Genomic DNA, 55928 nt, shown 5'->3' on the forward strand with positions numbered 1-55928 from the left:
GATCGACTGCGACTCCTCGTTGGCGCCGAACGCGTCGTTCGACTGCACGGAAACGCCGGGCAGCCGATTGAGGATCTTCTGCGGGCTGGTGCCCGGCGGCAGCACCTTCTGGTCGTCGGGCACGATGCGCTGCACCTGGCGTGTCTCGCCCTGGCCGATCACGGACACGGCCTCGAGATCCTGGGTCTTCGGCGGCGTGGCGTCTTCGGCGTGGGTCGGCAGGGCGAGCGCGGAAGCGAGGGCGAGGAACAGGGTGCGGCGGGTGAAGATCATCGGGGAATCGCGTGGCAGGGAAGCCGGCGAGCGTGCGCGATGTGTGTGTACGTTTTTTTACCGCGGGAAGAAGACACCGATACGAGTGACGCGCGTCGCACTTCCAGCCGCATATCTGCTAGTTTTCGCCCCGAAACCCCACCGGACTTCCGCATGTTCAAGCCCCTCGCCCTGGCCGCGCTCTCGGCCGCCCTGCTCGCCGCCTGCGCCGGCGCACCTTCCGGCAAGACCGCGGCACCTGCCGGGGTGAAGGATGGCGCGACGCTCGACCTCGCGATCCTCGAGACGACGGACGTCCACTCGAATCTTCTTTCGTACGACTACTACAAGCAGAAGGACGACACCAGCTTCGGCTACGAGCGGGTCGCGACGCTGATCCGCCAGGCCCGCAAGGAATTCCCGAACACGGTGCTGTTCGACAGCGGCGACACCATCCAGGGCAGCGTGCTGGCCGACTACCAGGCGCTTGTGAAGCCCATCGGCTGCGACAGCGAGCTCGCGATCTACAAGGCGATGGACGCCATCGGTTACGACGGCGGCACCGCGGGAAATCACGAGTTCAACTACGGTCTGCCGTTCCTCGCGCAGGTGACGAACACCGCGATGAACGTCGACGGCGTGAACGCCCGAGAGTGCGCGGGACCGAAATTCCCGATCGTGTTGTCCAACGTCTACAGCGCGCGCGACGGCAAGCCGATCTTCAAGCCGTGGACGATCGTCACGAAGACGGTCACGGCCAAGGGTGTCGACGGCAAGGCCGTCACCACCACGCTGAAGATCGGCATCATCGGCTTCACGCCGCCGCCGATCCTCGACTGGGACAAGCGCAACCTCGCCGGCAAGGTCACCGTCGACGGCGTCGTCGAAGCCGCGAACCGGTTCATGCCCGAGCTGCGGGCGCAGCATCCCGACCTCGTCGTCGCCATCCTGCATGGCGGCCTGAACACCTCGCCGTACACGCCGCAGATGGAGAACGGCGGCTGGTACCTCGCCGGTGTGCCGGGCATCGACGCGCTCCTGCTCGGCCATTCGCATACCGAGTTTCCCGGCCCCCGCTACGCCGACATGAAGGACGTCGACGCGAAGCGCGGCATCGTGCGCGGCGTGCCCGCGGTGATGGGCGGCTTCTTCGGTAAGGATCTCGGCGTCATCAACATGACGCTGAAGCGCGAGGTCGATCGCTGGGTGGTCGACAAGGAAAAGAGCCGTAGCCAGGTACGCCCGATCTGCCCGAAGAAGAACGAGTGCGTCGCCGCCGATCCGACGATCGCGCCGCTCGTGCAGGAGGCGCACGACGCCGCCGTCGCCTACGTGAACACGCCGATCGGCGCGACCGATCACGCGCTGACCAGCTACTTCGCGGACGAGGGCAACATGAGCGCGCTCGCCGTGGTCAACGCGGCGCAGATCGACTACGCGCGCGAGGCACTCGCCCGGACGAACCCGGAGTGGAAGGACGTGCCGGTGATTTCGGCGGCGGCGGCGTTCCGCACGGGCTTCGGCGGCCCGGACGACTTCACGGACGTGCCGAAGGGCCCGATGACGATCCGCAACGCGTCCGATCTCTACTTCTATCCGAACACGCTCGCCGCGGTGAAGATCGACGGCGCGGGTGTGAAGGCGTGGCTCGAGAAGGCCGCGTCGCGCTTCAACCGCATCGATCCTGCGAAGGACGGCGAGCAGCCGCTGATCGGCAAGATGGCCGGCTACAACTTCGACCAGATGCAGGGTGGCATCACCTACGTCATCGACGTATCGAAGCCGGAAGGCGAGCGCATCTCCGACCTGCGATTCAAGGGCAAGCCGGTCAAGCCGTCGCAGCCTTTCATCGTCGTGACGAACAACTACCGCGCGAACGGCGGCGGCGAGTTCCCGGGCCTCAAGGGCGACAACGTCGTGCTCAACGCACCGGACGGCAACCGCGAGGTCGTCATCCACTGGGTGGAGGAAAAGAAGACGCTGACGCGCAAGGATGTCGACAAGGCGTCCTGGCGTTTCGCACCGGTGAAGACGAAGGGTCCCGTCACGTTCACCTCGGCCAGCGGCAAGGAAGACGTGGCGAAGTCGCTCGGCCTGCCCATCCGCCAGCTGCGCGACAACGGCGACGGCACGGCCGTGTACGCGATCGACCTGTCGAAGCGCTGACCGCGCCACCTGCAGGAGCGGACCTGGCCGCGATGGGGGCCCGAAGCAAGCACCCATCGCGGCCGGGTCCGCTCCTGTGAGAGCAGCCCCTAGGCCATCCGGCCGCTTGACAGCCCCCGAGACCCGGGCATAACGTCGGGCCATGTCCAACCACGCGCCAGCGCTGCGTTTCATCCCGGCCCTCATGGCCGGCGCGCCCGCGTTCCTTTCCTCCGCGACGACGACAACCACGACCACGACCAACGTCGGAGGATCGGAGTCCGCGCGCGCTTAGTTCCCTGTCGCTGCCGGCCCCGACCTCCCGCAGGACGGGACCGGCGCCGGAACCTCGACAGCCGACATCCCACCTGACGCGACGAACGGGCCTTCCACCGGAGGCTTGACCCGTGTCCATCGCCATCGCTCCCCACCGCTCACCGCTACGTGCCGCACCCGCGCGCGCGGCCGTGGCCCCGCTCGTCGTGAACCTCGGCATCGTGGGGCCCGGCAAGGTCGGCACCGCCCTGCTCGCCCAGCTGCGCGCCGCCGCGCCGCGCCTGCTGCGCGACTGCCACCTCGACCTCCGGCTGCGCGCCGTCTGCGATAGCCGGCACATGTGGCTGGACTGCGACGACGACGCCCTCAACGGACGCACCCACGGCGCGCAGACCTGGCGACCGGCGGAACTCGACGAGTTCGCCGCATATGTCGCGGGTGAGCACGGCGAGCCGGCCGTGCTCGCGGACTGCAGTGCCAGCGATGCCGTGGCGGACCACTACGCGGGGTGGATCGGTGCGGGCATCCACGTGGTCACGCCCAACAAGCGGGCCGGCAGCGGGCCGCTGGAGCGCTGGCGGCGGATCGGCGCGGCGGCCGCGGCCAGCGGCGCGAGCATTCATTACGAGGGCACGGTCGGCGCCGGCCTGCCCGTGGTGCAGACGCTGCGCGACCTGCTCGACACCGGCGACGAGCTCATGGCGGTGGAGGGCATGCTCTCGGGCACGCTGGCGTGGCTGCTCAACCGCTTCGACGGGTCCGTGCCGTTCTCGGCGCTGGTGCGCGAGGCCCACGCGATGGGTTACACCGAGCCCGATCCCCGCGACGATCTTTCCGGCATGGACGTCGCGCGCAAGCTCGTCATCCTGGCGCGCGAGGCGGGGGTCGCCCTCTCGCTCGACGACATCGCCGTGCGCAGCCTCGTTCCCGCCCCGCTGGCGGATGCGTCGCGCGACGACTTCATGGCCGGCCTCGCCGCGCTCGACGGCCCCATGGCGGTGCTGCTGGCCGAAGCACGCATGGCGGGCGGTGTACTGCGCCACGTGGCGCGGTTCGACGGCCGCCACGGTTCGGTGGGCGTACAGGTGGTGCCGCGCGACCATGCCTTCGCACACGCCCAACTGACGGACAACGTCCTGCGTTTCGCCACGCGCCGTTACTGCGACAATGCGCTGGTCGTCCAGGGGCCGGGTGCCGGCCCCGAGGTCACGGCGGCGGCGGTATTCACCGACCTGCTGCGCGTGGCGGGCGCGATGGGAGTAAAACGGTGCGCATGCTGAAAGAACAATCCTCGCCCCTCGTCCGTGCGGATGTCGCCATCGCCGAGGCATACGCCAGCGTCGGCAACGTCGGCATCGGCTTCGACATCCTCGGCCATACCGTGGAAGGTGCCGGCGATCGCGCCGACGTGCGTCGCATCGCCGAACGCGAGGTGCGCATCGTGGCCATCGATGGCGTGATCACCGACCTGCCCATGGCCGCCGCCGAGAACACCGCCGGCGCCGCGCTGCTTTCCATGATGCACGGGCTCGCGTTGCCGTTCGGCTTCGAGCTGACACTGCATAAAGGCATCGCGCTGGGCTCCGGCATGGGCGGCTCCGCCGCGTCCTGTGTCGCCGCCGTCGTCGCCGCGAACGAACTGCTCGACGAACCGCTACCGCGCGAAGCGCTCTACCCCTTCGCCCTCGACGGCGAGGTCGTCGCCAGCGGCAGCCGTCACGGCGACAACCTCGGCCCCATGCTGCTCGGCGGACTCGTGCTCGCCACGGAGCACCGCCTCGTGCGCATCCCGGTTCCCGCCGAATGGCATTGCGCGCTCGTGCATCCGCACGTGGTGCTGGAGACGCGCAAGGCCCGTGCCGCGCTGGCCGGGCACTATGCGCTCGGCGAGTTCGTGGCGCAGAGCGCCAACCTCGCCATGGTGCTCGCCGGCTGCTATCGCGGCGACGCGGCGCTGGTGCGCGAGGGGCTCTCCGACGTGCTCGTCGAACCGCGACGCGCGCCGTTGATCCCCGGCTTCGCGCAGGTGAAACAGGCGGCGCTCGACCATGGCGCGCTCGGCGCGAGCATCTCCGGCGCCGGACCGAGCGTCTTCGGCTGGTTCGAGGACAGGGATTCCGCCGCCGCCGCCGCGCGCGACATGCATGCGGCCTTCCTCGCCGCGGGTCACCCGAGCGACGTGCTCGTCGCCCCGATCGACGGCCCCGCCGCCCGGGTGCTGTGACGATGCGTTATGTCAGCACGCGCGGCGTCGCCGCGCCGGTCGGACTGTCGGCCGCCATCGCGGCGGGCCTCGCGCCGGATGGCGGCCTCTACGTGCCCGAGGCGATGCCACGCGTGTCACGCCCCGCCAGCGAGGGTTCGCTCCCCGACACGGCCATGCACATGCTCGCGCCATTCTTCGCCGGCGATCCGCTCGCCGACGAGCTACACGCCATCTGCGCCGAGGCCTTCGCGCATCCGGCACCGCGGCGCGAACTGCGCATCGACGGCGCGCACATGCTCGAGCTGTTCCACGGACCGACCGCCGCGTTCAAGGATTTCGGCGCGCGCTTCCTCGCGGCGTGCCTCGTGCGCCTGCGTCGCGCGGCGGACGGTCCCCTGACGATCCTCGTCGCCACGTCCGGCGACACGGGCGCCGCGGTCGGTGCCGCATTCCATGGCCTGCCCGGTTTCCGGGTCGCCATCCTCTACCCCGACAACCGCGTATCGCCGAGGCAGGCGCACCAGTTGGAGAGCTTCGGCGGCAACGTGCGCGCGCTGCGCGTGGAAGGCAGCTTCGACGACTGCCAGCGGCTGGTCAAAGGTGCGCTGGGCGACACCGCCCTGCAGGCCGACGTGCTGCTTTCGTCCGCCAACAGCATTAGTCTGGGCCGCCTGCTGCCGCAGATGGCGTATTTCGGCCATGCGTCGTTGCAGGCGGATGGCCCGATGAACACCATCGTGCCGACCGGCAACCTCGGCAACGCCGTGGCGTGCCTGTGGGCGCGCACGATCGGCCTGCCGATCGGCGACGTCGTGTTCGCCTGTAACGCCAATGAAACACTGCCCGACTTCTTCGGCGGCATGCCGTACCGTCCGCGCGACGCGATCCCCACGATCGCGAACGCGATGGATGTCGGGGCGCCGAGCAACTTCGAGCGCCTGCGCCACCTGTTCGGCGACGAGAGCGCCACACGCATGAACGGTACCGCGGAGAGCGTCGACGACGCGGCCATCCGCGACGTGATCCACCGCCATGCGGCCGCGGATGGCGAAGTGTTCTGTCCGCATACGGCCACGGCCATACGTGTGTTCGAACGCCGGCGTATGGCGGACGACCGCCGCGCGTGGACGATCGCCGCCACCGCGCATCCGGCCAAGTTCGAATCCATCGTCGAGCCGCTCGTCGGGCACCCCATCGAAGTGCCGGAGGCGTTGGCCGCCATGCTCTCGCGCGACGCCGAGGCCGAACCGATGACGGCCGATCCGCGAATTTTCGCGAATTGGCTCCGGTCGTGGTGAGATATATGGAAGCGTGCCGCACGTCGCATTATTTGGACGTCTGGACGTCTCGCGGGAAAAAGTTTCGTTCGTAAGTGTTGACACGGGTCGTCGACCTGCCTTACGTTCGATCACATGACGCAGCGCAACACCCATGGCCGCATTGACCTGAACCGACTTACGTCGGTGGTCGGCAAGCTGCGTCTTGGCAGCGGCCTCCTTCTTATTAGCCTTGTACTTATTACCTGCGGAGGTGCGGGCTGAGGGCAAGTGTCCAGGTAGCAAGAAAACGACCTGAAGACTCCCAAAGAACCCCGCACCCGGAAACGGATGCGGGGTTTTTTGTTGCCCGGCCCGCCTCATCAACGAGCGGAGCCAGACATGAATCCAGCACACCAGGGCAGCACCGACGCCGTCGACAGCGACGTAGGCGGACGCGTGCGCATCTTCGACACGACCTTGCGCGACGGCGAGCAAGCCCCCGGCTTCTCGATGGACCGGCGCGCGAAGTTGCGCATGGCGCATGCCCTGGAAGAACTGGGCGTCGACATCATCGAGGCCGGTTTTCCGCAGGCCTCACCCGACGATTTCGCCGCCGTGGCGGAGATCGCCAGGGTGCTGAAGACACCCACGGTCGCCGCGCTGGCCCGATGTCAGAATGCCGACATCGATAGCGCGGGCAAGGCACTGGAAGGTGCCAGGCATTCACGGATCCACCTGTTCCTGTCCACATCGCCGCTGCATCGCGAACACAAGCTGGGCAAGAGCAAGCAAGAAGTCATCGACATCGCCGCCGCGGCGATCATGCGGGCCAAGGCCCTCGCACACGAAGTCGAATTTTCCGCCGAAGACGCGCTGCGCACCGAGCCGGAATACCTCGCCGAGATCTTCTCGGTCGCCGTCGAAGCCGGCGCCAGCGTCCTCAACGCGCCCGACACCGTCGGTTACGTCACCCCCTCCGAAATCACCGCCATGTTCAGCTACCTGCGCCAGCACGTGCGCGGCGCGGACAAGGTCGTGTTCTCCGCGCATTGCCACGACGACCTGGGCATGGCGGTGGCCAATAGCCTGGCCGCCATCAGCGCGGGCGCGCGCCAGGTCGAGTGCACGATCAACGGCATCGGCGAGCGCGCGGGCAACGCGGCGCTCGAGGAAGTGGTGATGGCGCTGCACACGCGCGCGCCGCTGTTCCGTGTCGACACGGGCATCGTCACCCAGCGCCTGTTCCCGACGTCGCGCCTGCTGGCGGAGGTGACGGGCCAGCCGGTGCCTCGCAACAAGGCCATCGTGGGCGACAACGCGTTCGCGCACGAATCCGGCATCCACCAGCACGGCATGCTCAAGCACCGCGGCACCTACGAAATCATGCGTCCGCAGGACGTCGGCGCGAAGACCTCGCTCGTCCTCGGCAAGCACTCGGGCCGGCACGCGCTGCGGCAGCGCCTGGTCGAGCTCGATTACGAGATGGACGACGCGACGCTGGACGCCGTGTTCGAGCGATTCAAGGTGCTGGCGGACAGCCAGCGCTCGGTCACCAACGACGATCTCGTCGCACTGATGCGCGAGTACGAAGACACCACCACCGCCGCGCGCGTCGCGGTCGAGTCCTGAAGGAGGATCCATGGAAGCCCCGACCCATCTCTGGCACAACGGTCGCATCAAGACCTGGGCCGACGCCACCGTGCATGTCGGCGCGCATGCGCTGCACTATGGATCCTCCGTCTTCGAAGGCGTGCGCGTGTACGCCACGCCGGACGGCCCGCGCTACTTCCGCCTCGAGGAGCACACCGAGCGACTGTTCCATTCGGCGCGCATCTACGACCTGTCGATGCCGTACGACGCGGCGACGATCAATCGCGCCTGCCGCGAAGTGATCGTCGCGAACGGCCTGCAGTCGGCCTACGTGCGACCGATCGTGTTCCGCAGCGGCTTCACCTTCAGCCTCGCGCCGTCGCTGGATACCGCCGTCGACGTCGCGATCATCGCCCTGCCGTGGGGTGCGTATCACGGCGCCGACGCGATCGAGAAAGGCGTCGACGTGTGCGTGTCGTCGTGGAACCGCGCCGCGCCCAACACCTACCCCAGCGGCGCGAAGGCGGGCGGCAACTACCTCAACAGCCAGCTGATCGCGCGCGAAGCCATCAACGGCGGTTACGCCGAAGGCATCGCACTCGGTACCGACGGCCTGCTGAGCGAAGGCGCGGGCGAGAACCTGTTCATCGTGCGCAAGGGCGTCATCTATACGCCGCCGGCCGCTTCCTCGATCCTGTGCGGCATCACGCGCGACGCCGTGCTGACGCTCGCGCGCGACCGCGGCTTCGACGTCGTCGAGCAGTCGCTGCCGCGCGAGATGCTGTACTTCGCCGACGAAGTCTTCATGACGGGCACGGCGGCCGAGGTGACGGCCGTGCGTTCCGTGGATCGCAAGCCGGTCGGCAGCGGCCGTCCGGGCCCCGTCACGCGACAGCTGCAGGAAGCGTTCTTCGGCCTGTTCGACGGCCGCACCGAGGACCGCTGGGGCTGGCTGACACCGGTCGAGGAAGCGACCAGCGGGAGGGCCGCGGCATGAGCGCACGGACCCTCTTCGACAAGCTGTGGGACGCCCATCAGGTCAAGGCCGAAACCGAGAGCACCCCGGGCGTGCTCTACATCGACCTGCACCTGGTGCATGAGGTCACCTCGCCGCAGGCGTTCGACGAGCTGCGCTCCCGCGGCCTGCGCGTGCGCCGGCCCGACCGCACGCTCGCCACGCTCGACCACTCCACGCCCACGCTGCCGCCCGGCGCGGACGGCAAGCGTCCCTACTACACGAAGGAAGCCGAAGCGCAGGTCGCGACGCTCGAAGCGAACGTGCGCGAGTTCGGCGTCGACCTGATGGGGTGGGACAGTCCGCAGCGCGGCATCGTGCATGTCGCCGGTCCCGAAGTCGGGGCGACGCATCCCGGCATGACCATCGTCTGCGGCGACAGCCACACCGCGACGCACGGCGCCTTCGGCGCGCTGGCGTTCGGTATCGGCACGACCGAGGTCGGGCACGTGCTGGCGACGCAGTGCCTGCTCCAGCGCAAGCCGAAATCGTTCGCCATCCATGTCGACGGTGCGCTGCAGGCCGGCGTCACCGCGAAGGACCTGATCCTGCACATCATCGGCCGGATCGGCATCGGCGGCGGCACGGGCCATGTGCTCGAGTACACCGGCGAGGCGATCCGCGCGCTGTCGATGGAAGAGCGCATGACCGTGTGCAACATGTCGATCGAAGCGGGGGCCCGCGCGGGCCTGATCGCGCCGGACGAAACGACGTTCGCGTGGCTCGAAGGTCGCGAGCGCGCGCCGAAGGGCGACGCGTGGGATCGCGCGGTCGCGTACTGGCGCACCCTGCCCAGCGACGAGGGCGCGCGTTACGACCGCGAAGTGCGCATCGACGCCTCGGCCATCCAGCCGTCGGTGACCTATGGCACGCATCCCGGGATGGTCGTGCCGATCCACGCGCCGGTTCCCGCCGCCGCCGACGCGATCGAGCAGCGCGCGCTCGATTACATGAAGGTCACCGCGGGCAAGCCGATCGCCGGCGAAGCCGTCGACGTCGTCTTCATCGGCAGCTGCACGAACGGGCGCCTGTCCGATCTGCGCGCGGCCGCCGACATCTTGCGCGGCCGTCAGGTCGCCGAGGGTGTGCGCATGCTCGTCGTGCCGGGTTCCGAACAGGTGCGCCGCGCCGCCGAGCAGGAAGGCCTGCACGAGGTGTTCCGCGCGGCGGGCGCCGAGTGGCGCGAGCCGGGCTGCTCGATGTGCATCGCCATGAACGGCGATCTCGCCCAGCCGGGCCAGCTCGTCGTCGCCACCAGCAATCGCAACTTCGAGGGACGCCAGGGCAAGGGCGCACGCACCGTGCTCGCCAGCCCGCTGGTCGCCGCCGCGTCGGCCGTCGCCGGCCGTGTCGCCGATCCCCGCGAATACATGAACCAGGAAGTCGCCGCATGAGCCAGACCACCCGCCCGCTCGCCTACGTGCATTCGCGCACCGCGGTGCTGCGCGACGAGAACATCGATACGGACCGGATCATTCCCGCCCGTTTCCTCACCACCACCGAGCGCACCGGCCTCGGCCGCCATTGCTTCCAGGACTGGCGCTATGCAGCCGACGGCAGCGACGACCCGGCGTTCCCGCTGAACCAGCCGCAGGCGCGCGGATGCTCGATCCTGGTGGCCGGCCGCAACTTCGGCTGCGGTTCGTCGCGCGAGCACGCGCCGTGGGCGCTGCTCGATTACGGCATCCAGGCCGTCATCTCCAACGAGATCGCGGACATCTTCCGCGGCAACGCGCTGAAGAACGGCCTGCTCGCGATCGTCGTCAGCGACGCCGAGCATCGCTGGCTGCTCGACAACCCGGGCACCGAGCTGCGCATCGACATCGCGGAAGGAACGATCCGGCTACCCGACGGTGGCTCGATCCGTTTCGACCTCGACGCGTTCTCGCGCCACTGCCTGCTCAACGGCGTCGACCAGCTGGGCTTCCTGCTCCAGCAGGCCGACGATATCGCCGCCTTCGAACACCAACAGGAGAAAGCCGCATGAAGGCTTCGATCGTCGTACTGCCGGGTGACGGCATCGGCCCGGAAGTCGCCGCCGCCGGCGTCGCGGTGCTGCGCCAGGTCGCCGGGCGTTTCGGCCACGAGTTCACGTTCACGGAGCATGCGATCGGTGGCGACGCCATCGACCGCTTCGGCGATCCGCTGCCGCCCGCCACGCGCGAAGCCCTGCTCGCCGCCGACGCCATCCTGCTCGGCGCCGTCGGTGGACCGAAGTGGTCGGACCCGAACGCGGCGGTGCGCCCGGAACAGGGGTTGCTGGCCATGCGCAAGCTGCTCGGCGTGTTCGCCAACGTCCGCCCGCTGAAGCTGCATCCGCGCACCGCGGCGCTGTCGCCGCTGAAGCCGGAGCGCACGAAGGGCGTCGATCTCGTCTTCATCCGCGAGCTCACCGGCGGCATCTACTTCGGCGCGAAGACGCGCAGCGACGACGACGCCACCGACGAGTGCCGCTACAGCGTCGCCGAAGTCGAGCGCGTGGTCCGCCATGCCTTCGAGCTGGCGCGCACGCGGCGCCGGAAGGTGACGTCGGTGGACAAGGCGAACGTGCTGGAGACGTCGCGCCTGTGGCGCTCCGTCGCGACGCGCGTCGCCGCCGACTATCCCGACGTCGAGCTGGAACACCAGCTGGTCGACTCGATGGCGATGCACCTGCTCACGCGTCCCGCCGACTACGACGTCATCGTGACCGAGAACATGTTCGGCGACATCCTGACCGACGAAGCGTCGGTGCTGGCCGGTTCGCTCGGCCTGTCGCCGTCGGCATCGGTGGGTGGACCCGGCGCGGGCGTGTACGAGCCGATCCACGGCTCCGCGCCCGACATCGCCGGCCAGTCGCTCGCCAACCCGCTGGGCACGATCCTCTCTGCGGCGATGCTGCTTCGCCACTCGCTCGGACTGTCCGAGGAAGCGGCGGCCGTCGAGGCGGCCGTCGATCACGTGCTCGAGCACGGCAACCTGACGCGCGACCTCGGCGGCACCGCGTCCACCGAGGCCGTCACCCGTGCCGTCCTGGACGCCTGCACCGCCAACGCGGAGGCCGCATGAACACGAAGAAGATCCCGATCCGCACGCTGCGCAGCGATGCGATCAAGACCGGCCCGGACCGCGCCCCGGCGCGCGCGATGCTGCGCGCCACGGGCCTCGACGACGAGGCCATCGCGCGGCCGATGGTCGCGATCGTGCACAGCTGGTCGAACGTGTCGCCGTGCAACCTCAACCTGCGCGACCTCGCCGCCGCGGCGGCCGACGGCGTGCGCGCGGCGGGCGGCACGCCCGTGGAGTTCAACACGATCGCCGTCACGGACGGCATCGCGATGGGGACCACCGGCATGCGTTCGTCGCTGGTCAGCCGCGAGATCATCACCGATTCCATCGAACTGGCGGTCGACGGCCACTGCCTCGACGCCATGGTCGTCCTGTGCGGCTGCGACAAGACGATTCCCGCGGCCGCGATGGCGCTGGCCCGCCTGAACATCCCCGGCGTCGCGCTGTACGGCGGCAGCATCGATCACGGCAGCCGCAACGGCTGCCCGATCACGGTGCAGGAGGTGTTCGAGGCGGTAGGCGCGCATGGCGCCGGCAAGATCGACGACGCGGAACTGGAAGACGTCGAGCGTCACGCCTGCCCGGGCGCGGGCGCGTGCGGCGGACAGTTCACGGCGAACACGATGGCGATGGTGCTGACCACGCTGGGCCTGTCCCCGGTGGGTCTCAACGACATCCCGGCGACGCACGCGGCCAAGCGCGACGCGGCCTTCCGGTGCGGCGAACTGGCGATGCAGTGCCTCGAAGCCAACCGCCGGCCGCGCGACGTGATGACCCGCCAGGCGTTCGACAACGCGGCGCGCATGGTCGCCGCGACCGCGGGTTCGACCAACGCGGTGCTGCACCTGCTGGCGATGGCCAACGAGGCGCGCGTGCCGCTGTCGATCGAGGATTTCGAACCCGCGTCGGCGCATACGCCCGTGATCGCCGACCTGAAGCCCGGCGGCCGCTACAGCGCCGTCGAACTGACGGCGGCGGGTGGCACCGCCGTGGTCGCCAACGAACTGCGCAAGGCCGGCATGATCGTCGATACCCCGACGGTCACGGGGCGCACGCTGTTCGCCGAACTCGACGCGGCGCCGCCGGCGACCGACGGCCAGCAGGTCGTGCGCAGCGTCGATGACGCGTTCAAGCCACGCGGCGGCTACAGCATCCTCTACGGCAACCTGTCGCCGGAGGGCTGCATCCTGAAGCTCGCCGGTCACGGCCGCACGAGTCACGCCGGGCCCGCGCGCGTGTTCGAAAGCGAGGAAGAGGCGTTCGCCGCCGTGCAGGCGGGACGCATCCGCGCCGGCGACGTGATGGTGATCCGCAACGAAGGTCCGGCCGGTGGCCCAGGCATGCGCGAGATGCTCGCCGTGACCGCCGCGCTCGTCGGCCGCGGCCTCGGCAACGACGTGGCGCTGATCACGGATGGCCGCTTCAGCGGTGCGACGCACGGCTTCATGGTCGGCCACATCGCGCCGGAGGCGGCGCGCGGCGGTCCGATCGGCCTGCTGCGCGAAGGCGACGCGATCTTCATCGATGCCTCGACGCGCGAGCTGCGCACCGACGCGGATCTCGCCTCCCGCCGCGCCTCGTGGCGACCGTCGGCACCGAAGGTGACGCGCGGCGTGCTCGCGAAGTACGCGCGCCTCGTGGGCTCGGCCGCCGAAGGTGCCGTGACCCAGGCCTTCGACGACGCGCCCGTCGCCAGCACGCGCGTGCGTCGCGAGATCGAAGACGAGGACTTTACGCAGGAACTGATCGGCAACTAGCCAGGGCTCCCATAGCCAGCGCGAACCGATGTCGCGCCGCCCCAACCCATTCGATTTTCCGAGGAGATACCCATGACCGACAAGCAAGCCACCACCGCCCCGTTGCAGAACGCCCGTATCGCCGTGCTCGGCTACGGCAGCCAGGGTCGCGCGCATGCGCTCAACCTGAAGGACTCCGGTCTCGACGTCGTGGTCGGCCTGCGCCCGGGCGGTCCGTCCTGGAACCGTGCTTACGTCGACGGCTTCGAAGTGGCCGAGCCGTCGGAGGCCGTGCGCGGCGCCGACCTGGTCGCCGTGCTCACGCCGGACATGACGCAGCCGGGCATCTACAAGGACGCCATCGAGGCCAACATGAAGCCCGGCGCGACGCTGCTGTTCGCGCACGGGTTCAACGTGCACTTCGGCCAGATCCAGCCGCGTGAGGACATCGACGTCGTGCTCGTCGCGCCGAAGGGTCCCGGCGCATTGGTGCGTCGCGAGTACGAGATCGGCCGCGGCGTGCCCTGTCTGTACGCCGTGCATCAGGACGCCACCGGCAACGCCACCGATCGTGCCACCGCCTACGCGGCGGGCATCGGCGGCGCGCGCGCCATGCTCATCGAAACCGATTTCAAGGAAGAGACCGAAACCGATCTCTTCGGCGAACAGGCGGTGCTCTGCGGCGGCGCGACCGAGCTGGTCATCAAGGGCTTCGAGACGCTCACCGAGGCGGGCTACCGGCCGGAAATCGCCTATTACGAAGTCATGCACGAACTGAAGCTGATCGTGGACCTGTTCTACGAAGGCGGCATCGCGCGCATGCTCGAGTTCATCTCCGAGACCGCGCAGTACGGCGATTACACGCGCGGCCCGCGCGTCATCGACGACAGCACGAAGGAAAAGATGAAGGCGGTGCTGAAGGACATCCAGGACGGCACGTTCGCCCGCGAATGGACGGCGGAATACAAGGCCGGCCTGCCGAACTACAAGGCGCTCAAGCAGAAGGACCTCGATCACCCGATCGAGAAGGTCGGTGCCCAGCTCCGCGCCCGCATGCCGTGGCTCGCGGCGAACCAGCCGAAGCCCGTCGAGCCTGCGAAGGCGGGTTGATGGTTCCGCCACGACGGTAGCAAACCGAGGTGGGAAGCGCGCTCGCGAGCAAGCGGGCTTCCCACCGACCCAGTGCCACCCAGCGATCGTTACGACGCCAAGCGCTTCAAAGGACCAAGCACACCGTGAACGCCCAACCGGACACCGTCGGCGACATTCGCCGCCCACCTTCGAACCATCCCCTGGCCGGCACCACCCTGACCGGCGCGGACATCGTCGTGCAGGTACTTGCCGACGAAGGCCTCGATGTCCTTTTCGGCTACTCCGGCGGCGCCATCCTTCCCGTGTACGACGCCGTCTTCCGCTTCAACGCCGATCATCCGCGCGAGGACGGTAGCGACCCGATGCCGCTGATCGTTCCCGCCAACGAACAGGGCGCGTGTTTCATGGCCGCGGGTTACGCGCGCGCTTCCGGCCGCGTCGGCGTCGCGCTGGTCACTTCCGGGCCGGGTGCCACCAACGCGGTGACGCCGGTCCGCGATTCCATGGCCGACTCGATCCCGATGGTGGTGATCAGCGGCCAGGTGCCGACGGGCTCCATCGGAACCGACGCGTTCCAGGAGGCACCGATCAGCACGATCATGGGCTCGTGCGCGAAGCACGTGTTCCTCGTCACCGACGCATCCACGCTCGAAGCGACGCTGCGCACCGCCTTCCACATCGCGCGCAGCGGCCGGCCCGGACCGGTCGTCGTCGACATTCCCAAGGACGTGCAGAACGCCACGCTCGTGTTCGACGGCAGCCGCGAACTGCCCGTACGCGGGTATCGGTCGCGCCTGCGCGCCGTCGAGTCGGCGAGTATCGACGACGCCGAATGCGCCCGTTTCTTCGCCGCGCTCGACCGTGCCGAGCGGCCCCTCATCTATGCCGGTGGCGGCATCGTCTCCGCCGGTGCGGCCGACGCGCTGCGCGACTTCGCCCATGCGTTCGGCATACCCGTCGTCACCACCCTGATGGGCATCGGCGGCTTCGACACCACCGATCCGCTGTCCCTCGACATGCTGGGCATGCACGGTGCCGCTTACGCGAACTACGCGATGGACGATTGCGACTTCGTGTTCGCGCTCGGCGCACGCTTCGATGATCGCGTCGTCGGTGTGCCCGACAAGTTCGCGCCCCGCGCGCGCACGATCGCGCAGATCGACATCGATCCCGCCGAAATCGGCAAGGTGAAGTCGGTCGACTGGCACCACGTCGGCACGCTCGACGTCGCGCTCGCGCGACTGACCTCGTACGGCGAGCGCCATGGCTTCCGCCCCGATTACGCGGCGTGGCACGCACATGTGGCCGCGCTGAAGACGAGCCATCCCATGAACTTCTGTCGCGACAGCGATGCGATCCAGCCCTGCGCGATCATCGAAGCGATCAATCGCATCACCGACGGACGCGCGATCATCAGCACGGGCGTGGGCCAGCATCAGATGTGGGCGGCGCAGTATTTTGATTTTCGCGAACCCAGGCATTGGCTCACGTCCGGTTCCATGGGGACGATGGGCTTCGGTCTGCCGGCGGCGATCGGCGCCCAGTTCGCGCGTCGCGACCGCGTCGTGATCGACATCGACGGCGACGCGAGCATCCGCATGAACATCGGCGAGCTGGAAACCGTCACCACGTACAACCTGCCGGTGAAGGTGGTCGTGCTCAACAACAGCGGCGACGGCATGGTGCGGCAGTGGCAGAAGCTGTTCTTCAAGGGCCGCTTCTCCGCTTCCGACAAGAGCCTGCACAAGAAGGATTTCGTTCGCGCCGCGCAGGCCGATGGCTTCGAGTGGGCGCGGCGCCTCGACGATCCGGCCGCGATCGACGACACCATCGCCGACTTCCTCGCGTTCGAGGGGCCCGCGTTCCTCGAGGTGGTGATCGATCCCGATGCAGGGGTCTACCCGATGGTGGGCCCGGGCGCGACCTATGCCGAGATGATCACCGGCGACTGGATTCCGAGCCGTTCGGCACCGATCGCTTCGTCCACCGAACCGACAGGGATGTTCTGATCATGCGCCATCTCGTTTCCATGTTGCTGCAGAACGAAGCCGGCGCCCTCGCACGCGTCGCCGGTCTCTTCGCGTCGCGTGGGTACAACATCGAATCGCTCACGGTGGGCGCCACGCAGGACGCCGACGCGTCGCGCCTGACGCTCGTCGTGTACGGCGACGACGGCGTCATCGAGCAGATCGTTAAGCAGTCCGCGAAGCTCGTCGACGTGATCGAGATCGCCGAGCTCACGCGTCGCGAGCACGTCGAACGCGAGTTGCTCGTGGCGCGCGTGGATGCCGAAGACGACACGATCGACGCGCTGGTGGCGCGCTTCGGTGCGCGCCTGCTTCAGCGGCATGGATCGCAGTCGGTGCTGGAGTACACCGGTCGCGCCGAGGACATCGACACCTTCCTCGACGCGCTTCGACGCGCGGGCGAGATCGTCGACCATGCACGCAGCGGCATCGCGGCGATCGAGCGGCCGCTGGCGATCGCGTGAGGGCGAAGAAGAAGCGCCTTCCGCCGACTTACCAGACGCGGAACACCTGCCCCGTCTGGCGCCCTTCGACGGACTTCGACATCGCCATGGCAGCGCGGCCGGCCGGAACGGGCTCGAAGCCGCGGAAAAACGGGCCGTAGCTCTCCATCGACTCGGTCAGCACGGTCGGGCTGACCGCGTTGATGCGAATGCCGCGCGGAAGTTCGATGGCGGCGGCGCGCACGAACGCCTCGATCGCGCCGTTGACCATGCTCGCGCAGGTGCCCGCCACGATGGGCTGGTCGCTGAGGACGCCGCTGATCAGGGTGAACGATCCACCGTCGCGGACATGCGCCGTGCCGGCCTGGACGAGACGCACCTGTCCGAGGAGCTTGTCCTGCAGGCCCTCGATGTATTTCGCTTCGGTGAAGTCGGCGAGAGGCAGGAACGGCACGCTGCCAGCCGCGCAGACGACAGCGTCGATCTCGCCGGCCTGGCGGTACATCGCGGTGACGCTGGCCGCGTCCCGGATGTCGGCGTGGATGTCGCCGCTGGAACGTCCCACGCGGACGATCTCGTGACGTCCGCCGAGTTCGGCGATGACGGCCTGGCCCAGCGTGCCGCTGGCGCCGATAACGAGGATTTTCATGGCTGTCGCTCTTTCGGAATCCGGCTCGCACGATAGCGCGAGCGATCCGCGACGTCTCGCCTCCGCGCCGTCGCTTGCACCCTGGCTTTACGGGCCCTAGCCGGGGGATTCACCTCGGGGTGCCTACGTTGGGGCCCTTCCCCGACCGTGGAGTGGACACCCATGCCCTACACACCGACCAATCCCCAGCCCCCGTTCGCCGAACCCGGCAAGAATCGCCCCGAGGACGAGATCCGCCAGCCGGGCAGCTATCGCCCCGAGCGCGACGCGGACCCGGAGCCGCCGCAGAACGACGATCCGATCGAGCCGCTGGAGCCCTGACCCGGCCGCTTGTTGGAGCGGACCTGGCCGCGACGGGTTTTCGCGGGGCCCGGCAGATCATTGGGTCAAGAGCCTTGAGATCCTGTGGCGCCTCGCGAAGAGCTGTCGCGGCCAGGTCCGCTCCCACAGGGCCAAAAAAAACCCCGCCGGAGCGGGGTTTTTCTTTTAGTGCTTGAGCGTCTTGCGCATGCGTTCGAGTGCCTGGAGCTGGGCGAGGGCTTCGGCCAGTTTGGCCTGCGCCTCCGCGACGTCCAGTTGCTCGCCGCGATTCGCCAGGGCGGCCTCGGCTTCTTCCTTCGCCTTCAGGGCGGCGGCCTCGTCGAGATCCGCGGCGCGCGCGGCCGTGTCGGCGAGGATCGTCACGACCTGCGGCTGCACCTCGAGGATGCCGCCGGAGACATAGAACTGCTGGCGTTCGCCGTTGGTGGCGACCACGTCCACGTGACCCGGCTTGAGGCGGGTGATCAGCGGAGCGTGACGCGGCGCGATGCCCAGCTCGCCAAGCTCACCGGTGGCGACCACGAGCGTGGCTTCGCCGGAGAAGATCTCGGCTTCGGCGCTGACGATGTCGACGCGGATGGTATGGGTCATGGGCTGGTCTTCCGTTGGTCGGGGGATGGGAGAAGAAGGCGCTTACGCGGCCTTCTTCGCACCCATCTCCTCGCCCTTCTTGATGGCTTCGTCGATGCCGCCGACCATGTAGAAGGCCTGCTCCGGCAGGTAGTCCACGTCGCCGTCCACGATCATCTTGAAGCCGCGGATGGTTTCCTTCAGCGGGACGTACTTGCCCGGCGAACCCGTGAACACTTCGGCTACGTGGAACGGCTGCGAGAAGAAGCGCTCGATCTTGCGCGCGCGCGACACGGCTTCCTTGTCTTCCTGCGACAGCTCGTCCATGCCCAGGATCGCGATGATGTCCTTGAGCTCCTTGTAGCGCTGCAGCGTGACCTGCACGCGGCGCGCGGTGTCGTAGTGCTCCTGGCCGATCACGCCCGGGTCGAGCTGGCGGCTGGTGGAATCCAGCGGGTCCACGGCCGGGTAGATGCCCAGCGACGCGATGTTACGGCTCAGGGTGACGGTCGCATCGAGATGCGCGAAGGTCGTCGCCGGCGACGGGTCGGTCAGATCGTCCGCGGGAACGTAGACGGCCTGGATCGACGTGATCGAACCGGTCTTCGTCGACGTGATGCGCTCCTGGAGCACGCCCATTTCCTCGGCGAGCGTCGGCTGGTAACCCACGGCCGACGGCATGCGGCCGAGCAGCGCGGACACTTCCGTACCGGCCAGCGTGTAGCGGTAGATGTTGTCGACGAACAGCAGGACGTCCTTACCCTTGCCCGACTCGTCCTTCTCGTCGCGGAAGTACTCGGCCATCGTCAGGCCGGTCAGCGCCACGCGCAGACGGTTGCCCGGCGGCTCGTTCATCTGACCGTAGACCATCGCGACCTTGTCGAGAACGTTGGAGTCCTTCATCTCGTGGTAGAAGTCGTTGCCCTCGCGGGTACGCTCGCCCACGCCGGCGAACACGGACAGACCCGAGTGCGCCTTCGCGATGTTGTTGATGAGCTCCATCATGTTGACGGTCTTGCCCACGCCGGCGCCGCCGAACAGGCCGACCTTGCCGCCCTTGGCGAACGGGCACATCAGGTCGATGACCTTGATGCCGGTTTCCAGCAGCTCGCTCGCGGCGGCCTGGTCGTCGTACGACGGGGCTTCGCGGTGGATGACCCACTTTTCCTGCTCGCCGATCGGACCGGCTTCGTCGATCGGGTTGCCGAGCACGTCCATGATGCGGCCGAGCGTGGCCTTGCCGACCGGCACGGCGATGCCTTCGCCGGTGTTGCGGGCGATCAGGTTGCGGCGCAGGCCGTCGGTGGAACCGAGCGCGATGGTGCGCACGACGCCGTCGCCGAGCTGCTGCTGCACTTCGAGGGTGATCTCGGTGCCGTCGACCTTCAGTGCGTCGTAGACCTGCGGTACCTGGTCGCGCGGGAATTCGACGTCGACGACCGCGCCGATGATCTGAACAACTTTACCCTGGCTCATGGATGTGCTCCGGATGAATCTTCTTTAGGTTTTCTGTAGCGGCGCCGCTCTCGCGTCGCCTTCGCTTGTTCGATTAGACCGCCGCGGCGCCGCCGACGATCTCCGAGATTTCCTGCGTGATCGCCGCCTGGCGCGCCTTGTTGTAGACCAGCGTCAGTTCGCCGATCACCTTCGTGGCGTTGTCCGACGCGGCCTTCATGGCGACCATGCGCGCGGCGTGTTCGCTGGCGAGGTTCTCGAGCGCGGCCTGGTACACCACCGATTCGATGTAACGCGTCATCAGGTGCTCGAGCACCGTGCGCGCATCGGGTTCGTAGATGTAGTCCCAGTCGTGCGTCTGTTCGACCTTGACGCCTTCCGACTCCGCGCCGCCGGCGTTCTCGAGCTCGTTGGCGACCAGCGACAGCGGCAGCAGCGCTTCGATGCGCGGCTTCTGCACGATGGTGTTCACGAAGTCGTTGTAGGCCAGGAAGACGCGGTCGAGCTTGTTGTCGGTGTACGCGTCGAGCACGACCTTGATGACGCCGATGAGGTCTTCGACCTTCGGCTTCTCACCCAGGTGCGTCGCCGTGCCGATCAGGTTCACGCCCTTGATGCGGCGGAAGAACTGCACGGCCTTCTGGCCCACGGCCACGACGTCGATCTGCGCGCCCTTGCCCTGCCATTCGCGGATCGAGGTCAGCGTGCGGCGGAACAGGTTCGAGTTCAGGCCGCCCGCGAGGCCGCGGTCGGTCGACACGACGATGAAGCCGACGCGCGCCACGTTCTCGCGCTCGGTGAGGAACGGATGGGTGAAGTCCGTGCTGGCCTGCGCGACGTGCGCGATGACCTTGCGCATCAGGCGCGCGTAGGGACGCGAGGCCTTCATCAGGTCCTGTGCCTTGCGGATCTTCGACGCAGAGACCATTTCGAGCGCGCGCGTCACCTTGCGCATGTTCTGCGTGCTCTTGATCTTGGTTTTGATTTCGCGGCCGCTTGCCATGGCTTACTCGTCTGTAAAGGGTGACGCAGCGGGGCGGACGAGCCGCCCCGCGTGGGTATCGCTTACCAGCTACCGGTCTTCTTGAACTCGTCGGCGGCGGCCTTGAAGGTCGCCTCGATGTCCTTGTCCCAGTCGCCGGTCTGGTCGATCTTCGTCATCAGGTCGCCGTGGTTCTGGCGCATGAAGGCGTGCAGGCCCTTCTCGAACGGCAGCACCTTGTTGACCGGCAGGTCGTCGAGGTAGCCCTTCTCGGCCGCGTAGACCGACACGCCGAGCTCGGCGATCGACAGCGGCGAGTACTGCGGCTGCTTCATCAGTTCCGTGACGCGCTGGCCGCGGTCGAGCTGCGCGCGCGTGGCGGCGTCGAGGTCCGAGGCGAACTGCGCGAACGCGGCGAGCTCACGGTACTGCGCGAGCGCGAGCTTCACACCGCCGGAGAGCTTCTTGATGATCTTGGTCTGGGCGGCACCACCGACGCGCGACACCGAGATACCGGCGTTGACGGGCGGACGGATACCGGCGTTGAACAGATCGGTCTCGAGGAAGATCTGGCCGTCGGTGATCGAGATCACGTTGGTCGGAACGAACGCCGAGACGTCGCCCGCCTGCGTTTCGATGATCGGCAGCGCGGTGAGCGAGCCGGTCTTGCCCTTCACTTCGCCGTTGGTCATCTTCTCGACGTACTCGGCGCTGACGCGCGAGGCGCGCTCGAGCAGGCGCGAGTGCAGGTAGAAGACGTCGCCGGGGTACGCCTCGCGGCCCGGGGGACGCTTCAGCAGCAGCGAGATCTGGCGGTAGGCGACGGCCTGCTTGGAGAGGTCGTCGTACACGATCAGGGCGTCTTCGCCGCGGTCGCGGAAGTACTCGCCCATCGCGCAGCCGGAATACGGCGCGACGTACTGGAGGGCGGCGGCTTCGGACGCGGAAGCGACGACGACGATCGTGTTGGCGAGCGCGCCGTTCTCTTCCAGCTTGCGCACGACGTTGGCGATCGAGCTGCGCTTCTGGCCGATCGCGACGTAGATGCACTTAATGCCGGAATCTTTCTGGTTGATGATCGCGTCGATCGCGACGGCGGTCTTGCCCGTCTGGCGGTCGCCGATGATCAGCTCGCGCTGGCCGCGGCCGATCGGGATCATCGAGTCGATGGACTTGTAGCCCGTCTGCATCGGCTGGTCGACCGACTGGCGCCAGATCACGCCCGGCGCGACCTTCTCGACCGGGCTGGTGCCCACGGCGTCGATCGGGCCCTTGCCGTCGATCGGGTTGCCCAGCGCGTCGACGACGCGGCCGAGCAGGCCCGGGCCGACCGGCACTTCGAGGATGCGGCCGGTGGTCTTGGCGGCATCGCCTTCGCGCAGGTGCTGGTACTCACCGAGCACCACGGCGCCGACCGAGTCGCGCTCGAGGTTCAGCGCTAGGGCGTAGGTGTCGTTCGGCAGTTCGATCATTTCGCCCTGCATCACGTCGGCCAGGCCGTGGATGCGCACGATGCCGTCGGACACGCTGATGATCGTGCCTTCGTTGCGTGCCTCGGCGCCGAGCTTGAACTGCTCGATGCGGGTCTTGATCAGCTCGCTGATCTCGGACGGATTCAGAGTGGTGCTGGACATGGTCGGTTCCTTGGGTTGCGCCGCTCTCACGGCACCCGGTGGTATGAGAAGCTCGTAATCAGTGCGTCAGCGCGCTGGCCAGCCGTTGCAGGCGGCCGCGCGCCGAACCGTCGATCACCTGCTCGCCCGTGTCGATGACGACACCGCCGAGCAACGCCGGATCGACGTGCGTATCCAGTTCGATCTCGCGCTTGAAGCGACGCTTCAGCGACGCGCGCAGCAGTTCCGCCTGCGCCGTGTCGAGATCCAGTGCGCTCGTGACCTTGACCTTCAGGGTCGACTCGGACTCCAGCTTGTACTGGTCGTAGAGCGCGGCGATTTCGGGCAACAGGTGCATGCGGCCGTTTTCCGCCAGTTCCTCGAGGAAGCGTGCGAACGGCGCATCGGCAGCCATGCCCTGCGGGAGGTGGATCGCGACGAGCTGCGTCGGCAGCACGCGCGGATCGTTGCCGAGGCCGGCGACCCGGGGGTCGACCGCGACCGCGGCGGAGAAATTCAGCGCCGCCGACCAGTCGGCGAGCGCACCGGACGCGTGTGCCACCTCGAAGGCGGCACGCGCGTACGGACGGGCGAGGGTGAGCGCCTGGGCCATGATCAGATCTCGGCAGCGAGCTGGTCGAGAAGCGCCTTGTGGGCCGCCGGATCGATTTCGCGCTGGACGATCTTCTCGGCACCCTTCACGGCGAGCGCACCGACCTGCTCACGGAGCTGTTCGCGCGCACGCTGGGCCATCGAGGCGATCTCGTCCTGGGCCGAAGCCTTCAGGCGGTTGATCTCGTCGATCGCTTCGGCGCGGGCCTTCTCGATGATCTGGTTGGCCTGCGCCTGGGCGCGATCGATGATCTCGGTCGACTGCTGGCGGGCCTGCTTGATCTCGATGGCGACCTTGGCGTCGGCATCCTTGAGTTCGGCGCGCGCGCGCTCGGCGGCGGCCAGACCCTCGGCCACCTTTTTCTGGCGCTCTTCGATGGCACCGTTGAGCTGGGGCCAGATGAACTTGGTGGTGAACCAGACCAGGATCGCAAAAGAGATCATCTGGCCCAGGAAGGTCATGTTGATTTCCATGATCTCTCCGAAAGACTCCGAACGCTTGGGTACTGACGATCGCCGTGACCGGTGCGGTCACGGCGACAAGACGAACGGCTGCTTAGCCGCCGACGGCGGCGCGCACGACACCGACCAGCGGGTTCGAGAACGCGAACAGCAGGGCGACGGCGAGACCGATGATGAACGCCGCGTCGATCAGGCCGGCGAGCAGGAACATGCGGCCCTGGAGGAGCGGGACCAGTTCCGGCTGGCGAGCGGCCGACTCGAGGAACTTCGAGCCCATGACGGCGATACCGAGACAGGCGCCGAGCGCGCCGAGACCGATGATCACGCCGATGGCGATGGCGGTCATGCCCTGGACGTGGGCGAGAAGCGAGGCGAGTTCCATGGTGTTCTCCTGGGATAAACGAATAGCGAAAGGATGGAAACGAAAAGGGTGGAGCTGAAAGGTTTAGCGTCGCGGTGAGTTAGTGATGTTCCCGCGCCGTGGCGATGTAGACGATCGTCAGCATCATGAAGATGAACGCCTGGAGGGCGATGATCAGGATGTGGAAGATCGCCCACGCCGTGTTGAACACGACGCCAGGCACGAAGCTGATCCAGCTCACCATCAGACCGGCAATCAGCATGAACACCAGTTCGCCGCCGTACATGTTGCCGAAGAGTCGCATCGCCAGCGACACGGGCTTCGACAGGGTTTCGACGACGTTGAGAAGGAAGTTCGGGATCACCAGGATGAGCTTGGCGATCGGGTTGGACGCGTGGAACGGCGCGGTGAGGAGCTCCTTGCCGAAGCCGAAACCGCCCTTCGCCTTGATGCCGTGGCCGATGACGATGAACAGCACCGCGACCGAGAGGCCCACGGTGGTGTTGATGTCGGCGGTGGGGACCATGCGGAAGTAGGTATGGTGCGCGACTTCGTCACCCGCGAACACGTGCACGAGCCAGCCGGCGAGATCGACCGGCAGGAGGTCCATCGCATTCATGAGGAACACCCACATGAAGATCGACAGCGCCAGCGGCGTGACCGTGCGACGGTCGCCGTGGAAGGTGTCCTTCACCTGCGTGTCGACGAACTCGATCGCGAGCTCGACGAGGGCCTGGCCCTTCGACGGCACGCCGGACGTCGCCTTGCGCGCGTAGAGCCAGAACCACAGGCAGAACGCCGCGCCGAGGACGAACGAGATGATGATCGAGTCCGCACGGAGGTTCCAGAACCAGAAATGATCGGCGCTGAAATTCACCGTCATGTGGTTCAGGTGGTGCTGGATGTATTCGGTCAGACCGCCCTGCGGTTCGCTCGCCATGCTCAACCCTTGAATCTGAATGCAAATACGTTGACCGCGTAGCCGGCCACCAGTCCCACCAGAGCGGGCAAGGGTGGCAGCTTCCACTGAACCAGAATGAGCGCCAGTCCACCGATGAGGACGATCCAGCGAAGGATCATCCCCACCAGGAACCTCGTGAACGTCGCCCCCGCCCCGCCCAGTGCGCTGAACGCTCGCGCGGCAAGCAGCGCGGTAGCGATGGCGACGATCAGGGCACCCCCGAAGGCGGCCAGCGCGGCTGGTCGACCCTGCAGGGAAAAAGCGAGTCCCGCTACGACGGCCACCACCAGCTGCGCGATGACGATGCGCAAGGCGAGGTGACGACCGGCGGCAAGACTGTTAAGCAACGCGAGGCTCCCGTGGTTTCGCTCGAAGGCGGCACCTGCTGGTTCAACGGGCCACGGTTTAATCTGGAAAAGTATACCAGCCGCGTAAACGGCGGGACAAGCTACGAAAGCCCATAACCACCCGCCGGCGCGACCTTGTGTCGCGTCGTTCGCGAGGGGACGCGGTCGGTCAGGCCCTGGCGGGCGGACCGACCAGTGCGCCGAGCGACGTCGCCGTCGACACGGCCACGTCGAGGATGTCGCCGGCGACCGACGCGTTGCGCTGGACGCCTTCGCGCTGCAGCTCGCCGCCGCGTGCCAGCACGGCGCGCAGCGCCTCCGCGTCCGGGGCCACCATCGCATCGGCGATCAGGCCCGTCGCGGCGCGCGCGTGGCCCTCCATCGCCTGGAGCTGGAGGTCGGCGACGCGCTCCATGCCGCGCCAGGCGAGCGCCTGCGCAGCCGCGGCCTGTTCGACGAAGCGTGCAAAATCGGGGTAACCGTTTACATGGGACATCGGGACGACCGTCGGGGAACGGGGAGGTGCCGGAGTGTAGACCCGTCTGCGGCGACGCAGCAACCGCGAAACCTTGCGACCGGCCCGGCTTCGGTGGGAGCGCGCTTGCGCGCGAACGGGTGCTTGCCGCGAGCACCTATTCGCGCGCGAGCGCGCTCCCACCAAAGCTGCGCCGGGCCTCAGGGAGCGTATTCGGCGCCCGACGTGCAGGTCTCATGGACCACGACCTTGGCCAGGCCGGGCACGTCCGGACGCAGCCTGTCGAAGATCCAGCGGGCGAGGTTCTCGCTCGTGGGGTTCTCGAGGCCCTCGATGTCGTTGAGGTAGTGATGGTCGAGCCGGTCGTAGAGCGGCTGGAACCGCGCCTTGAGGTCGCCGAAATCCATGACCCAGCCGAGGACGGGATCGGTCGGCCCCTCGACGTGCAGCTCGACCCGGAACGAATGTCCGTGCAGTCGCGAGCACTTGTGCCCTTCCGGCACGTTCGGCAGGCGGTGGGCCGCCTCGATGTTGAAGGTCTTGAAGATGCGCATGGGGAGGCGGATTCGCGGGGATCGCCCATTGTAACGGACGCGGTCAAGCGTTTCCGGCGAAAGTGGTATTCACGACGCGGTTCGCATTTTGGGGCATCCGGTCCCGTGAAACATGGACTTTTCATGACGAAGCGGTTGCAGTGGTAACCAGTCGGCGATGCGGAAGGGGTGTCGCCGGCCCACCTGCGCATGCCTCCAGGAGGCCTCGATGTGTCTCGGTCGTGATTCGCTCGACGGTCCGCACGTGTGCGGACTGGCTGAAGAAGTGTTCGCCGCGATCCCCCTGCCCTGCGTCGTCTGGCCTCGGGACGGGCGTCGGGCCGTGCTGGTCAACCCCGCGTTCCAGCGCGAGTTCGGCACGTCGCGCGGCCGGGCGGGCCCCGCGTGGCTGGCCTCGCATCTCGCGCCCACCGACGAGGCCGACGAGTTCCTGTTCCGCGATCGCCATGCGGCGCCCCGCCGGTACCGGGTGACGAGGCAGGTGATCGACGTTCCTCCCACGGCGTTCGACGCCGTGTTCCTGATGCCCCTGCCCGACGCGTCGCGCGTCGCCGACGAGCCGGCCGCCGCGCCGGTCGCGTGCCTCCCGCCGGGCGTGACACTCACCCGCCGCGAGTCGCAGGTGCTGGACGGCATCATGTGCGGCAAGCTCAACAAGGTCATCGCCGGGGAGCTGCACATCAGCCCGAAGACCGTGGAGCTGCACCGGGCCAACCTGATGGCGAAGCTCCGCGTGCACAACGCGGTGGAACTTGCGCGGGCGGTGCTCGACATGCCGCCGAGGATGGACGAGCCGGCCACGGCATAGCACCGCCGGGACCTGCCCAAGAAAAAGGCCGCCCGGAGGCGGCCTTTCTTTTTTCTGGTGGCTAGAGGCGGGCTCGAACCGCCGACCTCAGCATTATGAGTGCCGCGCTCTGACCAGCTGAGCTACCTAGCCGTGGAACCTGGTCGTTCGCAGGCGGACCCGCGAAGGCCGGGCAGTTTAATCGGCCCGGGGCTCCCGTTCAAGTAGCGCCTTGCCCGCGCTTGGAGCGCTGTGGTTGAATCGAAGCAACGGCGGGGCCGGCCACGAGGCCGGAGGCGCCGGAAACGGTCCGCGGAGGGCGAATGATCGACGCAGATGGCTATCGACCGAATGTGGGGATCGTGCTCCTTAATGGAGACGGCCGCCTGTTCTGGGCGCGCCGCGTCAATCGCGACGGCTGGCAGTTTCCCCAGGGCGGCATGCGCAGCGACGAGACGCCGCTGGAGGCGATGTACCGCGAGCTGGAGGAAGAAACCGGCCTGCTGGCCCAGCACGTCGAGGTGCTCGCCGAGACCCGCGGCTGGCTGCGCTACCGCTTGCCCAGCCGGTTCGTCCGCCACCACCAGCGCCCGACCTGCATCGGGCAGAAGCAGGTGTGGTTCCTTCTCCGCCTGAAGTGCGGCGAGGACGCCTTCCGCCTCGACGCCTGCGAGAAACCCGAGTTCGACCTCTGGCGCTGGGTGGATTTCTGGTACCCGGCCAACCACGTGGTCAACTTCAAGCGCCAGGTCTACGAGCGGGCCCTGCGCCAGTTCGCCCCCACCGTGGAGACGGTCTGCAGCGTCGAGGTGGGCCGTTGCCCGCAGCAGGCCGAGGCCGAACGACAGGCGCGCGAAGCCGGGATCTGAACCCGTTCAGTTTTCCGCAGTTGACAATCGTTCGCATTCGCGTTCGAATCTGCAGCCATGTACATCTGCATGTGCAACGCCGTCACCGACCACGCCATCCGCCGCGCCGCGGCCGAGGGCGTCGAGACCTTCGCCGAACTCCAGGCCCGCACGGGCTGCTCGGACTGCTGCGGCGCCTGCGAGCCGGAAGCCCGGCAGTGCCTGCGCGACGCCGTGTCGGACGTCCGCTCCACGCTGACCTTCCTGCCCTCGCCAGCCTGACGCGCCCGCGTCCCGTCGCGGACGCGAAACATCTTCATTCTCGTTTCGTCACGGCGATTCGCCCCGCCGTATAGTCGTGCCCTGCACACCAGGGAGATCCCTCATGAAGGGCGACGCGAAGGTCATCGAATACCTCAACAAGGTCCTCTACAACGAGCTGGCCGCGATCAACCAGTACTTCCTGCATTACAGGATGTTCAAGGACTGGGGCTACAACGAACTCGCCAAGCACGAGTACGAGGAGTCGATCGAGGAGATGAAGCACGCGGACAAGCTCATCGAGCGGATCCTCTTCCTCGACGGCCTGCCGAACCTCCAGCACCTGGGCAAGCTGCGCATCGGCGAGAACGTCGTCGAAGCGCTGCAGGGCGACCTCGACCTCGAGATGATCGCCACCAAGGACCTGCGCGAGGCGATCGCCTACAGCGAAGGCATCCACGATTTCGTGAGCCGCGATCTCTTCAAGTTCATCCTCGGCCAGGAGGAAGAGCACATCGACTGGCTGGAAACCCAGTTCAGCCTGATCTCCGACATCGGGCCCGAGCGCTACATGCTCAGCAAGGTCGGATCGCTCGACAAGTCCTGATCCGAAGAAGGCCGCCGCGAGGCGGCCTTCTTCGTTGTGGGGACCGGTTCCTTGACCATTCCGGAGCGCGGGGGCTATACCATCGCCGCCTTCACGCTTTCACCACGGAATTCCGCATGGCTCCACGCCATCCGCCACGGTTCGTCGTGCGCTCGCTCGACGACGCCGTCCGCGAGCGCCGCCGCCGGCTCGTCATCGCCGCCGCCTGGCTCCTGAGCCTGCTGGTGGTGGGCGCGGGCGTGTGGCTGGCCGCCTCGCGCGTTCCCTCGCCCGGCGGCGCGCGCGTCTCCGTCAGGCAGGTGCAGGCCGACAACGAGGACCTGCGCCAGCAGGTCGCGAACCTGCAGCGCTCCGCGCAGGTGGCCGACGTCGCCGCGAAAGAACTCAAGCGGAACCTGGCCGAGCGCGACGAGGAGATCAGCGGCCTGCGCACCGATCTCGCGTTCTATTCGCGCCTGGTGGGCGGCGGCGCGCAGCGCGACGGCCTGAAGATCCAGGGGGCCCGCACCAGCCCCGTCAACGGCGCGGCCAACGCCTGGAACGTGGTGGTCACGCTGACCCAGAACGCCCGCCGCGGCGAGGTGGTGAAGGGCACGCTCCGGATCGCGGTCGAAGGCATCCAGGGGAACGCGGTGACGACGCTCGAGGGCGCGGCGCTGGGCCAGGGCGATTCCTCCGACGGGCTCCCGTTCTCCTTCAAGTATTTTCAGCAGGTCCAGGGCAGCTTCACGTTGCCGGCAGGGTTTCGCCCTACCCGGCTGCGGCTGACCGCCGACGTGACCGGCGACCCGGCGGTCACCGGCACCCTGTCCTGGAGCGACACCCAGCGCAACGACGAGGCCACGAATGTTCAGCAATAACCGGAAGAACCAGGGACCGGCCGTCGGCAGCGCCGCCGCCAGCCTGATCGCCCGTGGCGTCACGCTGCGTGGCGACATCCTGTTCAGCGGCGCCCTGCACCTCGACGGCATCGTCGAGGGCTCGATCCACGCCGACGCGGGCAGCGACGGCGTGCTCACGATCAGTGAGACCGGGCGGGTGATCGGCCGCATCGAGGTCCCCCATGCCGTGATCAATGGCGGCGTCACGGGCGACATCGACGTGTCCGAGCGGCTGGAGCTCGCGCCGCTCGCGCGGATCGACGGCGACGTGTGCTACCAGGTGCTCGAGATGGCCGCCGGCGCGCAGGTGAACGGGAAGATGGTCCACCGCGCCCCGCAGACGGTACGCCAGCTGGCCCAGGCCGCCATCGCGGCGGCTCCGGCGCTTACCGAGGCTTGACCTGACCGCGATCGGCGCCATTATGGTCGGCATGAACAACCCATTCCCCATGGCTCCGACACAGGCGCCGGATTACCGGTCCGGCGGGGCGCCGCTCATCTTCACGGAGGCCGCCGCCCGCAAGGTGCACGAGCTGATCGAGGAAGAGGGCAACCCCGGCCTCAAGCTGCGCGTGTACATCAGCGGCGGTGGCTGCTCGGGCTTCCAGTACGGCTTCACCTTCGACGAAGAACAGGCCGAAGACGATCTGGCGGTATCGCGCGAGGGCGTGACGCTCGTCGTGGATCCGCTGTCGCTGCAGTACCTGACGGGTGCGGAAATCGACTACGCCGAATCGTTCAGCGGCTCGCAGTTCGTCATTCGCAACCCCAACGCGAAGACCACCTGCGGCTGCGGTTCGTCGTTCAGCGCATGACCGGCGCCGCGGCGTGAGCGTCGGCCAGGAACGCGACAAGGCCGCGGCTTCGCGCGCGCGGGAGAACGTCTTCGCCGGCATCGACATCGACCGGATGTCCGAGCGGCGCGAGGATCGCCTGTGGATCGAGGAACTCGAGGCCGCCGGCGACACCCGCTTCCTCGTCCTGGACAGCGAGGGGAACGCCTTCGTGATGGCCCATGCCGAGGAGCCGCAATGGATGTCGCCGACGATGCGCTCCGAGCGCTTCGGCGACATCCCCGCGACGTTCCTCGGCCTCGCGAACGGTAGTGCGTGGTTCACGCTGGTGGTCGACGAGGCCCAGGCCTCGCTGTACATCTCCCTGTGCGGCGCGCGGCGCATGTCGCTGCGCGAGGCCGGACTGATCCTCCCCGCCTTCGAAGCCGGCCTCTTCGCCTACGCCAAGGGCATCACGCACTGGCAGCGGCAGATCCGGTTCTGCAGTCAGTGCGGCGCGCCCACGCTGGTCGTCGCCTCCGGGCATCGCGTGCAGTGCACGAATCCCGACGGCCCGCACATGCATTTCCCGCGTACCGACGCCGCGATCATCGTGATCGTCGAGCACGGCGACGCCTGCCTGCTCGGACGCCAGCGCGGCTGGCCCACCGGGCGCTATTCGACCCTCGCCGGATTCATCGAGCCGGGCGAGTCGCTGGAAGACGCCGTGCGCCGCGAGGTGCGCGAGGAATCGGGCGTGGAAGTCCTGCACGCCACCTACCACTCCTCGCAGCCCTGGCCGCTGCCCGCGTCGCTCATGGTGGGTTTCACGGCCACGGCGAAGTCGCGCGACATCCGCCTGCGCGACGAGGAACTCGAGGACGCGCGCTGGTTCACGGTCGACGACATCGTCCAGGGCATGCAGGCCGGCACGCTGGCCGTGCCGCCGCCGCTGTCGGTGTCCTACCGGCTCATCGAGCATTGGTTGGCGTTGCGTGGGGTGGATCTCGGGTCGCTCGTTTAGGGGGGCTTGCCGGCGCGCACGATTCGGACTGGGGCGAAGAGCTAATCGCGCCCAGGTGCGCTCCTACATCTCGTGCATCGCCTACAATCGGGCCAACGAACCGCGGATAGTCCTCGCCCATGGCCCTACGCCTTCTCGCCGTCCTGATCGCCCTCGTCATCGCCTGGAGCGTGCCGCAGCTGTCGCGCTGGCGCGACGACCGCTGGTTCCGTGGGCTCGTGAACCGGCTCGGCGATACCTCGGGTGCGGGGCGCGTCGCGATCGTCCTGCTCGTGCCGGTCGTCGCGTGCGCGATCATCGGCGGCGTCCTGCAGTCCCTGCCCTTCTTCGACCTCGCCTGGCTCGCCTTCGCGGTGCTGGTGCTCGTCTACGCCCTCGGTCCTCGCGAGATCGAGAACGACATCGACGCGATCCTGCGCGCACCCGACACGCTGCGTCGCGACGAAGCGGTCGCGGCATTGCGCCACGACGACGCGCCGCTCGGCTGGTTCGCGCCCGTGCTGGTGGAAGCGGCGTTCTACGGCGCGCTGCGTCGCCGTTTCGGCGTGCTGCTGTGGTTCTTCCTGCTCGGTCCCGCCGGTGCCCTAGGCTACCGGCTCGCGCAGGTGCTCGGCCGCGACGCCGCGCTCGCGCTGGACAGCGCGACGCGTGCCGCCGCACGCCGCGTGGCCGACGCGCTCGACTGGATTCCCGCGCACCTGATGGTGTTCGCGATGGCGCTGGTCTCCGACTTCGACGCCGTGATGGGCGCCTGGAAGACCTGGCACCGCACCTCCGGCAGCCCACGCACGCGACTGGAACCCGACTTCCTCGGCGCGGTGGCGCGCGCGGGCGTCGACGCAGATGTCGAGGCCGGCGACGGCTACGTGCAGGACGTCAGCGACCCGATCGCCGAACTGGAAGACGCCCGCCGCGTCATCCGCCGCGTGCTGGTCGTCTGGCTGGCCGTCGTCGCCGTGATCGTCCTGGCCGCCTGGTTCGCCTGAAAACCTTAAAACCTGAAACCAGAAACCAGAAGCCGCACTGTGGGAGCGGACCCGGCCGCGACAGCTTTTCGCCCCACCCTGCGAGCTGGCGCGTGACCTTCAGAACCACGGCGAAAAGCTGTCGCGGCCGGGTCCGCTCCCACTAGGCGCTTTCGCCGCGTAGCTGCGACACGCGCGCTTCCAGCGATGCCGCGCTCGCCTCGCCTGCCGGCACCGGTGTTCCTCCCACCAACTCGATCCGCGACCAGAAGCGGCGTGGCAGGCGCGCGCGGCGAAGCGCGCTGTCCCGGCGACTGAAGATGCTGCCCCACATGCCGCGCAGCGCCAGCGGCACGACGGGCACCGGACGGCGCGCGAGGATACGGTCCACGCCGGGGCGGAAGTTCTGGATGCTGCCGTCGCGCGTGATGCCGCCTTCCGGGAAGATGCACACCACTTCACCGTTGGCCAGCGCCTCGTCCACGAGTTCGAACGCGCGCTCCATCAGGGCGGGATCCTCGTTGCGCCCCGCGATCGGGATCGCCTTCGCCGTGCGGAAGACGAAGCGCAGCAGCGGAAGTTCGTAGATCTTGTAATACATGACGAAGCGCATCGGGCGACGCACGCTCGCCATCAGGATCAGCGGATCCATGAAACTCACGTGGTTGCACACCACGAGCGCCGCGCCTTCGTCGGGAACGTTGCGCAGCCCGTCCACGCGCACGCGGTAGAGCGTGTTGACCAGCACCCAGGTGATGAAGCGCATCAGGAATTCGGGCACGAGCGTGAAGATGTACACCGCGACCGCGACGTTCACGATGCCGGTGATCAGGAAGATCGTCGGCACGTCGATACCCATCGCCGTAAGGCCGATGCCGAAGCCCGATGCGAGGCAGATCAGCAGCGCGTTGACGATGTTGTTGCCGGCGATGATGCGCGAGAGCCGCTCCCGCGGTGCGCGGCTCTGCACGAACGCGAACAGCGGCACCACGTAGAAGCCCGCGAACGCGCCGATCATCGTCAGGTCGAGCATCACGCGCCACGCGCCCGGCGCGGCGGCGAACGCCGTCCAGCCGAGACCCGCGCCCGCCGCGACGCCAGGACGCGCGAAGAAGAGATCGACCGCGAACACCGTCAGGCCGAACGCGCCCATGGGCACGAGCCCGATCTCGACGCGCTTGCCCGACAGCTTCTCGCACAACAGCGAGCCGATGCCGGTGCCGAGCGAGAACAGCGTCAGCACGAGCGTGTTGACCGATCCGTCGCCACCCAGCGTGTGCCGTGTGTAATTCGGCAGCTGCGCGATCATCACGGTGCCGAAGAACCAGAACCACGAGATGCCGAGCACCGCGTTGAACACCGCGCGGTCCTCGTGCGTGATCTTCAGCACGCGCCACGTCTCGCTCAGCGGATTCCAGTTGAACCGCAGGTCGGGAGCCGTGGCGGGCGCGGACGGAATCGCGCGGCAGACCAGATAGCCCGCGCAGGCGACCGCGATGGTCGTCAGCGACGCGGCCAGCGTGCCGTACCCCGCGATCAGCATGAGCGAATTGCCCACGATCATGCCGATGAGCATCGCCAGCTGCGTGCCGGTTTCGACGAGCGCGTTGCCGCCGACGAGCTCGCCGCGCTCCAGCGCCTGCGGGAGGATCGAATACTTGATCGGCCCGAACACCGTGGAATGCACGCCCATCAGGAACAGCACGACGAGCAGCAGCGACACGTGGTGCGTGAAGAATCCGATCGCCGCGATCGCCATGGCGGCGATCTCGAAGAGCTTCACGTACCGGATGATCCGCGTCTTCTCGAACTTCTCGGCGAGCTGTCCGGCGGTGGCCGAGAACAGGAAATACGGAAGGATGAACAGGGCCGGCGCGAGGTTGGTGTAGAGCGATACCTGCGCGTCCGGCAGCGCCATCTGGAACGCCACGAGCATGACCATCGCATTGCGGAACGCGTTGTCGTTGAACGCCCCGAGCGCCTGCGTCCAGAAAAACGGGGCGAAACGCCGCTTGGTCAGCAGGGAAAACTGGGACATGGGCCGTTCCGTCGATGAAGTCGACGGAAGTGTAATGGAGCCCATGTCACGGTGGGCCGGCGCGACGGCCGCCTGCGATCGTCAGCGCCGGTCGAGCGCCCGATGCGCGATGTCGTGGCGGTAGAACGACCCTTCGAGCCCGATACCGGCGATGGCCGCATAGGCTTTCGTCCGCGCTTCCGCCAGATCGGCACCGAGGGCGCACACGGTCAGCACGCGACCGCCGGCGCTGACCGGCGCGCCGTTCGCTCCGATCGCGGTGCCGGCGTGGAAAACCTTCACGTCGTCACCGAACGCGGCGTCCGCGCCCTCGATGGGATCGCCGCCACGCACCTTGCCGGGATAGCCGCCGGCCGCGAGCACGATGCCGAGCGACGGACGCGGATCCCATTCGGCCTCGACGCGGCCGATGTCGCCGTCGAGCGCCGCTTCGACCAGTTCGACGAGGTCCGAGCGCAGGCGCAGCATGATCGGCTGCGTTTCGGGATCGCCGAAGCGCACGTTGAATTCGATGACCTTCGGTGCGCCCGAGCGGTCGATCATGAGGCCCGCATAGAGGAACCCGGTGAACGGCGCACCATCGGCGATCATGCCGGCGAGCGTGGGCTCGATGATCTCGCGCATCACGCGCGCCGAGACTTCGTCGGTCACGACCGGCGCCGGCGAGTAAGCGCCCATGCCGCCCGTGTTCGGACCCTTGTCGCCATCGTCGCGGCGCTTGTGGTCCTGGCTCGTCGCCATGGGCAACGCGCGCGTGCCATCGGCGATCACGATGAAGCTCGCCTCCTCGCCGTCGAGGAACTCCTCGATCACGACACGCGAGGACGCGTCGCCGAACGCCTGCTGGCCCAGCATGTCTTCCAGCGCCGCCTCGGCCTCGCCGAGCGTCATCGCCACGACGACGCCCTTGCCCGCCGCGAGGCCGTCGGCCTTGATGACGATCGGCGCGCCCTTCTCGCGAACGTGCGCGCGCGCCGGTGCCAGCTCGGTGAACACGGCGTAGTGCGCGGTGGGGATGCCGTGGCGCGCGAGGAAATCCTTCGCGAACGCCTTGCTTCCTTCGAGCTGCGCGGCGGCCGCGGTGGGGCCGAAGCAGCGAAGGCCTTCGCGCGCGAAACGATCCACGACGCCCGCCACCAGCGGGACCTCGGGGCCGACGACGGTCAGGCCCACACCCTCGGCGTTCGCCAGGGCGACCAGGCCGTCGATATCGGTGACGGCGACCGGCGCGTTGCGAAGTTTCGCCTCCCGCGCCGTGCCGGCGTTGCCCGGCGCCACGATGACCTCGTCCACGCGCGGGGACTGCGCGAGCTTCCAGGCCAGCGCGTGTTCGCGACCGCCGCTGCCGATGACGAGGACTTTCATGGGATTCTCCGGACCAAGGACCGCCCATTCTACCCGGCACCTCGCCCCGACTGCCCGCGAAAGGCCAGATCGCCGCCTCCGCCGCCCCTCGTAACCGGCCGAAGCTCGGGCTCCCGACCCCCGGAGATCGACCGCATGGCCCGCCTTCCCACGTTACTCGCCGCCCTGTTCGCCCTCGTGGCCTCCGCCACGAGCCATGCCGCCGCGTGGAAGGAGCATCCGGAATGGGGCAAGACGTTCGCGGACGCCGGCGTCCGCGGCACGATGCTCGTCTACGACGAGGGCACCGACAGCATGCACGTCTACGACGCCATGCGCGCCCGCCACCCTTACCTTCCCGCCTCCACGTTCAAGGTCTTCAACGCGCTCGTCGCCATCGAGACGGGGGCCGTGTCGGACGAGTTCGAGACGATTCCGTGGGACGGCAAGGTCCGGACGATGGACGGCAAGCCGAACAAGGAATGGAACCGGCCGAACAGCCTCGCCAGCGGCATGCGCTACTCCACCGTCTGGTTCTACCAGGAGGTGGCTCGCCGCGCCGGGCAGGGGCGCATGCAGTCGTGGATCGACAAGGTCGGTTACGGCAACCGCGACATCGGCGGCGGCGTCGACCAGTTCTGGCTGTCCGGCAAGCTGCGGATCTCGGCCGAGCAACAGGTCGCGTTCCTGCGTCGCCTGGCGGACGGCGCGCTGCCGTTCTCGGAGCGCGCGCAGGAGATCGTCCGTCGCATCACGATCTACGAAGCGGCGCCGGGTTACGTGCTGCACGCCAAGACGGGCTGGGGACCGCAGCTCGACGCGCGCCTCGACGGCACCGCGGAGGAGGCGGGCATCGGCTGGTACGTGGGCTGGGTGGAGCACGGCGGCAAGCGCTGGTTCTTTGCCCTGAACATGGACGTGGTGACGGCCGACGACGCGGGCAAGCGCGTCGCGATCGGGCGGGAAATCCTCGAATCGATGGGCGCGCTCGGCGATCGCTGACGCGCGAGCGCCCCGTTACAGGGCGGGCGTATCCGTGCCGCGCAGCGCCTGCAGCAGATGCTCGCGCGGCAGCTTGCCGGTTTCGTTGCGGGGCAGCGACGCGACGAGGCGCAACGGGCGCGGCAGGAACACCGGATCCATCGCGTGGCGCAGCGCCGCGAGCACGGCCTGCTCGGTCATGCCGGGCGCGACGACCAGCGCCGCGATACGACGGACGCCGGAGGCGTCGGCCTCGTCGAGCTGGAACAGCACACCGTCGCGCACGCCGTCGATCGACAGCAGGCGACGGTTGAGGTCGCCGAGCGAGGCGCGCTTGCCGGCGATTTCCAGCAGGTCGGTGTTGCGTCCGCACAGGCGGAAGCGACGGCCCTCGTCATGCAGCGAGACGATGTCGGCGAGCGCGATGGGAGCTTCCAGCTGCGGCGCATGCACGAGGGTGCCGTCCGGCTGCGGATGCAGCGACGTGTTCGCGTACAGCGTCCAGTCGTCGTCGGTCGACGTGCGGCGGCTCGCGAACACGCAGGTCTCCGTCGAACCGAAGACTTCGTACAGCGGCGCGCCGAAGCGCTGCTCGGCGGTGGTCGCGAGGTCGACGGGCATGGGCGCCGTCGCCGAGACGAATGCCGCCAGCGTCGGCAACGCGACGCCGGATTCGACGAGCGCGCGCAGGTGCACCGGCGTCGTCACGAGCACGCGCGGCTCGGGCATGCTGGCCAGCGCCGTCGCGACATCCGCGGGGAAGAACGGTCGCCCCGCGTGCACGCTCACTTCCGACAGCAGCGGCATCAGCACGGACATCTCCATGCCGTACATGTGCTGCGGCGGCACGGTGGCGACGACATCGAACGACGCGCCGATGACCCGCTCGAGCATGGCGGCGTTGCCCGCGTTGCTGGCGACGAAGCTGCCCCAGGTCTTCACGTTGGGCTTCGGCCGGCCCGTCGAGCCGGAGGTGTATCCGATCGCGACGACGGCGTCGACCGGAATCATCGGCACGATGGATTCGGGCGTCTCGTCCGCGGCCAGCGCCGGCATGCGCACGTAGCCCGACGGCGCGGGCGACAGATCGAGCTCGCCGATCGCGTACGAGCCGGGATGCCCGGCCATCGCCTCGTCCACGGCGTGCGGCGCGCGCGACGGCGGAAGCAGGTTCGTCTGGCCGCGCACGAGCAGCGCCGCGAAGGCGACGAGGAACGCGTAGCGGTCTTCGCACAGGTTCACCGCGCTATCGGCGTCGGGCAGCATCGCCGCGACGCGGCGCACGTGCGCCAGGAACACGCCGGCACTCACCGCCTTGCCGTCGCGCCACGCCACCGGGCGGGACAGCGAGCCGACGAGCAGCGGCAGGGGCGTCCCATGCAGGCGCCCGGTCATTTCATGAACGTTCGTGGCCAACGGCTTTTCCCCCCGGATCAGGCGCGGATCATAGCGCCGCTCAGGGCGTCGCGGATGACCGTCGGCCGATCGAGGCCACCGAGGGGCGCGTCCAGCGCGGCGTCGAGCCTCCCGGCGAAGTAGCGTTCGAGCGTGGCGACGTCGCGCGCCGGCGGCTCGCCATGCGGGTTCGCGCTGGTGGAGACCAGTGGCGCGCCGAAGGCGCGGCAGAGGGCGGCGGCCGGCTCGTGCGCCGTCACCCGCAGCGCGATGCCCGCATGGGCACCGGCCACCCAGTCGGGAACCTCGGCGCTGCGCGGGAAGATCCAGGTGTTCGGGCCGGGCCACGAGGCGAGCACCTGCGCCAGCACGGCGTCGGGCACCTGCGCGCGATCGATGTAGCGCTCGACCTGGGCGAAGTCCGACGCGATCAGCAGGACGCCCTGCGTCGCGGGGCGACCCTTCAGCGCGAACAGGCGCTCGAACGCCTCGCGATCGTGGGGATCGCAACCGAGACCGAACACGGCCTCCGTGGGATAGGCCAGGACGCCGCCCTCGCGCAGGAGCGCGGCGGCCGCACCGACGGACGAAAGGTCGAAGCGCCGCATGTCACTCGGCCGCGGACGACGCCGTCTTGCTCGCGGTCTTCTTCGCCGCGGCCTTCTTCACGGCCGTGGTCTTGGCCGTCGTCTTCTTCGCGGCGGCCTTCTTCGTCGCGGTCTTCTTCGTGGCCTTTTTCGCCGCGGCCTTCTTCGCGGGCGCCTTCTTCGCCGCGACCTTCGTCGTCGCCGCCTTCTTCGCGGCGGCCTTCTTGGTCGCGGTCTTCTTCGCGGCGCGACCGCCGCGCGGCTTCTTCACCGGCGCGGCGGCGAGCAGTTCGGCGCACTCCGCTTCGGTGAGCGTCTTCGGGTCGCGGTCCTTCGGGATGCGCGCGTTCTTCTCGCCGTCGGTGATGTAAGGACCGTAGCGGCCGTTGAGCACCTGCGTGCCATTGCCGAAGTCGAGGATCGTCCGGTTGGCGATCGCTTCGAGTTTTTCCTGCACGAGCTGGAGCGCACGCGGCAGTTCGATCACGTACGGATCGTCCTCGGGCTTCAGCGAGGCGTAGGTGCTGCCCTGCTTCACGAACGGGCCGAACCGGCCGATACCGACCGTGACGTCTTCGCCGGCTTCCGACTGGCCCAGAGTGCGCGGCAGCTTGAAGAGCTCCATCGCCTCGTCGAGCGTGATCGTGTGCATGCTCTGGCCCGGACGCAGGCTCGCGTAGGTGGGCTTGTCCTCGTCGTCCTTGCTGCCGATCTGCGCGTAGGCACCGTAGCGGCCGAGACGAACCGAGACAGGCTTGCCGCTCTTCGGATCGGTACCCAGTTCGCGCGCGCCGGTGGCCTCGTTGCGGTCGACGGTTTCGGTCTTGTCGTCGACGAGCGTCTTGAACGGAAGCCAGAAGCGCTCCAGCAGTGGCACCCACGCCTCCTCGCCACGGCTCACCGCGTCGAGCTCGTCTTCGAGGCGCGCCGTGAAGTCGTAATCGACGTACTGCGTGAAGTGGCCGGAGAGGAACTGGCTGACCGCGCGGCCGACATCGGTCGGCTTGAAGCGACGGCTGTCGAGCAGGACGTATTCGCGGCTGAGCAGCACCTGGATGATGCTGGCATAGGTCGACGGACGGCCGATGCCGTATTCCTCGAGCGCCTTGACCAGGCTCGCTTCCGAGTAACGCGGCGGCGGCTCGGTGAAGTGCTGGTCGGCGGCGATCTGCGACACCGGCACGACGTCGCCCTGCTTCAGCAGCGGCAGGCGGCGCTGGTCGTCGTCATCGTCGGTCTTCTGGTCGCGGCCTTCCTCGTACACGGCGAGGAAGCCCGGGTCGATGACGGTGGTGCCCGTCGAGCGGAACGCCGAGTCGCCGACCGGGAATTCCACCGACACCGTGTTCATGGTGGCGTGGATCATCTGGCACGCGACGGTGCGCTTCCAGATCAGTTCGTAGAGCTTGCGCTGGTCGTCGTTGAGGTACGAGGCCACGCTGCGCGGAATGCGCATCGCCGAGGTCGGGCGCACGGCTTCGTGGGCTTCCTGCGCGTTCTTGGACTTCGACTTGTAGACCTGCACGGCATCGGGCAGCGCGCCCTTGCCGTATTCGCGCCCGATCAGGTCGCGCAGTTCGGCCACGGCGTCGTCGGAAAGCGCCACCGAATCGGTACGCATGTAGGTGATCAGGCCGACGTTGCCTTCGGCACCGAGCGCCACGCCTTCATAGAGGCCCTGCGCCACGCGCATCGTGCGGCTGGTGGAAAAGCCCAGCTTGCGCGCGGCCTCCTGCTGCAGCGTCGAGGTGGTGAACGGCGGCGCGGGGCGACGCTTGCGCTCGCGGCTCGTGACCTCGCCCACCGTGAAGCGGCCCGCGGCCGCCTTCTCGAGCGAGGCGCGCGCCGCCATGGCGTCCTGCTCGTTGGTGAGGTCGAACTGCTCGAACTTCTTGCCGTGCAGCTTGACCAGGCGGGCGTCGAACGCGCCGTCCTTGTGGGCGAGGCCGGCCTGGATCGTCCAGTATTCGCGCGCCTTGAAGGCTTCGATCTCGAGCTCGCGCTCGACGATCATGCGCAGCGCCGGCGACTGCACGCGGCCGGCGGACAGCCCACGCTGCACCTTGCGCCACAGCACGGGCGAGAGGTTGAAGCCGACCAGGTAGTCCAGCGCGCGACGCGCCTGCTGGGCGTCGACGAGATCGTGCGAAAGCTTGCGGGGGTTGGCGACCGCTTCCTTGATGGCCTTGGGCGTGATCTCGCTGAAGACCACGCGCTGGACGTCCTTGCCTTCGAGCAGGCCGCGCTCCTTGAGGATCTCGCTGATGTGCCAGGAGATCGCCTCGCCTTCGCGATCCAAGTCGGTCGCGAGGTAGATGCTGCTGGCCGCCCGCGCCGCCTTGGCGATGGCGTCCACGTGTTTCTCGTTGCGGTCGATGACCTCGTAGGCCATGGCGAAACCGTGCTCGGGATCGACGGCGCCCTCTTTAGGCCGGAGATCGCGGACGTGGCCATACGACGCCAACACCTGGAAGTCGGCTCCCAGGTACTTGTTGATCGTCTTGGCTTTCGCCGGCGATTCGACGATGAGGAGGTTCTTTGCCATTCGTTACCGATTCCGAGGGTCGCGGGGCGAGTGGACCCCAGCTCATGTATATATTTAGTGGGAACACATCGCGCCGACGACTGTCAAGCCGCCAGCGGTCAAACCACGCGCTGGTACCGGTTTCCCGGGAGGGTGGCGGTTTCGCCTTCCAGTTCCAGAATCAGCAGCATCGACGACAGCGCCCCCGGGGAGAGGCCCGTCGCGTCCACCAGGGCGTCGAGGGAGGCGGGATCGTACCCCATGACGTCCAGCAGGCGGCGATATTCCTCATCCTGGCGCCAGTCGAACGGGGCCGTCTTGCGCCGGGGCGCCCCCGTGGCGGGCTCGCCGCGCTCCAGCCGGGCCCGCAGCTCCGCCCCCAGTTCCCTGGCCGCGGGAGCCAGGGCGGCGAGCACCTCGTCGGCGCGCTGGACGAGCCGCGCGCCGTCCGCGATCAGGGAATGGCAGCCCTCGGCCAGCGGATTGTGGATGGACCCCGGCAGCGCGAAGACCTCGCGCCCCTGCTCCCCCGCCACGCGCGCCGTGATCAGCGACCCGGAGCGCAGCCCGGCCTCGATCACCACCACACCGAGGCTGAGGCCCGCGATGATGCGGTTCCGGTTCGGGAAGTGGTGCGCCAGGGCGGGGGTGCCCGGCGGGTACTCGCTCACGATGGCGCCCTGCTCCGCGATGCGCCGCGCCAGCGCGTGGTGCTTGCGCGGGTACACCCGGTCCGGGCCGGTGCCGATGACGGCCACGGTAGGCTCGCCCGCCGCCAGGGCGGCTTCGTGCGCCGCGCCGTCCACGCCATCGGCCAGGCCGCTGGTGACGAGCAGGCCGGCGGAGGCGAGTTCCGCGGCGAAGCGCCGGGCATTGGCGAGGCCCGGCTCCAGTGCCCGGCGCGCGCCCACGATGGCCACCTGCGGCCGGAGCAGGAGCGCGGCGTCGCCCTTCACGAACAGGGCGGCGGGCGGGTCCGGGATCGCTTCCAGCTGCGGCGGGAAGTCCTCCTCCGTGCAGCGCAGAAGGCGCTGGTCGTCACCCGCCAGCCAGGCGAGATCGTGCTCGAGCGCCGCTTCGTCGGGCTGCTCGAGCCAGGCTCGGCCCTCGGACGAGAGGTTCTCGGGATGGCGCGTCAGCCAACGCAGGAGCTCGGCGGCCCCACCCCGGGCCACCAGCCCCTCGCGGATGCGGCGGGCGCCCAGGCCGGGCGTGCGCAGGAGGATCAGCCAGTTTCGGGCATCGGAATCGGTCATCCGCGCAGTTTAGGGCGCGCGGGGGAAGATCATGTCCGGGGCCGTCGTCGATCGGCGTAGGGACATTTCTTCCAGGGCCTCGGGAGGCCCGCTGTGAGAACCACGCTGGCGCGCGACGGGGGTGACTGGCGCGAGCACCCGTCGCGGCCAGGGCCGCTCCTGCGGAAGCCTCGGATTACTCGGGGAGCACCAGCTTGTCGCCCTTCTTCAGGGGGCGCAGCGCGTCCATCACCAGCGCGTAGCTGACGTGGTCGAAGGTGCGGAAGACCATGATGTGGCCACCGTACTCGTCCGGGAGCTTCACATCGGGCGAGGTGCCGCGGCGATTGTAGTTGCCGGACACCTCGTCGCTGATGGTCTCGCCCTGGCTCATCACCGTGAAGGTCGTGCCGTTGTCGACGCCATCGGCGCTGCCCGCGGAGATCGAGATCACCTGGCGGCTGCCGACGCCGTAATACGCGTCGGCGAAGCCGAGCACGCGAGGATCGGCGGGCATCGACTTCGGCGCATGCGGATAGAAATACGGGTCGTACGGCGTGTCGTCGACCTGCATCAGGCGGTCGCCCTTGCGCACTTCCAGCGTCGAATCGACCAGCACGAGGCTGGCGACGTCACCGTTGGTGGCGATCACTTCGGCCGTGCCGATCACGGACACCTCGACGCCGCGGTCCGCGCCCTTGCCGACGTGCGTGTCGTGGCGGGAGTCCTCGCGCCACGGGCTCGGCGCCATGGACACGTCGCTGTCGAGTTCGTCGGCGACGAACGAGCCGTGCGACGGGTTGTTCAGCGCGTCCAAGCCGCCGGACGAGCCGCCGTGATCGCGGAAGCGATGGGTCGGGCGGACGATCGCCCAGCGCTGGCCCGGCTGGGCCGAATCCAGGTCGCGGGCGTAGAGCTTGTTGCCCGGGGTGGCGCGCAGACGGGCTTCCTCGAAGCCGACAAGGTACGGCGCCTGCTCGACGTCGTCCGCGTTCATGACGCGCATTTCCTTGAGGAACATGCGCAGCTCGCCCAGCGGGATCGCGGTCACGGCGTCGCCGCCTTCACGGACGCGCGGCTGCAGGCCGATGCGCGGGCCGCCGCCCGTCATGGACAGGTTGAGCACGTCGCCGGGGTAGATCAGGTGGGGATTGCGGACCTGGGGGTTCGCCTGCCAGATCTCGGGCCAGAGCCAGGGCTTGCGGAGGAAGCGTGCCGAGATGTCCCACAGCGTGTCGCCCTTCCGGACGGTGTACGTATCCGGGTGGTCGGGACGGATCTGCGACGCCGCGGCATAGACGGCCACGGTGAAAAACATGCCGCCAAGCAGCATGGCGAACTTCTTGATCATGGCGGGTTTTCCCCTTTCCCCCGGTGCTGTCGCGAGTGTAACCGAATCGTTAATGGGCACAATACGTGACCCACGCTCGCCCGGCCCCCGGCGCGCGCGTAGAATAGGAGGCCATCCTATCGTCGCCGCTGCTTGGATTTCGCCGATTTGCCCGCAAATCCGCGGACAAGGCGCCGCACCGGCCCGTGAACAGTTCAAGGTGACACCGTGTCCACCCTCACCATCCTCGAGTTTCCCGATCCGCGCCTGCGCACCGTCGCCGCGCCCGTCACCGAGTTCGACGCCGAGCTCAAGCAGTTCGTGGCCGACATGTACGAGACCATGTACGCCGCCAATGGCGTCGGCCTCGCCGCCACCCAGGTGAACGTGCACAAGCGCGTGCTCGTCGCCGACATGAGCGACGACCGCAACGAGCCGATGGTGCTGATCAACCCCGAGATCCTCGAGAAGGACGGCCAGCAGGTCTATCAGGAAGGCTGCCTGTCCTTCCCCGGCATCTATGCCGACGTGACCCGCGCGCTGCACGTGAAGGTCCGCGCCCGGGACGTCGAGGGCAACGAGATCGTGGTCGAGGCCGAAGGCCCGCTCGCCGTCTGCATCCAGCACGAGATGGACCACCTCGCCGGCAAGGTGTTCGTCGACTACCTGTCGCCGCTCAAGCGCGGCATGCTGCTCAAGCGGATGGAGAAACAGCGCAAGGCCAGCGCCTGACCCATGGCGGTCCGTCCCTTGCGCGTGGTGTTCGCCGGCACCCCTGATTTCGCCGTGCCCTGTCTCGCCGCCTGCCGCGCCTCCGGCGCCGAGGTGGTCGCCGTCTACACGCAGCCCGACCGCCCCGCGGGTCGCGGCCGCAAGCTGGCCGCGAGTCCGGTGAAGGAAGCCGCGCTCGCCGCCGGCATCCCCGTCGAGCAGCCCGAATCGTTCAAGGCCGAAAGCGACCGCGAGCGCCTCGCCGCCTACGCGCCCGACCTGATGGTCGTCGTGGCCTACGGCCTCATTCTTCCGCGCAAGGTGCTGGCGATTCCGGCGCTCGGCTGCTGGAACGTGCATGCCTCGCTGCTGCCGCGCTGGCGTGGTGCCGCGCCGATCCAGCGCGCGATCCTGGCCGGCGACAGCGAATCCGGTGTCGACCTGATGCAGATGGAAGCCGGCCTCGATACCGGCCCGGTGCTCATCGAGCGCCGCACCCCGATCGCGGCGGACGAGACGGGTGGCAGCCTGCACGACCGCCTTTCGGCGCTCGGCGCCGATGCGCTCGCCGAAGGCCTGCGCCGCACGCTCGCCGGCGAGACGCTCGCCGCCCGTGCGCAGTCCGAGGACGGCGTGATGTACGCGCACAAGCTCGACAAGGCGGAAGCGAAGCTCGACTTCGGCGAGCCGTCCATCGCGCTGGAGCGCAAGGTCCGCGCTTTCGATCCCTGGCCCGTCGCCGAGGCCGATGTCGGTGGCGAGCGCCTGCGCATCTGGGCCGCGCGCGCCGTCGAAGGCGTCGCGGGGGCCGAGCCGGGCCGCATCGTCGCCGCCTCGCGCGAGGGCATCGACGTGGCGTGCGCCGAAGGGGCGCTGCGCCTGCTGGCCGTGCAGCGCGCCGGCGGACGGCGCATCGGCATCGCCGATTATCTCAACGCCCGCCCGGAGCTGAAGCAGGCCGCGTCGTGAGTCGCGCGATCTCGGTACGCGCCCTCGCCGCCGAAGCGCTGGCGGACATCGCGCTGTCCGGGCATTCGCTGCGCGAGGTCGCCGATCGCGCCCTGCCGCGCCTGCCGGACTCCCGCGACCGCGCCCTGCTCACCGCCCTGCTCAACGAGGGCGCACGCTGGTGGCCGCGGTTCGACGCCGCGCTGGACCGCCTTCTCGACAAGCCCATCCGCCGCAACGAACCGGTGATCCACGCGTTGCTGGTGACCGCGCTCGTGCAGCTCGAGGTGCTCGAACTGCCGGCCTACGCGTCGGTGGCCGCCACCGTCGAAGCCGTGCGCGAGCTGCGCCGCCCGCGCCTCGCGGGACTCGCCAACGCCGTGCTCCGCCGCTGGCAGCGCGAACGCGACACCCACCTCGCGGCGCTCGACGCGACGCCGGCCACCCGCCACGCGCATCCGGCATGGCTTGCCGACGCGATCGCGGCCGACTGGCCCGACCACGCCGACGCCGTGCTCGCCGCGGCGAACATCGAGCCCCCGCTCATGCTGCGGGTGAACCGGCGAAGGGCGACGCGCGACGCGGTCGCCGAGGCCCTGCGCGGCGCGGGCCAGACGGTGGAACCGCATGCGTGGCTGGTCGACGCCCTCGTCCTGCCGCACAGCACGGACGTGACGCGGCTGCCCGGCTTCGCGGAAGGCCTGTTCGCGGTGCAGGACGGCGCGGCGCAGGTGCCGGCGGACCTGCTCGACCTCGCCGACGGGCAGCGCGTGCTCGACGCGTGCGCGGCGCCAGGCGGCAAGGCCTGCCACGCCCTCGAGCGCGCCGACGTCGCCTTGCTCGCCGTGGAGTCCGAGGCGCGGCGCGCGCCGCGCATCCGGCAGAACCTCGAACGCCTCGGCCTCGATGCCCGCGTGGTCGTGGCCGATGCCGGCGATACCTCGGCGTGGTGGGACGGCCGCCCGTTCGAACGCGTGATGATCGACGCGCCCTGCTCGGCCACCGGCGTCATCCGCCGGCGGCCGGACGTCCGCCTGCACCGACGTGCCGCGGACATCGACGCGCTCGTCGCGCAGCAGGGCCGCATCCTCGCGGCCTGCTGGGACACGCTCGCTCCCGGCGGGCGACTCCTCTACGTCACGTGCTCGCTGCTGCGGCGGGAGAACGAAGGTGTGGTCGGCACGTTCGTCGCCGGACGCGACGACGCGAAGGTCGTTCCCTTCAGCCTGCCGGTCGGACAGCCGGCCGCCATCGGCTGGCAGATCCTGCCCGGCGACGGCGACCTCGACGGGATGTATTACGCCTTGCTGGAAAAGTCGGCGACGAGCGCCGCGTAAACCGCTTCGGTGGCGTCCACGAAGCGTTCCATGCCGAACTCCGCTTCCGCATGCCGACGCGCGGCGTCGCCCATGCCGGCAAGCGTGCCGCGCGCCGCGAGCAACGCACGCAACGCGGCCGCGATCGCCGCGCGGTCGCGTGCACGCACCACCCAGCCGTCCTCGCCCGGGCGGATGTTCTCGGGCAGACCCGCGTAGTCGCTGACCAGCACCGGCTTGCCCATCGCCATCATCTCGCGGCAGGCGAACGAGATCGTCTCGACATCCCACGACAGCACGAAGCCCGCGTCCAGCGCGGCGACCATGGGCCGCACATCGGTCAGGCGGCCCGTGAAGCGGACCTGCCCCGCGACACCCAACGCCTCGACCTTCGCCAGGTCGTCGCTGCCGGGCATGCCACCGGCGAGCACCACGCGGAAACGATCGCGTTCGTCGGGCGCCAGCGAGGCGAGCGCCTCGACGAGATCCATCCAGCCCTTGTAGCGCGCGGTGCCCGCGTTGCTGCCGATCAGCAGGGGCGGCACGTCGGACGGCGGCGCCAGCCACGCGTCGCGTGCCGCCGGATCGGGCGGACGCGGCGCGAAGCGATGGATGTCGACGCCGTTGAACACCGTCGCCACGCGGCACCGGGCATACGGCGACGCCAGCACCTGGCGGCGCACGAACTCGCACACGGCGATCACCTGGTCCGTGCCGAAGCGCGAGCGCCAGCGGTGACCGATGCCCGTCATCGGCTTGGAGTTGTGCTTGGTCAGGACGATGGGCGGCCGGGGGCGCATGCCGCGCCTGGCGGACATCGCCAGGCGGTGGTCCGCCGAGCCGTTGACGTGCACCACGTCGAAACGTTCCCGCCGGAGGTACGCCGCCAGCAGACGACGCGCCTCGCGCCGGGCCGCGAGCCGGCGCAGGCCGTTCGGAAACGGCTGGTCGACCACCGTCACGCCCGGGATCTCGCGCGCCTCCCGGTTCAGCCGGCTGCTGGCGGGCGCGGCCACGTGGACGTCGTGCCGGCCGGCGAGGCCGCGCGCGAGCCCGACGATATAGGTGGTGTGGCCGCCGCCGTCGCCATCGTGGAAATTGGTGAAGAGGAGCTTCATCTCGCGGAGCCGGTCGGGGGAACGTCGAAGCTGAATTCCCGCCCGCCCGCACCGGGGCTCGAGGGCGGCATCGGCCGTCCGGTAAAGTACCATGCCCTCGCATGCTCCCCCGACGACACCGGTCGTCATGGGATGCGGCCGCCGTGCCGTCCCGACGTTTTAGCCAGGTGCCGAGTGCTCGACAAAAACAACCCGTGGCGCATGTGGATCGTATCGCTGCTGATCGCGGTCACTCCCCTGACGTTCGCCCTGCCCCTCAAGGCCAAATCGGTGCCCGCCGCCGCCCTGCTCCTGCTGGGGCTGTGGATGCTGGCGCGCGATGCGGAAGCGCGCCGGGCCTGGCGCCGCGCCGCGTGGGTCACGGTTCCCGCGGCGGCCGCGTTCGTCTTCTGGCTCGTCAACACCGCCACCCACGCCATTCCATGGCGCGAGTTCGACGTCATGTCGCACCTGCTCGCGTTCCTCGTCGTCGCGGCGTGTTTCGCCGCGCCGCTGCGCACCGACGTCCTCCGGCTCGGCATCAGCATCTCCGCCGGCATTCTGGGCGTGATCTGCCTCGAACAGCACTACGTCGAGGGCATCGATCGCGTTTACGGGGTCAACAACGGTCTGTGGGGCGCCATCGAGTTCGGCATGTTCATGCTGGTCCTCTCGCTGATCGCCATCGCGCAGGCCCTGCGTGCCGGCCTGCCGCGCTGGGAGCGCGTCGTCCACGCCCTGCTGGCGCTGCTGGGCCTGTACGGCGCCGTGCTCACGCAGAGCCGCGGCCCGTTGCTCGCCTTCCTGCCGGTGTTCGCGATCGTCGTGCTGATCCAGTCGCGCCGCAGCGGCCGCTGGCGGCAGGGCGTGCTCGTCCTCGTCGTCGGCGCGCTGCTCGCCGGCGTGATGGCCCTGCAGGGGCAGATGCTCGATCGCCTCGAGGCCGTGAAGCACGAGGTCGCGACGTACGGCGAGCAGGAGACCCAGGGGGCCGTGCGCGAACGCCTGGAGATGTGGCGAACGGCCAGCATGGCGATCGAGACGCATCCGCTGACCGGCGTCGGCATCAATCAGTTCGGCGGCTACGCGCGGGCGCGCATCGCCGAAGGCGAGGTCAGCGCCACCGTCGAGCGCTACGACCACCCTCATAGCGAATACCTTGAGTGGGCCGTGACCGGTGGCATCCCCGGGCTGCTTCTCCTGATCGCGCTCTTCGGCGGCGCCATCGGCTTCTTCGGCCGGCACGCCTTCGACCGCGACGACGCCATCGCCATGCCCGCCTGCGCGGGCCTCAGCACCGCGTGCATGTACGCGCTTTGCGGCCTGACCGACAACGTCTTCTACCGGCCCATGCCGCATTCGCTCTATTTCTTCCTCACGCTGGGCTTCGCGGTCTACGTCGCGCGCATGCTGGCGCTCCGTCCACCGGCGACGGAGCGGGTCTGAGCCCATGGCCTGGATCAACCTGATCGCATGGAACAACGGCCGTGGCCTCGCCCACGACATCCGGCTGTTCGAGCAGGCGCTGCGCGACCTCGGCCACGACGTGGTCGTCACCCAGGCGCCTCGGCGCACCCACGGTCTGCCGTGGCGCGCGTACGGCGCGCGGATCGCCATGGCGTTCCGCTGGATGACCGGCCGGGGCCCGCGGCGCTTCGATCTCGGACTGACGATCGAGCACGTCCATCCCGGCTACCTGGCCATGTCGCGACGCAACGCCTTCGTGCCGAATCCGGAATGGCTCAGTCGCCGCGATCGTCGCCACCTCGACCGCTTCGACGCGATCCTGTGCAAGACCGACAGCGCGATGGCCACCTTCGGCGCGCAGGGCCTGCGGACGGCGAAGATCGGCTTCATCAGCGACGACTGCCGGCGTGACGGCATCGTCCGCGATCGCGACTTCCTGCACCTGGCCGGCGGTAGCCGCATGAAGGGAACCGAGCGGCTGCTCGACGTCTGGCGCCGGCATCCGGAATGGCCGACGCTGCACGTGTACCAGTCGCCGTCGGTGGCCGCGACCGACCGACCGCCCGCGGCACCGAACCTGGATCACCGGGTGACGTTCGTCCCGGACATCGAAGACATCCGACGGCTGCAGAACACGCACCGCTTCCACCTCTGTCTTTCCGAGGCCGAGGGCTGGGGGCATTACATCGTCGAGGCGATGAGCTGCGGCGCCGTGGTGCTGGCGACGGACGGCGCGCCGATGAACGAGCTGGTCACCGACGACCGGGGCATCCGGGTGGCAGCGCACGAAAACGGCACGATGAACGCCGCGACGCTGTGGCATTTCGACGACGAGGCGCTGGAAGCGTGCGTCGAACGGATCGTGCGCATGCCCGACGCCGAGGTCGAGGCATTGGGGCAGGCGGCGCGCGCGTGGTACGAGACCAACCAGGCCGGATTCCCCGAGCGCCTCGGCCGCGCCCTCGACGAACTGCTGCGCCGGACACCCTAGACATGGCCGCGACGAGGGGAGCTGTACCACTCCGGTCAGCCAGGACGGCCGTCCTGCGTTTAGAATTCATGATCCTCTTACGGTGACGACGCCCTTGTCCAACAGCGCCTATACCCGATCGGAGCACCTTCGCGCCCTGTGGCCATGGCTTCCGCTGTGGTGCGCGATGGCGCTGCTGGCCATCTTCGCCCACGGCCCCATGCCGATGTTCTCGACGCGGACGCTCGCCGTCGCCTGGGAAATGTGGGCGCATGGCCACTGGCTCGTGCCGCACATCAACGGCGAGCCGTACAGCGAGAAGGTGCCGCTGCTCTTCTGGATGATCCATGCGGGCTGGGCGGTGTTCGGCGTCAGCGACGTCTGGCCGCGCGTGCTCGAGGTGATCGTCGGCGCGGCGCAGCTCATCCTCGCGTCGGCGCTCGCCAGCCGTCTGTTCCCGGCCCGGCCCTGGGTCGCGAAGGCGACGCCATGGCTTTTCATGGCGCTCGCCTACTCGTTCCTGTTCGGCCTGCAGATCATGTACGAGGTGCTCCTCGGCGTCTGGGTGCTGGCCGCGCTGCTCTGCCTCACCCCGACCGCCACGCGCGCGTCGCCGCGCTGGTGGCTGTTCGGCCTGATGGTCGGCGCGGGACTGCTCACCAAGGGCCCGGTGATGGCGGTGCACGTGCTGTTCCCGCTGCTGCTCGGTCCGCTGTGGAACGACTGGGCGCGGCAGAACAAGGCGCGCTGGTACGGCTTCGGCGTCCTCGGTCTCCTGATCGGTTTCGCGATCCTGCTCGCCTGGGCGATCCCTGCCGGCGAAGCCGGCGGCGAGGCCTATCGCCAGCGCCTGTTCTTCACGCAGACCGCCGGCCGCGTGGTCGAGACCCATGCGCGCGACCTGCAGAATCACGCCCGCCCGGCGTGGTACTACCTCGTGTTCCTGCCGGTGCTGCTGTTCCCGCTCAGCGGCTGGCTGCGCGGCATCGTCGCCGTCCCGACCGCGCTGTTCCGCCGGCCGTGGCATGCCATCACCCGGCCCGCGCTGATCGTCGCCGTCATCGCGCTCGTCCTGCTGCTGGCGTCGGCCGCCGGCGCGCCCTTCCCGGGCTGGGTCGACAAGGTGCTCGTCGTCCTGTTCGCGGTGCCGCTCTTCGTGGCGCTGCTGCGCCAGCCGCTCGAACCCGGCCTGCGCTTCCTCGTCGCGTGGCTCCTGCCCACCCTGCTCACGTTCTCCCTGATCACGGGCAAGCAGCTGTACTACGTGATGCCGGAGCTGGCCGGCGCGACCATGCTCGTGGCGGCCTCGGTCGCCGACCTGCGCGAACGCCACAAGGGCCTCGCCTCGCATTACGCGCTGGGCACGTGGCCGCTGTCGCTGGGCGCGTTCCTCCTGGCGATCGCGCTCTTCGTGATGCCCTGGATCGTGCCGACGCGCTTCCCGGACAACATCTGGCTGACCGGCATGGCGCCGTACGCCCGCTTCTTCGGCGTGATCTTCATCGTGCTCGGCGCGCTGTTGCTGCTGCGCGGGCGCGGCGAGATGCGCCGCCTCGCCTTCGCGGGCCTGATCGGCACCGTGGCCCTCAATGCGCTGTTCACCCTCGGCCTCTGGTACCGCTACGACCTGGCACCCGCCTCGCTCTTCCTCGCGCAGGCCGATGCGGCCGGCCGCCCGATCGGCAACCTCGGCGTCTCGTACAACGGCCAGTACCACTTCGCCGGCCGTCTGATGCATCCGATCGCACGCATCAACGTGGTGCCGGGCATGCCCGCGCAGGCGGACGACGATGACGACGAAGTGCGCGACGGCGACAGCCTCAACGACTTCGCGCGCCACCATCCGGACGGCGTCATCGTGTCGTACGCGAAGCATCCGCCGGCCAACGCGTTCCGCTACGCGCGCCTGATCCAGCCTTCGCGAACCGGCTGGCTGATGATCTGGGACGCCGCGACGCTCGACGCACTGCTGGATGGTCGCGTGCCGCCGGAGCCGAAGCAGCCCACCCTGCTCTACCCGCAGGATTACTGGCGCACCCGGACGGCGGCCCGATGACCGCCTCCCTCGTCGAACGCCTGCGCGAGCAGATCGGTGGCGTCCGCGACGGGGCATTGCTGCGCTTCTCGCTCGGCAACGCGCTGCTCGGCGAGGGCGCGTACGCCGAGGCCGCGCAGTCGTTCCGCGACGCGCTGGACTTCGATCCGGCCTATTCGGCGGCCTGGAAACTGCTGGGCAAGAGCCTGCTCGCCATGGACGACGAGGCCGGCGCGGCCGCCGCGTGGACCTCGGGCATCGAGACCGCCAACGGCCGCGGCGACATGCAGGCCGCGAAGGAAATGACCGTCTTCCTCAACCGGCTTTCGCGGCCGCGCTGACCTTGTAGGGATCCGGCCGGTCGTGGGCCGTGTAGCGCTTGTAGTGCCACTGGTACTGCGGGAACGCGCGCGTCACGCAGGCCTCGACGCCGCGGTTGAGCGCGGTGCAGGCCACGTGCAGGTCGGCGCTGTCGATGCCCTCCGGTGCCGGCAGCACATGGATGCGGAAGCCCTGGCCATCCGGCAGGCGCTCGGCGAAGCTGAAGAGCACGATGGCGCCGGTACGCGCCGCCAGACGCGGCAGCAGCACCATCGTCAGGGCGTCCACGCCGAAGAACGGTGCGAACTCGCCTTCGCCTTCGCGAGGCTTCTGATCGGGCAGGATACCCACGGTGCCGCCGGCGCCCAGTCGCTTGAACAGCGTGCGCACCCCCGCGCCCTCCGCGCGCACCTGCTCCGGCGCCAGCTTGCCGCGGACCTTGCGCAGCAGCGCTTCGATCGCCTGGATGCGCGGCGGACGGTAGAGGATCGCCATGGGCGTCCTGCTGCACAGCCAGTAGTTCAGGAGCTCCCAGCAGCCCAGGTGCGGCGCGGCGATGATCACGCCCTTGCCCGACGCCAGCGCCTGATCGAAGAGCTCGCCGCCGACCACCTCGCGAACCAGCCCGAGCGACTTCTCGGCGCCGCCGCCCCAGATCGCGGCGACCTCGGTCACCGACTTGCCGGACTCCTCCATCGTGCGGACGAGCAGGTCATGGCGCTCCGCCTCGGACAGCTCCGGGCGGGTCAGCCGCAGGTTCACGGCGCTGAAGCGCGCGCTGCGCGAGTTCGAGCGCAGGGAGCGGCGGCCGATCCAGGCACCGACGCGATGGACCGTGCGAAGGGGAAACAGGCTGACCAGCCTGAGCAGGAGATAGAGAAGATAGATATCCGGGCGCATCCGCCGGAGTGTAACGCGGCCGCGTTCGCCATTAAGCTTGGCCGCCATCCGCCGCTAAGTCTTCCATGATTGCTCTGATCCAGCGGGTCGAATCCGCACGCGTCGACGTCGAGGGTGAAACGGTGGGTGCCATCGGCGCCGGACTGCTCGCGCTCGTCGCCGTGGAACCCGGCGACGGCGAGGCCCAGTGCCGCCGCATGCTCGAGCGCCTGCTCGGCTATCGCGTGTTCTCCGATGCCGAGGAAAAGATGAATCTCTCGCTGGCCGATACCGGCGGCGGCCTGCTGCTGGTCAGCCAGTTCACCCTCGCCGCGGACACCCGCAAGGGCATGCGGCCCAGCTTCACCACGGCAGCGCCGCCCGAGGAGGGCCGGCGCTGGTTCGACCGTCTCGTGGCCCTGGCGCGCGAAGCCAGGCCGGGGGTGGAAACCGGCCGCTTCGGTGCCCATATGAAGGTACATCTGATCAACGACGGCCCGGTCACCTTCCGCCTGGAGGTGCGCTGAGGCGTCACTGCGCGGGGCATTCCGCCCCGATCCTCCCCCTCGTCGCCACGCCCGGAAGTCCGGCGGGACGCACCGTCTGGCGCGATTCTTGCGTTGGCCCGACGAGGCCGATCCACTTGAAAACTGGTCAAAAAATCATCAAATGACTATACTGATCGGTTCCTGTAACCCGCGGCGGTCGGCATGACTAATAAAGCTCACGAGCAACAGTCTGAAATCAAACAGCTCATCTCCAAGGGTCTGGAGCAGGGCTACCTGACGTATGCCGAGATCAACGACCACCTGCCCGACGACATCGTCGATCCGGAGCAGATCGAAGACATCATGGCGGTGCTCAAGGGCGTCGGCATCGAGGTCCACGATTCCGCCCCCGACACCGACACGATCTCCGACGGCGCCGCGCCGGGTACCAGCAACGACGACGAGTCCGCGGCCGAAGAAGCCGTGGCGCTCCTGTCGGCCGTCGACGCCGAGGTGGGCCGCACCACCGACCCCGTCCGCATGTACATGCGCGAGATGGGCACCGTCGAGCTGCTGACCCGCGAAGGCGAGATCGCCATCGCCAAGCGCATCGAGGAAGGCCTGAGCCAGGTGCAGACCGCGCTCGCCAGCTTCCCGCTCACCATCCAGCTGCTGCTCGAGGAATACGACCAGCACGTCGAGGGCAAGCGCCGCCTGTCCGAAATCCTGGCCGGCTTCGCCGACCTGGAAGAAGCCGCGGATGCCGCCCAGGCCGAGGCCGATAACGCCGTGGCCGACGACAGCGACGCCGAGACCGACGACGACGAAGTCGAAGGCGCAGGCGAGGAAGAAGAGGCAGGCCCGACCGGTCCCGATCCGGAAGAAGTGAAGCGCCGCATGGAAGAACTGCGCGCCCTTCACCAGAAGTTCCAGAAGGCCGCGCCGAAGGCGGAGATCAACGACAAGAAGGTCGCGAAGATCCGCGAGCAGATGTCGGAAGCCTTCCTCAACCTGAAGCTCCCGTCGGCGCTGATCGACAGCTTCGTGCGCAAGCTGCGCGAAGTGGTGAACGACATCCGTCACCACGAGCGCGTGCTCATGGACATCTTCGTCAAGCACGTGAAGATGCCGCGCGCCGAGTTCCTCAAGAGCTTCCCGTCGAACGAAGGCAACCTCGAGTGGGCTGCCGAGCTGTCGCGCAAGCGCCAGAAGTGGTCGCCGAACATCAAGAACTTCCGCGAGCAGATCGACGGCGAGCAGGAGAAGCTGGCGCAGATCGAGCGCACGCTGTACCTGCCGCTGACCGACATCAAGGAAATCAACCGCGCCATGTCCGTCGGCGAGGCGAAGGCCCGTCGCGCGAAGAAGGAAATGGTCGAGGCCAACCTGCGTCTCGTCATCTCCATCGCGAAGAAGTACACCAACCGCGGCCTGCAGTTCCTCGACCTCATCCAGGAAGGCAACATCGGCCTGATGAAGGCGGTCGATAAGTTCGAATACCGCCGCGGTTACAAGTTCTCGACGTACGCGACGTGGTGGATCCGCCAGGCCATCACCCGCTCGATCGCCGATCAGGCCCGCACCATCCGCATCCCGGTGCACATGATCGAAACGATCAACAAGCTCAACCGCATCTCCCGCCAGATGCTCCAGCAGTTCGGCCGC

The 55928-nt window shown here is 68.6% G+C and carries 53 protein-coding genes, 1 tRNA gene and 2 pseudogenes (2 of these 56 only partly in view); 33 read left to right on the forward strand and 23 right to left on the reverse strand.

All coding sequences use genetic code 11. The features are described 5' to 3' along the window. Nucleotides 1–183 (reverse strand): annotated as a pseudogene (locus BMW54_RS17325) (TonB-dependent receptor) (its annotated part extends 2019 nt beyond the left edge of the window); the annotation flags it as partial. 243 nt (nucleotides 184–426) lie between these two features. Here BMW54_RS17325 and BMW54_RS17330 point away from each other — a divergent pair. The 13 genes and pseudogenes from BMW54_RS17330 to ilvN all read left to right on the forward strand — a co-directional run bounded on the left by BMW54_RS17330 (nucleotide 427) and on the right by ilvN (nucleotide 17110). Next, entirely contained in the window at nucleotides 427–2418 is a 1992-nt protein-coding gene (locus BMW54_RS17330) for a bifunctional 2',3'-cyclic-nucleotide 2'-phosphodiesterase/3'-nucleotidase (RefSeq protein WP_090058625.1), read from the forward strand. A 446-nt stretch (nucleotides 2419–2864) separates the two neighbouring features. Further along, on the forward strand, nucleotides 2865–3953 hold the full coding sequence (locus tag BMW54_RS17335; RefSeq protein WP_254779458.1) for a homoserine dehydrogenase family protein: 1089 nt from the start codon (nucleotides 2865–2867) through the stop codon (nucleotides 3951–3953). After that, nucleotides 3947–4897 carry a homoserine kinase gene (locus BMW54_RS17340; protein ID WP_090059057.1) on the forward strand — a complete coding sequence of 317 codons (951 nt, stop codon included), beginning with the start codon at nucleotides 3947–3949 and terminating at the stop codon, nucleotides 4895–4897. Before BMW54_RS17335 ends, BMW54_RS17340 begins: the two co-directional genes overlap by 7 nt. Before the next feature lie 2 nt (nucleotides 4898–4899). Continuing rightward, nucleotides 4900–6177 (forward strand): threonine synthase, encoded by a 1278-nt coding sequence (gene thrC / locus BMW54_RS17345; RefSeq protein ID WP_090058628.1) that lies wholly within the window; start codon nucleotides 4900–4902, stop codon nucleotides 6175–6177. 360 nt (nucleotides 6178–6537) lie between these two features. Further along, nucleotides 6538–7722: pseudogene (locus tag BMW54_RS17350) on the forward strand (2-isopropylmalate synthase); the annotation flags it as partial. 55 nt (nucleotides 7723–7777) lie between these two features. Next, nucleotides 7778–8725, forward strand: a complete 948-nt coding sequence (locus tag BMW54_RS17355) for a branched-chain amino acid transaminase (protein ID WP_090058633.1) — start codon at nucleotides 7778–7780, stop codon at nucleotides 8723–8725. After that, nucleotides 8722–10137: a 3-isopropylmalate dehydratase large subunit gene (gene leuC / locus BMW54_RS17360; RefSeq protein ID WP_090058635.1), complete on the forward strand. Its 1416-nt coding sequence runs from the start codon at nucleotides 8722–8724 to the stop codon at nucleotides 10135–10137. The genes BMW54_RS17355 and leuC overlap by 4 nt, the downstream gene beginning before the upstream one ends. Next, entirely contained in the window at nucleotides 10134–10730 is a 597-nt protein-coding gene (gene leuD / locus BMW54_RS17365; RefSeq protein WP_090058638.1) for a 3-isopropylmalate dehydratase small subunit, read from the forward strand. The genes leuC and leuD overlap by 4 nt, the downstream gene beginning before the upstream one ends. Continuing rightward, entirely contained in the window at nucleotides 10727–11791 is a 1065-nt protein-coding gene (gene leuB / locus BMW54_RS17370; protein WP_090058641.1) for a 3-isopropylmalate dehydrogenase, read from the forward strand. The genes leuD and leuB overlap by 4 nt, the downstream gene beginning before the upstream one ends. A gap of 26 nt (nucleotides 11792–11817) precedes the next feature. Further along, nucleotides 11818–13548 carry a dihydroxy-acid dehydratase gene (ilvD, locus tag BMW54_RS17375; RefSeq protein ID WP_090059059.1) on the forward strand — a complete coding sequence of 577 codons (1731 nt, stop codon included), beginning with the start codon at nucleotides 11818–11820 and terminating at the stop codon, nucleotides 13546–13548. Nucleotides 13549–13620: 72 nt separating this feature from the next. After that, nucleotides 13621–14637, forward strand: a complete 1017-nt coding sequence (gene ilvC, locus BMW54_RS17380) for a ketol-acid reductoisomerase (RefSeq protein ID WP_090058643.1) — start codon at nucleotides 13621–13623, stop codon at nucleotides 14635–14637. 125 nt (nucleotides 14638–14762) lie between these two features. After that, a complete protein-coding gene (gene ilvB, locus BMW54_RS17385) occupies nucleotides 14763–16628 on the forward strand; it encodes a biosynthetic-type acetolactate synthase large subunit (RefSeq protein ID WP_254779443.1) in 1866 nt (621 codons plus the stop codon). Between the two features lie 2 nt (nucleotides 16629–16630). Continuing rightward, a complete protein-coding gene (gene ilvN / locus BMW54_RS17390) occupies nucleotides 16631–17110 on the forward strand; it encodes an acetolactate synthase small subunit (RefSeq protein ID WP_090058646.1) in 480 nt (159 codons plus the stop codon). Nucleotides 17111–17138: 28 nt separating this feature from the next. Here the strand turns inward: ilvN and BMW54_RS17395 are convergent, their stop codons facing one another. Then, nucleotides 17139–17738, reverse strand: a complete 600-nt coding sequence (locus BMW54_RS17395; RefSeq protein ID WP_090058648.1) for a short chain dehydrogenase — start codon at nucleotides 17736–17738, stop codon at nucleotides 17139–17141. A 162-nt stretch (nucleotides 17739–17900) separates the two neighbouring features. Between BMW54_RS17395 and BMW54_RS18860 the strand changes: the two genes are divergently transcribed. Next, entirely contained in the window at nucleotides 17901–18059 is a 159-nt protein-coding gene (locus BMW54_RS18860) for a hypothetical protein (protein WP_175472915.1), read from the forward strand. A gap of 165 nt (nucleotides 18060–18224) precedes the next feature. On the opposite strand, the gene BMW54_RS17400 is transcribed toward BMW54_RS18860, so the two are convergent. From BMW54_RS17400 to queD, 11 genes are all read right to left on the reverse strand, one after another. Further along, nucleotides 18225–18650: a F0F1 ATP synthase subunit epsilon gene (locus BMW54_RS17400; RefSeq protein ID WP_090058650.1), complete on the reverse strand. Its 426-nt coding sequence runs from the start codon at nucleotides 18648–18650 to the stop codon at nucleotides 18225–18227. A gap of 42 nt (nucleotides 18651–18692) precedes the next feature. Continuing rightward, entirely contained in the window at nucleotides 18693–20105 is a 1413-nt protein-coding gene (gene atpD / locus BMW54_RS17405; RefSeq protein ID WP_090058652.1) for a F0F1 ATP synthase subunit beta, read from the reverse strand. 73 nt (nucleotides 20106–20178) lie between these two features. Then, nucleotides 20179–21087: a F0F1 ATP synthase subunit gamma gene (atpG, locus tag BMW54_RS17410; RefSeq protein ID WP_090058655.1), complete on the reverse strand. Its 909-nt coding sequence runs from the start codon at nucleotides 21085–21087 to the stop codon at nucleotides 20179–20181. 62 nt (nucleotides 21088–21149) lie between these two features. After that, nucleotides 21150–22700, reverse strand: coding sequence for a F0F1 ATP synthase subunit alpha (atpA, locus tag BMW54_RS17415; protein ID WP_090058657.1), 1551 nt, complete (start codon nucleotides 22698–22700; stop codon nucleotides 21150–21152). A 58-nt stretch (nucleotides 22701–22758) separates the two neighbouring features. After that, the gene (locus BMW54_RS17420) at nucleotides 22759–23292 is read right to left on the reverse strand and encodes a F0F1 ATP synthase subunit delta (protein ID WP_090058660.1); all 534 of its coding nucleotides are present in this window, start codon (nucleotides 23290–23292) and stop codon (nucleotides 22759–22761) included. A gap of 2 nt (nucleotides 23293–23294) precedes the next feature. Then, nucleotides 23295–23765 (reverse strand): F0F1 ATP synthase subunit B, encoded by a 471-nt coding sequence (locus tag BMW54_RS17425; RefSeq protein ID WP_089975624.1) that lies wholly within the window; start codon nucleotides 23763–23765, stop codon nucleotides 23295–23297. Between the two features lie 82 nt (nucleotides 23766–23847). Then, nucleotides 23848–24135 (reverse strand): F0F1 ATP synthase subunit C, encoded by a 288-nt coding sequence (gene atpE, locus BMW54_RS17430; RefSeq protein WP_089975626.1) that lies wholly within the window; start codon nucleotides 24133–24135, stop codon nucleotides 23848–23850. Nucleotides 24136–24214: 79 nt separating this feature from the next. Beyond that, a complete protein-coding gene (atpB, locus tag BMW54_RS17435; protein WP_090058661.1) occupies nucleotides 24215–25054 on the reverse strand; it encodes a F0F1 ATP synthase subunit A in 840 nt (279 codons plus the stop codon). 2 nt (nucleotides 25055–25056) lie between these two features. Next, complete coding sequence (locus BMW54_RS19075) at nucleotides 25057–25386, reverse strand: ATP synthase subunit I (RefSeq protein WP_254779445.1); 330 nt, start codon at nucleotides 25384–25386, stop codon at nucleotides 25057–25059. Between the two features lie 205 nt (nucleotides 25387–25591). Next, nucleotides 25592–25918 (reverse strand): phasin family protein, encoded by a 327-nt coding sequence (locus tag BMW54_RS19080; RefSeq protein ID WP_139206138.1) that lies wholly within the window; start codon nucleotides 25916–25918, stop codon nucleotides 25592–25594. Between the two features lie 179 nt (nucleotides 25919–26097). Continuing rightward, nucleotides 26098–26451 carry a 6-carboxytetrahydropterin synthase QueD gene (queD, locus tag BMW54_RS17445; protein ID WP_090058666.1) on the reverse strand — a complete coding sequence of 118 codons (354 nt, stop codon included), beginning with the start codon at nucleotides 26449–26451 and terminating at the stop codon, nucleotides 26098–26100. Between the two features lie 208 nt (nucleotides 26452–26659). On the opposite strand from queD, the gene BMW54_RS19140 reads away from it, so the two are divergent. Continuing rightward, nucleotides 26660–27259 carry a LuxR family transcriptional regulator gene (locus tag BMW54_RS19140; RefSeq protein WP_090058669.1) on the forward strand — a complete coding sequence of 200 codons (600 nt, stop codon included), beginning with the start codon at nucleotides 26660–26662 and terminating at the stop codon, nucleotides 27257–27259. Nucleotides 27260–27314: 55 nt separating this feature from the next. Here the strand turns inward: BMW54_RS19140 and BMW54_RS17455 are convergent. Beyond that, nucleotides 27315–27391: transfer RNA gene (locus BMW54_RS17455), tRNA-Met, on the reverse strand. Between the two features lie 170 nt (nucleotides 27392–27561). Between BMW54_RS17455 and BMW54_RS17460 the strand changes: the two genes are divergently transcribed. The 8 genes from BMW54_RS17460 (at nucleotide 27562) to BMW54_RS17495 (ending at nucleotide 32618) form a co-directional block, all read left to right on the forward strand. Continuing rightward, nucleotides 27562–28107: an RNA pyrophosphohydrolase gene (locus BMW54_RS17460; RefSeq protein WP_090058672.1), complete on the forward strand. Its 546-nt coding sequence runs from the start codon at nucleotides 27562–27564 to the stop codon at nucleotides 28105–28107. 57 nt (nucleotides 28108–28164) lie between these two features. Then, nucleotides 28165–28368: a (2Fe-2S)-binding protein gene (locus BMW54_RS17465; protein ID WP_089975646.1), complete on the forward strand. Its 204-nt coding sequence runs from the start codon at nucleotides 28165–28167 to the stop codon at nucleotides 28366–28368. Between the two features lie 103 nt (nucleotides 28369–28471). Then, nucleotides 28472–28954 (forward strand): bacterioferritin, encoded by a 483-nt coding sequence (gene bfr / locus BMW54_RS17470; RefSeq protein ID WP_090058674.1) that lies wholly within the window; start codon nucleotides 28472–28474, stop codon nucleotides 28952–28954. 116 nt (nucleotides 28955–29070) lie between these two features. Beyond that, nucleotides 29071–29814: a DUF6776 family protein gene (locus BMW54_RS17475; protein ID WP_090058678.1), complete on the forward strand. Its 744-nt coding sequence runs from the start codon at nucleotides 29071–29073 to the stop codon at nucleotides 29812–29814. Beyond that, the gene (locus BMW54_RS17480; RefSeq protein WP_090058681.1) at nucleotides 29801–30235 is read left to right on the forward strand and encodes a bactofilin family protein; all 435 of its coding nucleotides are present in this window, start codon (nucleotides 29801–29803) and stop codon (nucleotides 30233–30235) included. Before BMW54_RS17475 ends, BMW54_RS17480 begins: the two co-directional genes overlap by 14 nt. Nucleotides 30236–30266: 31 nt before the next feature. Continuing rightward, a complete protein-coding gene (erpA, locus tag BMW54_RS17485; RefSeq protein ID WP_090059064.1) occupies nucleotides 30267–30650 on the forward strand; it encodes an iron-sulfur cluster insertion protein ErpA in 384 nt (127 codons plus the stop codon). A 13-nt stretch (nucleotides 30651–30663) separates the two neighbouring features. Next, entirely contained in the window at nucleotides 30664–31632 is a 969-nt protein-coding gene (gene nudC / locus BMW54_RS17490; protein WP_254779447.1) for an NAD(+) diphosphatase, read from the forward strand. Nucleotides 31633–31751: 119 nt separating this feature from the next. Continuing rightward, nucleotides 31752–32618 carry a beta-lactamase induction protein gene (locus BMW54_RS17495; protein WP_090058684.1) on the forward strand — a complete coding sequence of 289 codons (867 nt, stop codon included), beginning with the start codon at nucleotides 31752–31754 and terminating at the stop codon, nucleotides 32616–32618. A gap of 142 nt (nucleotides 32619–32760) precedes the next feature. Here the strand turns inward: BMW54_RS17495 and BMW54_RS17500 are convergent, their stop codons facing one another. After that, on the reverse strand, nucleotides 32761–34635 hold the full coding sequence (locus BMW54_RS17500; protein WP_090058686.1) for an MFS transporter: 1875 nt from the start codon (nucleotides 34633–34635) through the stop codon (nucleotides 32761–32763). A gap of 81 nt (nucleotides 34636–34716) precedes the next feature. Next, nucleotides 34717–36000 (reverse strand): phosphoribosylamine--glycine ligase, encoded by a 1284-nt coding sequence (gene purD, locus BMW54_RS17505; protein ID WP_090058689.1) that lies wholly within the window; start codon nucleotides 35998–36000, stop codon nucleotides 34717–34719. 135 nt (nucleotides 36001–36135) lie between these two features. Here purD and blaOXA point away from each other — a divergent pair, with 135 nt between their 5' ends. Then, on the forward strand, nucleotides 36136–36981 hold the full coding sequence (gene blaOXA / locus BMW54_RS17510) for a class D beta-lactamase (RefSeq protein WP_090058691.1): 846 nt from the start codon (nucleotides 36136–36138) through the stop codon (nucleotides 36979–36981). Nucleotides 36982–36996: 15 nt separating this feature from the next. Here blaOXA and BMW54_RS17515 read toward each other — a convergent pair whose 3' ends face one another. The 5 genes from BMW54_RS17515 to BMW54_RS17535 form a co-directional block, all read right to left on the reverse strand. Next, nucleotides 36997–38322: an AMP-binding protein gene (locus tag BMW54_RS17515; protein ID WP_305791356.1), complete on the reverse strand. Its 1326-nt coding sequence runs from the start codon at nucleotides 38320–38322 to the stop codon at nucleotides 36997–36999. Between the two features lie 71 nt (nucleotides 38323–38393). Then, the gene (locus BMW54_RS17520; protein ID WP_090058696.1) at nucleotides 38394–38963 is read right to left on the reverse strand and encodes an L-threonylcarbamoyladenylate synthase type 1 TsaC; all 570 of its coding nucleotides are present in this window, start codon (nucleotides 38961–38963) and stop codon (nucleotides 38394–38396) included. A 1-nt stretch (nucleotide 38964) separates the two neighbouring features. Next, nucleotides 38965–41487 carry a DNA topoisomerase I gene (locus BMW54_RS17525; protein WP_090058699.1) on the reverse strand — a complete coding sequence of 841 codons (2523 nt, stop codon included), beginning with the start codon at nucleotides 41485–41487 and terminating at the stop codon, nucleotides 38965–38967. A 98-nt stretch (nucleotides 41488–41585) separates the two neighbouring features. Next, nucleotides 41586–42722 carry a DNA-processing protein DprA gene (gene dprA, locus BMW54_RS17530; protein ID WP_090058701.1) on the reverse strand — a complete coding sequence of 379 codons (1137 nt, stop codon included), beginning with the start codon at nucleotides 42720–42722 and terminating at the stop codon, nucleotides 41586–41588. A gap of 175 nt (nucleotides 42723–42897) precedes the next feature. After that, the gene (locus tag BMW54_RS17535; RefSeq protein ID WP_090058704.1) at nucleotides 42898–44052 is read right to left on the reverse strand and encodes a LysM peptidoglycan-binding domain-containing protein; all 1155 of its coding nucleotides are present in this window, start codon (nucleotides 44050–44052) and stop codon (nucleotides 42898–42900) included. 207 nt (nucleotides 44053–44259) lie between these two features. On the opposite strand from BMW54_RS17535, the gene def reads away from it, so the two are divergent. From def to rsmB, 3 genes are read left to right on the forward strand one after another with little or no spacing between them, the layout of a single operon-like run. Beyond that, the gene (def, locus tag BMW54_RS17540) at nucleotides 44260–44763 is read left to right on the forward strand and encodes a peptide deformylase (RefSeq protein WP_090058706.1); all 504 of its coding nucleotides are present in this window, start codon (nucleotides 44260–44262) and stop codon (nucleotides 44761–44763) included. Nucleotides 44764–44766: 3 nt separating this feature from the next. Then, nucleotides 44767–45711 carry a methionyl-tRNA formyltransferase gene (gene fmt / locus BMW54_RS17545; protein ID WP_090058709.1) on the forward strand — a complete coding sequence of 315 codons (945 nt, stop codon included), beginning with the start codon at nucleotides 44767–44769 and terminating at the stop codon, nucleotides 45709–45711. After that, entirely contained in the window at nucleotides 45708–47027 is a 1320-nt protein-coding gene (rsmB, locus tag BMW54_RS17550) for a 16S rRNA (cytosine(967)-C(5))-methyltransferase RsmB (protein WP_254779449.1), read from the forward strand. Before fmt ends, rsmB begins: the two co-directional genes overlap by 4 nt. Here rsmB and BMW54_RS17555 read toward each other — a convergent pair. Then, nucleotides 46988–48124 (reverse strand): glycosyltransferase, encoded by a 1137-nt coding sequence (locus BMW54_RS17555; protein WP_090058712.1) that lies wholly within the window; start codon nucleotides 48122–48124, stop codon nucleotides 46988–46990. The two genes, rsmB and BMW54_RS17555, sit on opposite strands and share 40 nt — an antisense overlap. 174 nt (nucleotides 48125–48298) lie before the next feature. On the opposite strand from BMW54_RS17555, the gene BMW54_RS17560 reads away from it, so the two are divergent. The 4 genes from BMW54_RS17560 to BMW54_RS17575 all read left to right on the forward strand — a co-directional run bounded on the left by BMW54_RS17560 (nucleotide 48299) and on the right by BMW54_RS17575 (nucleotide 52916). Next, nucleotides 48299–49549, forward strand: a complete 1251-nt coding sequence (locus BMW54_RS17560) for an O-antigen ligase family protein (protein ID WP_175472916.1) — start codon at nucleotides 48299–48301, stop codon at nucleotides 49547–49549. Between the two features lie 4 nt (nucleotides 49550–49553). Next, entirely contained in the window at nucleotides 49554–50561 is a 1008-nt protein-coding gene (locus tag BMW54_RS17565) for a glycosyltransferase (RefSeq protein WP_090058717.1), read from the forward strand. A 94-nt stretch (nucleotides 50562–50655) separates the two neighbouring features. Continuing rightward, on the forward strand, nucleotides 50656–52596 hold the full coding sequence (locus BMW54_RS17570; RefSeq protein WP_090058719.1) for an ArnT family glycosyltransferase: 1941 nt from the start codon (nucleotides 50656–50658) through the stop codon (nucleotides 52594–52596). Further along, nucleotides 52593–52916 (forward strand): tetratricopeptide repeat protein, encoded by a 324-nt coding sequence (locus BMW54_RS17575; RefSeq protein WP_090058722.1) that lies wholly within the window; start codon nucleotides 52593–52595, stop codon nucleotides 52914–52916. The genes BMW54_RS17570 and BMW54_RS17575 overlap by 4 nt, the downstream gene beginning before the upstream one ends. Here BMW54_RS17575 and BMW54_RS17580 read toward each other — a convergent pair. Beyond that, a complete protein-coding gene (locus BMW54_RS17580; RefSeq protein WP_090059070.1) occupies nucleotides 52891–53796 on the reverse strand; it encodes an LpxL/LpxP family acyltransferase in 906 nt (301 codons plus the stop codon). The two genes, BMW54_RS17575 and BMW54_RS17580, sit on opposite strands and share 26 nt — an antisense overlap. Before the next feature lie 65 nt (nucleotides 53797–53861). On the opposite strand from BMW54_RS17580, the gene dtd reads away from it, so the two are divergent. Both dtd and rpoD read left to right on the forward strand, forming a co-directional pair. Beyond that, nucleotides 53862–54302, forward strand: a complete 441-nt coding sequence (gene dtd / locus BMW54_RS17585) for a D-aminoacyl-tRNA deacylase (protein ID WP_090058723.1) — start codon at nucleotides 53862–53864, stop codon at nucleotides 54300–54302. 183 nt (nucleotides 54303–54485) lie between these two features. Beyond that, nucleotides 54486–55928, forward strand: partial view of an RNA polymerase sigma factor RpoD gene (gene rpoD / locus BMW54_RS17590; RefSeq protein ID WP_090058727.1) — the 5' portion only. The gene runs 417 nt beyond the window's last position; the window shows 1443 of its 1860 coding nt (coding positions 1–1443); its start codon is at nucleotides 54486–54488; the stop codon falls past the right edge of the window.

It is taken from the genome of Luteibacter sp. 329MFSha (assembly GCF_900111665.1).
Taxonomy (GTDB): Bacteria; Pseudomonadota; Gammaproteobacteria; order Xanthomonadales; family Rhodanobacteraceae; genus Luteibacter.

What these genes read in the sequence shown, in the direction of transcription:
- BMW54_RS17330 (WP_090058625.1), top strand. Translation starts at nt 427, where the DNA reads ATGTTCAAGCCCCTCGCCCTGGCCGCGCTCTCGGCCGCCCTGCTCGCC.
- BMW54_RS17340 (WP_090059057.1), top strand. Translation starts at nt 3,947, where the DNA reads ATGCTGAAAGAACAATCCTCGCCCCTCGTCCGTGCGGATGTCGCCATC.
- thrC (WP_090058628.1), top strand. Translation starts at nt 4,900, where the DNA reads ATGCGTTATGTCAGCACGCGCGGCGTCGCCGCGCCGGTCGGACTGTCG.
- BMW54_RS17355 (WP_090058633.1), top strand. Translation starts at nt 7,778, where the DNA reads ATGGAAGCCCCGACCCATCTCTGGCACAACGGTCGCATCAAGACCTGG.
- leuC (WP_090058635.1), top strand. Translation starts at nt 8,722, where the DNA reads ATGAGCGCACGGACCCTCTTCGACAAGCTGTGGGACGCCCATCAGGTC.
- leuD (WP_090058638.1), top strand. Translation starts at nt 10,134, where the DNA reads ATGAGCCAGACCACCCGCCCGCTCGCCTACGTGCATTCGCGCACCGCG.
- leuB (WP_090058641.1), top strand. Translation starts at nt 10,727, where the DNA reads ATGAAGGCTTCGATCGTCGTACTGCCGGGTGACGGCATCGGCCCGGAA.
- ilvC (WP_090058643.1), top strand. Translation starts at nt 13,621, where the DNA reads ATGACCGACAAGCAAGCCACCACCGCCCCGTTGCAGAACGCCCGTATC.
- ilvN (WP_090058646.1), top strand. Translation starts at nt 16,631, where the DNA reads ATGCGCCATCTCGTTTCCATGTTGCTGCAGAACGAAGCCGGCGCCCTC.
- BMW54_RS17395 (WP_090058648.1), bottom strand. Translation starts at nt 17,738, where the DNA reads ATGAAAATCCTCGTTATCGGCGCCAGCGGCACGCTGGGCCAGGCCGTC.
- BMW54_RS18860 (WP_175472915.1), top strand. Translation starts at nt 17,901, where the DNA reads ATGCCCTACACACCGACCAATCCCCAGCCCCCGTTCGCCGAACCCGGC.
- BMW54_RS17400 (WP_090058650.1), bottom strand. Translation starts at nt 18,650, where the DNA reads ATGACCCATACCATCCGCGTCGACATCGTCAGCGCCGAAGCCGAGATC.
- atpD (WP_090058652.1), bottom strand. Translation starts at nt 20,105, where the DNA reads ATGAGCCAGGGTAAAGTTGTTCAGATCATCGGCGCGGTCGTCGACGTC.
- atpG (WP_090058655.1), bottom strand. Translation starts at nt 21,087, where the DNA reads ATGGCAAGCGGCCGCGAAATCAAAACCAAGATCAAGAGCACGCAGAAC.
- atpA (WP_090058657.1), bottom strand. Translation starts at nt 22,700, where the DNA reads ATGTCCAGCACCACTCTGAATCCGTCCGAGATCAGCGAGCTGATCAAG.
- BMW54_RS17420 (WP_090058660.1), bottom strand. Translation starts at nt 23,292, where the DNA reads ATGGCCCAGGCGCTCACCCTCGCCCGTCCGTACGCGCGTGCCGCCTTC.
- BMW54_RS17425 (WP_089975624.1), bottom strand. Translation starts at nt 23,765, where the DNA reads ATGGAAATCAACATGACCTTCCTGGGCCAGATGATCTCTTTTGCGATC.
- atpE (WP_089975626.1), bottom strand. Translation starts at nt 24,135, where the DNA reads ATGGAACTCGCCTCGCTTCTCGCCCACGTCCAGGGCATGACCGCCATC.
- atpB (WP_090058661.1), bottom strand. Translation starts at nt 25,054, where the DNA reads ATGGCGAGCGAACCGCAGGGCGGTCTGACCGAATACATCCAGCACCAC.
- BMW54_RS19080 (WP_139206138.1), bottom strand. Translation starts at nt 25,918, where the DNA reads ATGTCCCATGTAAACGGTTACCCCGATTTTGCACGCTTCGTCGAACAG.
- queD (WP_090058666.1), bottom strand. Translation starts at nt 26,451, where the DNA reads ATGCGCATCTTCAAGACCTTCAACATCGAGGCGGCCCACCGCCTGCCG.
- BMW54_RS19140 (WP_090058669.1), top strand. Translation starts at nt 26,660, where the DNA reads ATGTGTCTCGGTCGTGATTCGCTCGACGGTCCGCACGTGTGCGGACTG.
- BMW54_RS17460 (WP_090058672.1), top strand. Translation starts at nt 27,562, where the DNA reads ATGATCGACGCAGATGGCTATCGACCGAATGTGGGGATCGTGCTCCTT.
- BMW54_RS17465 (WP_089975646.1), top strand. Translation starts at nt 28,165, where the DNA reads ATGTACATCTGCATGTGCAACGCCGTCACCGACCACGCCATCCGCCGC.
- bfr (WP_090058674.1), top strand. Translation starts at nt 28,472, where the DNA reads ATGAAGGGCGACGCGAAGGTCATCGAATACCTCAACAAGGTCCTCTAC.
- BMW54_RS17475 (WP_090058678.1), top strand. Translation starts at nt 29,071, where the DNA reads ATGGCTCCACGCCATCCGCCACGGTTCGTCGTGCGCTCGCTCGACGAC.
- BMW54_RS17480 (WP_090058681.1), top strand. Translation starts at nt 29,801, where the DNA reads ATGTTCAGCAATAACCGGAAGAACCAGGGACCGGCCGTCGGCAGCGCC.
- erpA (WP_090059064.1), top strand. Translation starts at nt 30,267, where the DNA reads ATGAACAACCCATTCCCCATGGCTCCGACACAGGCGCCGGATTACCGG.
- BMW54_RS17495 (WP_090058684.1), top strand. Translation starts at nt 31,752, where the DNA reads ATGGCCCTACGCCTTCTCGCCGTCCTGATCGCCCTCGTCATCGCCTGG.
- BMW54_RS17500 (WP_090058686.1), bottom strand. Translation starts at nt 34,635, where the DNA reads ATGTCCCAGTTTTCCCTGCTGACCAAGCGGCGTTTCGCCCCGTTTTTC.
- purD (WP_090058689.1), bottom strand. Translation starts at nt 36,000, where the DNA reads ATGAAAGTCCTCGTCATCGGCAGCGGCGGTCGCGAACACGCGCTGGCC.
- blaOXA (WP_090058691.1), top strand. Translation starts at nt 36,136, where the DNA reads ATGGCCCGCCTTCCCACGTTACTCGCCGCCCTGTTCGCCCTCGTGGCC.
- BMW54_RS17520 (WP_090058696.1), bottom strand. Translation starts at nt 38,963, where the DNA reads ATGCGGCGCTTCGACCTTTCGTCCGTCGGTGCGGCCGCCGCGCTCCTG.
- BMW54_RS17525 (WP_090058699.1), bottom strand. Translation starts at nt 41,487, where the DNA reads ATGGCAAAGAACCTCCTCATCGTCGAATCGCCGGCGAAAGCCAAGACG.
- dprA (WP_090058701.1), bottom strand. Translation starts at nt 42,722, where the DNA reads ATGACCGATTCCGATGCCCGAAACTGGCTGATCCTCCTGCGCACGCCC.
- BMW54_RS17535 (WP_090058704.1), bottom strand. Translation starts at nt 44,052, where the DNA reads ATGATCAAGAAGTTCGCCATGCTGCTTGGCGGCATGTTTTTCACCGTG.
- fmt (WP_090058709.1), top strand. Translation starts at nt 44,767, where the DNA reads ATGGCGGTCCGTCCCTTGCGCGTGGTGTTCGCCGGCACCCCTGATTTC.
- BMW54_RS17555 (WP_090058712.1), bottom strand. Translation starts at nt 48,124, where the DNA reads ATGAAGCTCCTCTTCACCAATTTCCACGATGGCGACGGCGGCGGCCAC.
- BMW54_RS17565 (WP_090058717.1), top strand. Translation starts at nt 49,554, where the DNA reads ATGGCCTGGATCAACCTGATCGCATGGAACAACGGCCGTGGCCTCGCC.
- BMW54_RS17575 (WP_090058722.1), top strand. Translation starts at nt 52,593, where the DNA reads ATGACCGCCTCCCTCGTCGAACGCCTGCGCGAGCAGATCGGTGGCGTC.
- BMW54_RS17580 (WP_090059070.1), bottom strand. Translation starts at nt 53,796, where the DNA reads ATGCGCCCGGATATCTATCTTCTCTATCTCCTGCTCAGGCTGGTCAGC.
- dtd (WP_090058723.1), top strand. Translation starts at nt 53,862, where the DNA reads ATGATTGCTCTGATCCAGCGGGTCGAATCCGCACGCGTCGACGTCGAG.